General features: G+C 76.0%; 55 protein-coding genes and 1 pseudogene (1 of these 56 running past the window's edge). 15 read left to right on the top strand and 41 right to left on the bottom strand.

Translation table 11 applies throughout. The annotated features are described in order from the left end of the window. The 3 genes in view from ACI79X_RS13875 to ACI79X_RS13865 are tightly spaced (at most 59 nt apart) and all read left to right on the top strand, a layout consistent with a single transcriptional unit that may run on beyond the window. Positions 1-518 carry the 3' end of an AAA family ATPase gene (locus ACI79X_RS13875; protein WP_457025991.1) on the top strand. 670 nt of this gene lie to the left of the window's left edge, so 518 of the gene's 1,188 nt are visible here — the last part of the coding sequence; its start codon lies beyond the left edge, outside the window; its stop codon occupies positions 516-518. 59 nt (positions 519-577) lie between these two features. Continuing rightward, positions 578-1,345: a ZIP family metal transporter gene (locus tag ACI79X_RS13870; protein WP_457025990.1), complete on the top strand. Its 768-nt coding sequence runs from the start codon at positions 578-580 to the stop codon at positions 1,343-1,345. A 17-nt stretch (positions 1,346-1,362) separates the two neighbouring features. Then, entirely contained in the window at positions 1,363-2,277 is a 915-nt protein-coding gene (locus tag ACI79X_RS13865) for an alpha/beta fold hydrolase (RefSeq protein WP_457025989.1), read from the top strand. Here ACI79X_RS13865 and ACI79X_RS13860 read toward each other — a convergent pair. Next, complete coding sequence (locus ACI79X_RS13860) at positions 2,274-4,103, bottom strand: SpoIIE family protein phosphatase (protein ID WP_457025988.1); 1,830 nt, start codon at positions 4,101-4,103, stop codon at positions 2,274-2,276. The genes ACI79X_RS13865 and ACI79X_RS13860 overlap by 4 nt on opposite strands. A 176-nt stretch (positions 4,104-4,279) precedes the next feature. Here ACI79X_RS13860 and ACI79X_RS13855 point away from each other — a divergent pair, with 176 nt between their 5' ends. Together ACI79X_RS13855 and ACI79X_RS13850 are read left to right on the top strand one after the other, a co-directional pair. After that, positions 4,280-5,920 carry a SpoIIE family protein phosphatase gene (locus tag ACI79X_RS13855; RefSeq protein ID WP_457025987.1) on the top strand — a complete coding sequence of 547 codons (1,641 nt, stop codon included), beginning with the start codon at positions 4,280-4,282 and terminating at the stop codon, positions 5,918-5,920. Between the two features lie 106 nt (positions 5,921-6,026). Further along, positions 6,027-6,485 (top strand): ATP-binding protein, encoded by a 459-nt coding sequence (locus ACI79X_RS13850; RefSeq protein WP_457025986.1) that lies wholly within the window; start codon positions 6,027-6,029, stop codon positions 6,483-6,485. Between the two features lie 22 nt (positions 6,486-6,507). Here ACI79X_RS13850 and ACI79X_RS13845 read toward each other — a convergent pair whose 3' ends face one another. The 19 genes from ACI79X_RS13845 to ACI79X_RS13755 all read right to left on the bottom strand — a co-directional run bounded on the left by ACI79X_RS13845 (position 6,508) and on the right by ACI79X_RS13755 (position 26,668). Further along, complete coding sequence (locus tag ACI79X_RS13845) at positions 6,508-7,107, bottom strand: GDSL-type esterase/lipase family protein (protein ID WP_457025985.1); 600 nt, start codon at positions 7,105-7,107, stop codon at positions 6,508-6,510. 90 nt (positions 7,108-7,197) lie between these two features. Then, a complete protein-coding gene (locus ACI79X_RS13840) occupies positions 7,198-7,692 on the bottom strand; it encodes a hypothetical protein (RefSeq protein ID WP_457025984.1) in 495 nt (164 codons plus the stop codon). After that, entirely contained in the window at positions 7,689-8,051 is a 363-nt protein-coding gene (locus ACI79X_RS13835) for a response regulator (RefSeq protein WP_457025983.1), read from the bottom strand. Before ACI79X_RS13835 ends, ACI79X_RS13840 begins: the two co-directional genes overlap by 4 nt. Next, on the bottom strand, positions 8,048-8,575 hold the full coding sequence (locus ACI79X_RS13830; protein WP_457025982.1) for a chemotaxis protein CheX: 528 nt from the start codon (positions 8,573-8,575) through the stop codon (positions 8,048-8,050). Before ACI79X_RS13830 ends, ACI79X_RS13835 begins: the two co-directional genes overlap by 4 nt. Then, positions 8,572-8,961 (bottom strand): response regulator, encoded by a 390-nt coding sequence (locus ACI79X_RS13825; RefSeq protein WP_457025981.1) that lies wholly within the window; start codon positions 8,959-8,961, stop codon positions 8,572-8,574. The genes ACI79X_RS13830 and ACI79X_RS13825 overlap by 4 nt, the downstream gene beginning before the upstream one ends. After that, entirely contained in the window at positions 8,958-9,782 is an 825-nt protein-coding gene (locus ACI79X_RS13820; RefSeq protein ID WP_457025980.1) for a CheR family methyltransferase, read from the bottom strand. Before ACI79X_RS13820 ends, ACI79X_RS13825 begins: the two co-directional genes overlap by 4 nt. After that, positions 9,779-10,915: a protein-glutamate methylesterase/protein-glutamine glutaminase gene (locus tag ACI79X_RS13815; protein ID WP_457025979.1), complete on the bottom strand. Its 1,137-nt coding sequence runs from the start codon at positions 10,913-10,915 to the stop codon at positions 9,779-9,781. The genes ACI79X_RS13820 and ACI79X_RS13815 overlap by 4 nt, the downstream gene beginning before the upstream one ends. A gap of 445 nt (positions 10,916-11,360) precedes the next feature. Beyond that, positions 11,361-12,251, bottom strand: coding sequence for a hypothetical protein (locus tag ACI79X_RS13810; RefSeq protein ID WP_457025978.1), 891 nt, complete (start codon positions 12,249-12,251; stop codon positions 11,361-11,363). 157 nt (positions 12,252-12,408) lie between these two features. Next, positions 12,409-12,861, bottom strand: coding sequence for a chemotaxis protein CheW (locus tag ACI79X_RS13805; RefSeq protein WP_457025977.1), 453 nt, complete (start codon positions 12,859-12,861; stop codon positions 12,409-12,411). 1 nt (position 12,862) lies between these two features. Further along, on the bottom strand, positions 12,863-15,280 hold the full coding sequence (locus ACI79X_RS13800; RefSeq protein WP_457025976.1) for a chemotaxis protein CheA: 2,418 nt from the start codon (positions 15,278-15,280) through the stop codon (positions 12,863-12,865). Between the two features lie 164 nt (positions 15,281-15,444). Continuing rightward, the gene (locus ACI79X_RS13795) at positions 15,445-17,046 is read right to left on the bottom strand and encodes a methyl-accepting chemotaxis protein (RefSeq protein WP_457025975.1); all 1,602 of its coding nucleotides are present in this window, start codon (positions 17,044-17,046) and stop codon (positions 15,445-15,447) included. Positions 17,047-17,079: 33 nt separating this feature from the next. Further along, a complete protein-coding gene (locus ACI79X_RS13790; protein ID WP_457025974.1) occupies positions 17,080-18,714 on the bottom strand; it encodes a methyl-accepting chemotaxis protein in 1,635 nt (544 codons plus the stop codon). Positions 18,715-19,085: 371 nt separating this feature from the next. Beyond that, entirely contained in the window at positions 19,086-20,690 is a 1,605-nt protein-coding gene (locus ACI79X_RS13785; RefSeq protein WP_457025973.1) for a methyl-accepting chemotaxis protein, read from the bottom strand. Between the two features lie 30 nt (positions 20,691-20,720). Further along, a complete protein-coding gene (locus ACI79X_RS13780; protein ID WP_457025972.1) occupies positions 20,721-22,313 on the bottom strand; it encodes a methyl-accepting chemotaxis protein in 1,593 nt (530 codons plus the stop codon). Between the two features lie 292 nt (positions 22,314-22,605). After that, positions 22,606-23,355 (bottom strand): trehalose-phosphatase, encoded by a 750-nt coding sequence (gene otsB / locus ACI79X_RS13775; RefSeq protein WP_457025971.1) that lies wholly within the window; start codon positions 23,353-23,355, stop codon positions 22,606-22,608. Further along, positions 23,352-24,767, bottom strand: coding sequence for an alpha,alpha-trehalose-phosphate synthase (UDP-forming) (locus tag ACI79X_RS13770; RefSeq protein ID WP_457025970.1), 1,416 nt, complete (start codon positions 24,765-24,767; stop codon positions 23,352-23,354). Before ACI79X_RS13770 ends, otsB begins: the two co-directional genes overlap by 4 nt. Before the next feature lie 51 nt (positions 24,768-24,818). Continuing rightward, positions 24,819-25,169, bottom strand: coding sequence for a CrcB family protein (locus ACI79X_RS13765; protein WP_457025969.1), 351 nt, complete (start codon positions 25,167-25,169; stop codon positions 24,819-24,821). After that, positions 25,166-25,552 carry a fluoride efflux transporter CrcB gene (gene crcB, locus ACI79X_RS13760; protein ID WP_457025968.1) on the bottom strand — a complete coding sequence of 129 codons (387 nt, stop codon included), beginning with the start codon at positions 25,550-25,552 and terminating at the stop codon, positions 25,166-25,168. The genes ACI79X_RS13765 and crcB overlap by 4 nt, the downstream gene beginning before the upstream one ends. 87 nt (positions 25,553-25,639) lie before the next feature. Continuing rightward, positions 25,640-26,668, bottom strand: a complete 1,029-nt coding sequence (locus tag ACI79X_RS13755; RefSeq protein WP_457025967.1) for a TerC family protein — start codon at positions 26,666-26,668, stop codon at positions 25,640-25,642. Between the two features lie 175 nt (positions 26,669-26,843). Here ACI79X_RS13755 and ACI79X_RS13750 point away from each other — a divergent pair, with 175 nt between their 5' ends. After that, positions 26,844-27,131, top strand: coding sequence for a helix-turn-helix transcriptional regulator (locus ACI79X_RS13750; protein ID WP_457025966.1), 288 nt, complete (start codon positions 26,844-26,846; stop codon positions 27,129-27,131). A gap of 7 nt (positions 27,132-27,138) precedes the next feature. On the opposite strand, the gene ngg is transcribed toward ACI79X_RS13750, so the two are convergent. The 3 genes and pseudogenes from ngg to ACI79X_RS13735 form a co-directional block, all read right to left on the bottom strand. Further along, on the bottom strand, positions 27,139-28,902 hold the full coding sequence (gene ngg, locus ACI79X_RS13745) for an N-acetylglutaminylglutamine synthetase (protein WP_457025965.1): 1,764 nt from the start codon (positions 28,900-28,902) through the stop codon (positions 27,139-27,141). A gap of 10 nt (positions 28,903-28,912) precedes the next feature. Beyond that, on the bottom strand, positions 28,913-30,694 hold the full coding sequence (locus ACI79X_RS13740) for an N-acetylglutaminylglutamine amidotransferase (RefSeq protein WP_457025964.1): 1,782 nt from the start codon (positions 30,692-30,694) through the stop codon (positions 28,913-28,915). Positions 30,695-30,756: 62 nt separating this feature from the next. Next, positions 30,757-31,191, bottom strand: a pseudogene (locus ACI79X_RS13735) (S8 family serine peptidase); the annotation flags it as partial. A gap of 145 nt (positions 31,192-31,336) precedes the next feature. Between ACI79X_RS13735 and ACI79X_RS13730 the strand changes: the two are divergent. Beyond that, positions 31,337-32,008, top strand: coding sequence for a hypothetical protein (locus ACI79X_RS13730; protein ID WP_457025963.1), 672 nt, complete (start codon positions 31,337-31,339; stop codon positions 32,006-32,008). 38 nt (positions 32,009-32,046) lie between these two features. On the opposite strand, the gene ACI79X_RS13725 is transcribed toward ACI79X_RS13730, so the two are convergent. The 4 genes from ACI79X_RS13725 to ACI79X_RS13710 are packed head-to-tail and all read right to left on the bottom strand — an operon-like array spanning position 32,047 to position 35,848. Then, positions 32,047-32,805 carry an iron ABC transporter ATP-binding protein gene (locus ACI79X_RS13725; protein ID WP_457025962.1) on the bottom strand — a complete coding sequence of 253 codons (759 nt, stop codon included), beginning with the start codon at positions 32,803-32,805 and terminating at the stop codon, positions 32,047-32,049. Then, the gene (locus ACI79X_RS13720; RefSeq protein WP_457025961.1) at positions 32,802-33,815 is read right to left on the bottom strand and encodes an iron chelate uptake ABC transporter family permease subunit; all 1,014 of its coding nucleotides are present in this window, start codon (positions 33,813-33,815) and stop codon (positions 32,802-32,804) included. The genes ACI79X_RS13725 and ACI79X_RS13720 overlap by 4 nt, the downstream gene beginning before the upstream one ends. Beyond that, positions 33,805-34,815: an ABC transporter permease gene (locus ACI79X_RS13715; RefSeq protein ID WP_457025960.1), complete on the bottom strand. Its 1,011-nt coding sequence runs from the start codon at positions 34,813-34,815 to the stop codon at positions 33,805-33,807. The genes ACI79X_RS13720 and ACI79X_RS13715 overlap by 11 nt, the downstream gene beginning before the upstream one ends. Before the next feature lie 22 nt (positions 34,816-34,837). Beyond that, a complete protein-coding gene (locus ACI79X_RS13710; protein ID WP_457025959.1) occupies positions 34,838-35,848 on the bottom strand; it encodes a siderophore ABC transporter substrate-binding protein in 1,011 nt (336 codons plus the stop codon). 141 nt (positions 35,849-35,989) lie between these two features. On the opposite strand from ACI79X_RS13710, the gene ACI79X_RS13705 reads away from it, so the two are divergent. Beyond that, entirely contained in the window at positions 35,990-36,982 is a 993-nt protein-coding gene (locus tag ACI79X_RS13705) for an aldo/keto reductase (protein ID WP_457025958.1), read from the top strand. 71 nt (positions 36,983-37,053) lie between these two features. On the opposite strand, the gene ACI79X_RS13700 is transcribed toward ACI79X_RS13705, so the two are convergent. Then, positions 37,054-37,869, bottom strand: coding sequence for a PaaX family transcriptional regulator C-terminal domain-containing protein (locus tag ACI79X_RS13700; protein WP_457025957.1), 816 nt, complete (start codon positions 37,867-37,869; stop codon positions 37,054-37,056). Between the two features lie 61 nt (positions 37,870-37,930). Between ACI79X_RS13700 and ACI79X_RS13695 the strand changes: the two genes are divergently transcribed. Next, complete coding sequence (locus ACI79X_RS13695; protein WP_457025956.1) at positions 37,931-38,296, top strand: hypothetical protein; 366 nt, start codon at positions 37,931-37,933, stop codon at positions 38,294-38,296. Continuing rightward, positions 38,289-38,735: a hypothetical protein gene (locus tag ACI79X_RS13690; RefSeq protein ID WP_457025955.1), complete on the top strand. Its 447-nt coding sequence runs from the start codon at positions 38,289-38,291 to the stop codon at positions 38,733-38,735. The genes ACI79X_RS13695 and ACI79X_RS13690 overlap by 8 nt, the downstream gene beginning before the upstream one ends. Before the next feature lie 4 nt (positions 38,736-38,739). Here ACI79X_RS13690 and ACI79X_RS13685 read toward each other — a convergent pair whose 3' ends face one another. Further along, positions 38,740-39,627, bottom strand: a complete 888-nt coding sequence (locus tag ACI79X_RS13685) for a hypothetical protein (protein WP_457025954.1) — start codon at positions 39,625-39,627, stop codon at positions 38,740-38,742. Positions 39,628-39,756: 129 nt separating this feature from the next. Here ACI79X_RS13685 and ACI79X_RS13680 point away from each other — a divergent pair, with 129 nt between their 5' ends. Next, the gene (locus tag ACI79X_RS13680) at positions 39,757-42,114 is read left to right on the top strand and encodes a SpoIIE family protein phosphatase (protein ID WP_457025953.1); all 2,358 of its coding nucleotides are present in this window, start codon (positions 39,757-39,759) and stop codon (positions 42,112-42,114) included. On the opposite strand, the gene ACI79X_RS13675 is transcribed toward ACI79X_RS13680, so the two are convergent. Both ACI79X_RS13675 and ACI79X_RS13670 read right to left on the bottom strand, forming a co-directional pair. Then, the gene (locus ACI79X_RS13675; RefSeq protein WP_457025952.1) at positions 42,111-42,611 is read right to left on the bottom strand and encodes a flavin reductase family protein; all 501 of its coding nucleotides are present in this window, start codon (positions 42,609-42,611) and stop codon (positions 42,111-42,113) included. The two genes, ACI79X_RS13680 and ACI79X_RS13675, sit on opposite strands and share 4 nt — an antisense overlap. Positions 42,612-42,684: 73 nt before the next feature. Then, positions 42,685-43,629, bottom strand: a complete 945-nt coding sequence (locus ACI79X_RS13670; RefSeq protein ID WP_457025951.1) for a hydroxymethylglutaryl-CoA lyase — start codon at positions 43,627-43,629, stop codon at positions 42,685-42,687. A gap of 146 nt (positions 43,630-43,775) precedes the next feature. Here ACI79X_RS13670 and ACI79X_RS13665 point away from each other — a divergent pair, with 146 nt between their 5' ends. Further along, positions 43,776-44,627 carry a diguanylate cyclase domain-containing protein gene (locus tag ACI79X_RS13665; protein WP_457025950.1) on the top strand — a complete coding sequence of 284 codons (852 nt, stop codon included), beginning with the start codon at positions 43,776-43,778 and terminating at the stop codon, positions 44,625-44,627. Between the two features lie 10 nt (positions 44,628-44,637). Here the strand turns inward: ACI79X_RS13665 and ACI79X_RS13660 are convergent, their stop codons facing one another. The 9 genes from ACI79X_RS13660 to ACI79X_RS13620 all read right to left on the bottom strand — a co-directional run bounded on the left by ACI79X_RS13660 (position 44,638) and on the right by ACI79X_RS13620 (position 52,911). Beyond that, positions 44,638-45,351 carry a hypothetical protein gene (locus ACI79X_RS13660; RefSeq protein ID WP_457025949.1) on the bottom strand — a complete coding sequence of 238 codons (714 nt, stop codon included), beginning with the start codon at positions 45,349-45,351 and terminating at the stop codon, positions 44,638-44,640. 65 nt (positions 45,352-45,416) lie between these two features. Continuing rightward, complete coding sequence (locus ACI79X_RS13655) at positions 45,417-46,496, bottom strand: M20 family metallopeptidase (RefSeq protein WP_457025948.1); 1,080 nt, start codon at positions 46,494-46,496, stop codon at positions 45,417-45,419. Further along, entirely contained in the window at positions 46,493-48,127 is a 1,635-nt protein-coding gene (gene pgm, locus ACI79X_RS13650; protein ID WP_457025947.1) for a phosphoglucomutase (alpha-D-glucose-1,6-bisphosphate-dependent), read from the bottom strand. The genes ACI79X_RS13655 and pgm overlap by 4 nt, the downstream gene beginning before the upstream one ends. A 100-nt stretch (positions 48,128-48,227) precedes the next feature. Continuing rightward, positions 48,228-49,940 (bottom strand): 5,6-dimethylbenzimidazole synthase, encoded by a 1,713-nt coding sequence (gene bluB, locus ACI79X_RS13645; RefSeq protein ID WP_457025946.1) that lies wholly within the window; start codon positions 49,938-49,940, stop codon positions 48,228-48,230. Next, positions 49,937-50,254 (bottom strand): hypothetical protein, encoded by a 318-nt coding sequence (locus ACI79X_RS13640; protein WP_457025945.1) that lies wholly within the window; start codon positions 50,252-50,254, stop codon positions 49,937-49,939. Before ACI79X_RS13640 ends, bluB begins: the two co-directional genes overlap by 4 nt. 10 nt (positions 50,255-50,264) lie before the next feature. Next, positions 50,265-50,672 carry a VOC family protein gene (locus ACI79X_RS13635; protein ID WP_457025944.1) on the bottom strand — a complete coding sequence of 136 codons (408 nt, stop codon included), beginning with the start codon at positions 50,670-50,672 and terminating at the stop codon, positions 50,265-50,267. Beyond that, positions 50,669-51,502 (bottom strand): helix-turn-helix domain-containing protein, encoded by an 834-nt coding sequence (locus ACI79X_RS13630; RefSeq protein WP_457025943.1) that lies wholly within the window; start codon positions 51,500-51,502, stop codon positions 50,669-50,671. Before ACI79X_RS13630 ends, ACI79X_RS13635 begins: the two co-directional genes overlap by 4 nt. Positions 51,503-51,600: 98 nt before the next feature. After that, positions 51,601-51,963: a DUF4190 domain-containing protein gene (locus ACI79X_RS13625; protein ID WP_457025942.1), complete on the bottom strand. Its 363-nt coding sequence runs from the start codon at positions 51,961-51,963 to the stop codon at positions 51,601-51,603. 99 nt (positions 51,964-52,062) lie between these two features. Next, the gene (locus tag ACI79X_RS13620; RefSeq protein WP_457025941.1) at positions 52,063-52,911 is read right to left on the bottom strand and encodes an alpha/beta fold hydrolase; all 849 of its coding nucleotides are present in this window, start codon (positions 52,909-52,911) and stop codon (positions 52,063-52,065) included. A gap of 147 nt (positions 52,912-53,058) precedes the next feature. Here ACI79X_RS13620 and ACI79X_RS13615 point away from each other — a divergent pair, with 147 nt between their 5' ends. Further along, a complete protein-coding gene (locus tag ACI79X_RS13615) occupies positions 53,059-54,696 on the top strand; it encodes a helicase (RefSeq protein WP_457025940.1) in 1,638 nt (545 codons plus the stop codon). Between the two features lie 8 nt (positions 54,697-54,704). Here ACI79X_RS13615 and ACI79X_RS13610 read toward each other — a convergent pair whose 3' ends face one another. After that, a complete protein-coding gene (locus tag ACI79X_RS13610; RefSeq protein ID WP_457025939.1) occupies positions 54,705-55,313 on the bottom strand; it encodes a maleylpyruvate isomerase family mycothiol-dependent enzyme in 609 nt (202 codons plus the stop codon). A gap of 102 nt (positions 55,314-55,415) precedes the next feature. Between ACI79X_RS13610 and ACI79X_RS13605 the strand changes: the two genes are divergently transcribed. Both ACI79X_RS13605 and ACI79X_RS13600 read left to right on the top strand, forming a co-directional pair. Further along, a complete protein-coding gene (locus ACI79X_RS13605; RefSeq protein WP_457025938.1) occupies positions 55,416-56,135 on the top strand; it encodes a hypothetical protein in 720 nt (239 codons plus the stop codon). A 10-nt stretch (positions 56,136-56,145) separates the two neighbouring features. Beyond that, positions 56,146-56,621, top strand: a 476-nt coding sequence (locus ACI79X_RS13600) for a hypothetical protein (protein WP_457025937.1), incomplete at its 3' end; no start/stop codon positions are given.

The raw sequence follows: 56,621 nt of genomic DNA, 5'->3' as shown, positions 1-56,621 counted from the left end.
ACTCCGAGCGGCTCTTCCGCTACCTGCGCATCGACCGGCTGGACCGGCCGGCCGCCGACCGCGCGCTGCTGGCGCCGGCCGAGCGCGAGGAGGTCAGCTACGAGCCGGCCGCCCTCGACGCGCTCTACGACGCCGCCGACGGCTACCCCTACTTCGTGCAGGCCTACGGGAAGGTCACCTGGGACGTCGCGGCGGCCTCCCCCATCACCGCCGCCGACGTCGCGATGGCCGCGCCCGTGGCCGAGGCCGAGCTCGCCGTCGGCTTCTTCGGGTCCCGCTACGACCGCGCCACCCCCGCCGAGCGCGAGTACATGCACGCGATGGCCGAGCTCGGCGGCCCGCAGGGCGCCCCGGTGGCGACGTCGGAGGTCGCCGCGGCGCTGGGCCGCAAGCCGGCGTCGCTGTCCCCGGCCCGCGACTCGCTGATCAAGAAGGGCCTCGTCTACTCCGCCGAGCGCGGGCAGATCGCGTTCACGGTGCCGCACTTCGGCCGTTACCTGCTGCGCCACCCCGACTGAGCCGCCCGTCGCCTCGCGCCGGACGGTTGGGCGGCGCAACCGGGGGCAGGGACGACCCCGTGCCGGGAGCTGTCGAGGCGGGACTGTGGGGACTGCTGGGCGGCGCCGCCCTCGTGCTGGGGGCGCTGGTCGCCTGGTTCGTCCGGGTGCCGCAGGCGGTCATCGCCTCGGTCATGGCCTTCGGCTCCGGCGTGCTCATCTCCGCCGTCGCCTTCGACCTCGTGGCCGAGGCGGCCGACACCGGCGGGCTGGCGGCCACCGCGGTCGGCTTCCTCGGCGGCTCGCTGGCCTACCTCGGCGCGAACGCGCTGCTGGCCCGCCGCGGCGCCCGGCACCGCAAGCGCTCCGGCGGCACCGGGGACGAGCAGCAGCCCTCCGAGGAGGAGCAGTCCGGCAGCGGCGCGGCCATCGCGATCGGCGCGCTGCTCGACGGCGTCCCCGAGTCCGTGGTGCTCGGCCTCGGCCTGCTCGGCGGCGGCTCGGTCAGCCCGTCGGTGCTCGCCGCCGTCTTCATCTCCAACGTGCCCGAGGGCCTGTCCAGCGCGGCCGGGATGAAGGCCAACGGGCGGAGGGCGGCCTACGTCTTCGGCGTCTGGGGCGGGATCGCCGTGGTCAGCGGCCTGGCGGCGCTCCTCGGCTACGTGGCGCTGGGCAGCGCGTCCCCCGAGGTGGTCGCCGTCATCACCGCCGTCGCGGCCGGCGCCATCCTCACCATGATCGCCGACACGATGATCCCCGAGGCGTTCGAGCGCACCCGCACCTGGACCGGGGTCATCACCACCGTCGGCTTCCTCGTGGCCTTCGCGATCGAGCGGCTGGGCGCGTGAGCGGGCAGGGTGGGGACGTGGTCGAGCCCGTGCAGGTCCGCGTCCCGGTCGACGGCGGGGAGCTCTCCGCCCTGCACTGGGCCGCCGACGCCCCCGGCTCCCCCATCGTCGTGCTGGTGCACGGGATCACCGCCAACGCGATGGTCTGGGCGCCCGTGGCCGCGGCCCTCGCCGGGGAGTTCGAGGTGGTGGCGCCCGACCTGCGCGGCCGCGCCGGCTCCGCGGACCTGCCCGGCCCCTACGGCCTGCAGCGGCACGCCGACGACGTCGCCGCCCTGCTCGACCGCTTCGGCGCCGACGACGACGCCGGGGCCGACGCCACGGTGCTCGTCGGCCACTCGATGGGCGCGTTCGTCGCCACGCTGGCCGCCGCCGGGCCCGCCCGCGACCGGGTGCACGGCCTGGTGCTGGTCGACGGCGGGCTCGCGCTGCCCGAGCCGCCCGGGGCCGACGTCGACGCCAAGCTCGCCGCGCTGCTCGGCCCGTCGCTGGACCGGCTGGGCACCACCTTCCCCGACCTGGCCGCCGTCCGGTCGTTCTGGGCCGCGCACCCCGCCGTCGGCCCGTGGGTGGACGAGCCCGCGGTGGCCGCCCACCTCGCCCGCGACCTCGTGCCCGGCGAGGTGCCGCTGCGCAGCGCCTGCGTGGCCGAGGCGGTCCGGGTCGACGGCGGCGACCTCCTGCTGAACGAGCGGGTCCTGGAGGCGACGGGCGCCCTGCCGGTGCCCGCGACGCTGCTGTGGGCCTCCCGCGGGCTGCTCGACCAGACGCCCGGCCTCTACGACGACGCCCGGCTCGCGGGGATGGGCCTGGACGAGCTCGGGATCGCCGCGCAGGAGGTGCCCGGCACCAACCACTACTCGATCCTGTGGACCGAGGAGGGGGTCGGCGAGATCGCCGCGGCGGTGGCCGCGGCCGCCACCGTCGGCTAGGAGGAGGACCCCCTCGTCCCCACCTCTGGCAGGCTCGGGGCGGGCCCCGCGCGGGGGCCGACCGCACCTCGCGTCGGCGGCAGGACCTCGGGCCCGGCCTCCGCGGGGCGCTCCTCGCGCATCGCGTGGGCGCGCACGGCGAGCACCGCGACGTCGTCCTCGGCGCCGTCGGCCAGCATCGCGGTGAGCAGGTCGTCGCACAGGTCGGCCAGCGGCCGCCCGCCGCCGTCGGCGAGCAGTGCCCGCACCCGGTCGCGGCCCTCGTCCAGCGGGACGCCGCGCCGCTCGAAGAGCCCGTCGGTGAACAGCAGCAGCGTGGCGCCCTCGGGGACGACGGCCTCGCCGTCGGCGCGCGGGCCGCGCCAGCCGATGCCCAGCGGCGGCCCCACGGGGGCGCTGAGGTCCTGCACCGTGCCGTCGGGCAGCAGCAGCATCGGGTCGGGGTGGCCGGCCGAGGACCAGCGCAGCCGGCGCAGCCCCGCGGCCCGCTCGGCCTCGTCCTGCTCCACGCGGCAGACCAGCGCGGTGGCCATCGCGGGGACGTCGAGCCCGACGATCGCGTGGTCGACCCGGCGCAGCACCCCGGCGGGCTCCTCGAGCCGGTCGAAGGCGATGGCGCGGACCAGCGTCTTCACCTGCCCCATGGCCGCGGCGGCCTCGATGTCGTGGCCCATGACGTCGCCGATGACCAGCACCGTGTCGCCGTCGGGCTGGAGGAACGCGTCGTACCAGTCGCCGCCGATCGACACCCCGCGGGTGGCCGGGCGGTAGCGGACGGCCAGCTCGAGGTGGTCGGGCTGCACCGGCGGGGACAGCAGGCTGTGCTGCATCCGCTCGGCCACCTGCTGGGCGGCGGTGGCCAGCCGGGCGTTGTCGAGGGCGAGGGCGGCTCGGCGCGAGGCGATCTCCGCGGTGCGCAGCTCGGCCTCGGTGTGCGGCCCGCGCTCGGGCCCGTTGACCAGCGTGAACGCGCCGAACAGCTCGCCGCGGGCGACCAGCGGGAAGGTGGCGACGGCGGAGGGCCGCAACGGCGCCAGCGCGGCCCGGCTCTCCTCGTCGGCGGTCATCGCGACGACGTCCTCGGGCGTCAGGCGCGGGATGACCACCGGGCGGCCCTGCGCGAGTGCCGTCGGCACCGGGGCGTTGGGCCGGTTGGTGCGCACCCGCAGGTCGGCGTAGCGGTGCATCGCCTCGACCTGCGCCGGGTCGCTGTGCGCGCGGCCGACGTCGCGGCGGGTGCCGTCGGGGCCGACCACGCTGACCAGGCACCAGTCGGCCAGCAGGGGGACGACGGTGTGCGCGAAGCGGGCGACGGACTCGTCGACGTCGGTGGTGGAGGTCATCGCCTGGCTGATGTCACCGAGCAGCACCAGGTACCGCGCCGAGGTCTCGGCCAGCACCGCGGACGCCGCGGCCTCGGCGGCCGCCCGCTCGCGGGCCGCGATCGCCGCCGCCCGCTCGTCCTCGGTGCGCCGGCGCAGCGTGACGTCGTCGTAGGTGACCACGAGGCCCGCGGGGGTGAGGAAGGCGTCGGCGCGGAACCAGCGGTCCAGCGGCGCGAAGAAGGCCTCGGTGCTGCCGGCCTCGCCGGTCGCCCGCACGTGGCGGTAGAGGGCGTCGAACGGCCCGCCGACGGCCTCGGGGAACTCCTCCCAGATGGCGTGCCCGACCAGCCCGGCGACCGTGCGCTCGAGGACGGCGGCGCCGGCGGGGTTGACGTAGCTGAACCGCCAGTCCGCGTCCAGGACGAACAGCGGCCGGTCCATGCCCTCGACGGCCTGCACGAGCAGGTCGCCGGGCGGCGGGACCGCCCCCTCCGGGGTCATGGGGACACATGCTGCCCCATCGAGGCGGGCCGGTCTCGATCGCGGTGGCCGTCCGCCCCGTCGTGGTGATACGGCGCGCGCCGGCCCGTTGGCAGACGGGCCCCGCGGGGCCATGATCGCCGTCGAGGCCACGGGAGCCAGCAGCGCCCCGGTGGACACCGGGAGGTCCAGGGGCGATGGCCGAACAACCCGTCGCGGGGCCGTTCCCGACCGTCCCCCTGACCCGGCGCACCCCCGGCGACCCGGCCGCGCTGGCCGCACTGGTCGACCGGCTGCCGGCCGCCGTCCTCGCGCTGGACCCCGCCGGCCGGCTCACCTGGCTCAACGCCGCCGCCGAGCGACTGCTGGGCGCGCTGTCGCCGCTCCTGCTGGGCCGGGTGCTCGCCGAGGTGCCGGGCACCGCCGGGCGGGCGCTGGCCTCCGCCGGGGACGAGGCCGCCGACACCGGGGAGCCGGTCACCGTGCAGGCCGCCGGCGGCTGGCACGAGGTCCGCGCCGCCCGGGCCGAGGAAGGGCTGGCGCTCACCGTCTCCGACGTGTCCCGCCGGCGGACGGTGCAGGAGCGGGCCGACCGGGCCGCCGCCCGCGCCACGCTGCTGGTCCGGGTGGCCGCGGAGCTGTCCGGCGCGCTCGACGGCGTCTCCGCGCTCGGCCGGCTCGCCCGGCTGGTCGTCCCGGTGCTCACCGACGGCTGCGTGGTCACCGTGGTCGACCGGGAGGGCCGCGCCCGCGACGTCGGGTCCTGGCACGCCGACCCCGACCGCCGCGACCTGCTGGCCCGCTACGCGCGGGTGCGGCTGGACACGCTGCCGCCGTCGTCCCCGGTCGGGCGCGCGCTGCGCACCGGGGAGCCGGTGTCCTCGGCGGTCGCCGACGTCCTGGCGCTCATGAGCGACGACGGCACCCGGGAGATGCTGCGGGCGCTGCGGGCGGAGTCGGTGGTGGTGCTCCCGCTGCCGGCCGAGTCGCGCACCGTCGGGGTCCTGTCGCTCTACCTCGACGCCGGCCGGCAGGTCTCGGCCGAGGACCTCGCCACCGCCCGCGCCGTCGCCGTGCAGGCCGGGCGCGCGATCGACCGGGTGGGCCGGCAGAGCCGTCAGATCCAGCTCGCCGAGGCGCTGCAGCGGAGCCTGCTCACCGCACCGCCGGACTTCCCCGGCGTCGAGGTGGTGGTGCGGTACGTGCCCGCCGCGGAGGCCGCGCGCGTGGGCGGGGACTGGTACGACGCGTTCCGGCACCCCGACGGCGACGCCGTCGTCGTCATCGGCGACGTCGTCGGGCACGACACCGCGGCGGCCGCGGCGATGGGGCAGCTGCGGGGGCTGGTCCGCGGCATCGCGCACTCCAGCCGGGGCGGCCCCGCCGACGTGCTGCGGGGCCTGGACGAGGCGATGGCGACGATGCACGCCGGCACGCTCGCCACCGCCGCCGTCGCCCGGCTGGAGTGCGGCGGCGCGCGGCTGCGGTGGGCCAACGCCGGGCACCCGCCGCCGGTCCTGCTGCGGCCCGACGGCAGTGTCGAGGCGCTGGAGCACGAGGAGGCCGACCTGCTGCTCGGCGTCGACCCGGAGGCCGAGCGCCGGGAGGACGTGGTGCCGCTGGCCCCCGGGACGACGGTGCTGCTGCACACCGACGGGCTGGTCGAGCGGCGCAGGAGCACCCTCGACGAGGGCACCGCGCGGCTGCACGCGACGCTGGCCGGGCTCGCCGGCTCCCCCCTGCCGCGGCTGTGCGACGAGCTGCTGGCCCGGATGCTGGAGGGCACCCCGCAGGACGACGTCGCCGTCGTGGCGCTGACGGTCAGCCCGCCGGTCTGACGGGCGCGAGACACGCCTCACCCTGCGGGGGCGGACACGGTTGGGCGGTGCACCGGCTGGGCACCCCGGTGACCGTCCGAGAACGGGACGACGGCGGAGAGAGGACATGGCGCGACTGAGCTGGCCACTGCGGCCGCTGCCCGACGGCCGCGGTGAGCTGTGGCGCTGGGACCTGGGCGACATCGCCGAGCTCCCGGCTGCGCGCGCCGGCCTCCGGGACCACCTGAGCGCCCTGGGCTTCCCCCGCGACCCGGAGGACCCCGCGTCGGACCGGCTGATCCTGGCGTTCGACGAGTTGGCGTCGAACGCGCTGCGGCACGGCCTGTCCCCCGTCGTCGCCACCGTGGTGGCCGGCACGGGCGGCTGGCTGCTCGACGTCAGCGACCGCGACCCCGACACGATGCCGGCGCCCGCGGTCGGTCGGGACCCGGCGCAGGGCGGCCTGGGCCTCTACCTCGTCGCCCGGCTGTCGGTGGCCCACGGCTGGTACGTCGACGACGGCTGCAAGCACGTGTGGGCCTGCCTGCCGACGTCGATCGAGGAGGCGGCGGTCAGCACCGCCTGACCAGCCTGCCGGTCAGGCCGGCTCATCCCGCCAGCCAGGCGCGCAGCGGGGGCAGGACGACGGCGGTGAGCAGCCGGTAGCCGCGTTCGTCGGGGTGGACGCCGTCGCCGGCGCGCACCGCCTCCGCCCAGGCCGGGTCGCCGGCGAGCGGGGCGGCGAGGTCGGCGAACGGGACGCCTCGGGAGGTGGCCACCTCCGCCATCGCGGCCGACAGCGCCAGCGCGCGCTCGGTCCAGCCGTCGTCGGGGCCCGGCGGCGGGCCGGTGACGAAGGCGGGCCAGCCGGCGGCGTGCGCCTCGTCGAGCATCCCGGCGAGCACCTCGAGCGTGCGCTCCTGCGGGACGCGGCGGCGCCCGTCGGGCGCGGAGACGTCGTTGGCGCCGAGGGACAGCACGACGCGGTGGTCGGTGCCGTCGCGGAGCCGGGCACGGACCTCGGGGTACCAGCGGCGGGCGATGTCGAGGGAGGTCTCCCGGCGGACCCCGAGCGGGTAGCCGGTCACGTCGACCCCGTCGTCCCGCAGCGCGGCGAGCACGGGCCCGACCCAGCCGGCGCCGGTCCCGTCACCGACCCCGGCGGTGAAGGAGTCCCCGACGAGGCACAGGCGCAGGTCCCGGGTCACGGGCAGAGTGTGCCGTCCGGGCGGACGGCGGGGGCCGAGTGCGCCCGGGGCGGCGGGGACGGGTGTCCCTGCGCCGCCCCGGGGCAGCCCTCAGGAGGGGATCACCAGCGAGAGGCGTCCCTTGCCGTAGCCGGGGACCTCGACGGCGAGGTCGAGCCGGTTGAAGGCGGCGAGCATGCCGGCGATGTCGCCCGGCAGGTCGTCGCCCGGGGCGTACGACTGGTAGAGCTTCGAGTGCGGCGCGCCGGGCACGTTGAACAGCGCCGACAGGACGTTGACGACCTCGTGCAGGGCCTCGGTGAGCATCGCGGTGAGCTCGCCGTCCTCCTCGACGGCGTCCTGGACGCCGCCGGGCGGGAGCAGGGCCAGCGCACCGCCGGTCCACGCCGCGAGCGGCAGGTCCATGACGCAGAGGGCGTTGACGGCCATCGTCGGGCTGACGTAGACCGCGACCGAGACCGGGTCCTTCTCGGTCGGCGTGACCGGGGCGCCCGGGGTAACCGAGACCGGCTTGCCGACCAGGCCCGAGAGCATGTCCTTGACGGCCTTGGCGTCCGGCAGGACGACCGTGAGCGGGGCGGTCATGCCAGCACCGCGTCGAGGTGCTCGGAGAACGTGTCGGCGGTGAACGGCTTGGCGATGAGGAACAGCGCGCCGGCGTCGGCGGCCTTCTCCCGCATCTCGGCCGAGCCCTCCGAGGTGACGAAGCCGAACGGCACCGAGGAGCCCGAGCCGCGCAGCGCCTGCAGGCACTCCAGGCCGGTCATGTTCGGCATGTTCCAGTCGGACAGGACCAGGTCCGGGCTCTCGGACTGCACCTTCTCGTAGGCGTCGCGGCCGTCCTCGGCCTCGACGATGTCGTGGTCGTCGTAACCGGCCTGCCGCAGGGTGCGGATGACGATCTGCCGCATGACGCGGCTGTCGTCGGCGACCAGGATCTTCACAGGGGCACCTCGTTCTCTTCTTCGGTGTGCAGGACGGACTGCACGGAGACGGTGAGCGGCTGTCCGCGCCACAGGACGTCGACGCGGACGGTGTCGGCGGGGGAGCCGGCGGGCGGGGTGGCACCGACCTCGGGCAGGCCGAGGGCGGACGGTCCGGGGAGGACGGCCTTGACGTTGCCGCCGACCACGTTGGCGAGCTCGCCGAGGGCGTCGTCGACGTCCTCGTCCTCGAGCACCTCCGGGGAGTGCTCGCGCAGGAGCGCGCGGGTGAGCTCCAGGGCGGTGTCGCGGCCGGTGGTGAGGACGACGGTGCCGGTCCAGGGGCCGGTGATGTCCACCCAGGAGCTCAGCGTGTCGGCCGGCAGAGGCGCCGGGAGCGGCACGAGCACCTCGTCCTCGCCGACGAGGGCGAGCCACGCCTGCTCGGTGATCTCGGTGACGGTGACGTCGTCGATGAGCTCGGCGACGGCCGGCGGGCGGTCGCCGGCGCGGCGGCGCGGCCCGGCGTCGGTCGGGGCGGTCACAGGGAGACCTCCTGCGGGAGCAGGCCGAGCAGCGCGAGCTTGTCGCGCAGGGCGTCGGCGGTGAACGGCTTGATGACGTACTCGTGGGCGCCGGCGGCCAGCGCGCGCACGATCTGGCCGTGCTCGCTCTCGGAGGTGACCATCATGAGGGTCACCGACCGCCAGGCCGGGTTCGCGCGGACGGCGTTGACGAACTGCAGTCCGTCCATCACCGGCATGTTCCAGTCGATGGTGCAGAGGTCCGGCACCCAGCCCCCGTGGAGGACGTCGAGCGCCTCCTGGCCGTGTCCGGCCTGCCGCGTCTCGTAGCCGTACCCCTCGAGGGTCCCGGTCACGATGCGCCGCATGGCGCGGGAGTCGTCGATCACCAGAGCGCGCACGGTCATGCCCCCTTCAGCGGGCGGTAAGCGGAGGTCCGGCCGATGACGACGCGGCTCCAGGAGTCGTCGACGCCGAGGGTGGTCTCGGCGGCACCGAGGAACAGCCACCCGTCGGGACGCATGAGCTCGCGCACCCGGCGGAGGATCGCCTGCTTGGTGGGCAGGTCGAAGTAGATGAGGACGTTGCGGAGGTACACGACGTCGAACGGGCCCATCCGCGGCAGCGGGGCGGCCAGGTTGCACTCGCGGGCGGTGACCATGCGGCGCAGGGTCGGCGAGACCTCCCACTCGCTGCCGGCCCGCTGGAAGTGGCGCACCAGCATGGGCGCGGGCAGCCCGCGGTTGACCTCGAGCTGGCTGAACCGGCCGGCGCGGGTCCGCTCGACCATCTCGCGGGAGATGTCGGTGGCGGTGATCGCGACCCGCGCCGCCGCGTTCGGCATCGCGTCCTCGAGCAGCATCGCGATCGTGTAGGCCTCCTGGCCACTGGAACAGGCCGCCGACCAGATCTGCAGCCGCTCGGCCGGGCCGCGCGCGGACTGCAGCGCCGGCAGCACGGTGGAGGTCAGCGCGGTGAACGGGTCACCGTCACGGAACCACGAGGTCTCGTTGGTGGTGAGCGCCTCGACGATCTGGCGGGTGTCGTCGGGCCGCGGCCGGCTGCGCACGGTGTCGACGAGCTGGTCGACGTCGGACAGACCCATCTTGCGGGCCAGCGGGAGGAGCCGGGCCTCGACGAGGTACTCCTTGCCGGGCGCGAGCACGATGGCGCTCTCCCGGTGCACCAGCTGACGCACCCAGTCGAAGCGGGTGGCGGTGAGGGTCATCGGGGAGCTCCCGTCGCGAGGGTCAGGTGGGCGGGCTGCGGCGGGCTGCCGGGGAGGGCGCGGGCCTGCGCGGGCGCCAGGTGGCGGGTGATCGCCTCGGCCACGCGGTCGAGCGGGAGGACCTCGTCGGCCAGGCCGGCCTGCGTGACGGCGCCGGGCATGCCCCAGACGACGGAGGTGGCCTGGTCCTGCGCGATCACGGTGCCGCCGGCGTCGCGGATGACGCCGGCGCCGGCGCGGCCGTCGGAGCCCATGCCGGTGAGCACCACGGACAGGACGGCGCCGTCGAAGGCGGCGACCGCGGAGCGGAACAGCGGGTCGACGGCGGGGCGGCAGAAGTTCTCGGGCGGGCCCTGCGACAGCATCGTCACGGCGCCGCGGCCGGTGCCGCGCACGGTGAGGTGGTGGTCGCCGGGGGCCAGGTGCACGGTGCCGGGCAGCAGCGGCGAGCCGTCGACGGCCTCCACGACCCGCAGGGCGCTGAGCCGGTCGAGGCGCTGGGCGAACTGGCGGGTGAAGACCGGCGGCATGTGCTGCACGAGCAGCACCGGCACGGGCAGGGTCGCCGGCAGCGCCGGGATGACCTTGGCCAGGGCCTCGGGGCCGCCGGTGGAGGAGCCGATCACCAGGACCGCGGGCGCCTTGTGCGGGGTCGTGCGGGGCGCCGGCGGGCGGGGGGCCACCGCGGCGACCGGGCGGGCGGCGAGGCCGGGCAGGCCCACCGGACGCCCGGTGAGCGCCTTGATCTTGGGGATGAGCTGCTCGCGCACGCTCTCCATCGACTGCGCGACGCTGCCGACGTTCGCCGGCTTGGTGACGTAGTCGTTCGCGCCGGCGGAGAGGGCGTCGAGGGTGGCCGACGCGCCCCGCTCGGTGAGGGTGCTGAACATGACGATCGGCACGCGGTTGCGGCGGGCGCGGATCGCGCGCACCGCCTCGATGCCGTTCATCTCCGGCATCTCGATGTCCATCGTGATCAGGTCGGGCCTGAGCGCGTCGACCTTGCCCTGGGCGAGCTTGCCGTTCACCGCCGTCCCGACGACCTCGATGGAGGGATCGGAGGACAGCACGTCCGTCACGATCTTGCGGACGACGACCGAGTCGTCGACCACCAGCACCCGGATCGGGTCCACACGTCCTCCTGCTCGGCCGGCAACGGCCGGGGGGCCGTTCCTCGGGGTCTCGGCACCGCGGGAGGAGGGGTCAAGGTCACTTCCGGCGCTGATCCGGAACGGCCTCGGGCATCCCACCCGCATCGCCTGTCCCAGGAGTTGTCGGCCGTCCCACCCGTCGTGTTGACGCGTCCCGCGCAACCGTTACGGGGGTGGCGGGTCAGTGGCGGGCGGGCGTTCCCATGTCGACAGCGCCGCCGGCGGGTGCGGTGGCGGGCACCGCGCTGACCTGCGCGGAAGCGCGCCGGCTCACCGGATCGGGGGACGACGGGGCGCGGTCACCGCGAGCCCGCCCGGGCCGGCAGGCGCTCGGCCCGGGCGCGAGATGCGGATGGTCGCCGCTCGGCCCGGCGTGTCCGCGCGTGTCAGCGGCAACGAGCCGATGATCGACTCGGGAGGACGCCGATCAGCGGCCGGTGACGCGGTGCCAGGGGGCCAGGAGGACGCCGAGCGCGCTGCTGTCGAGCAGGTCGCCCATGGCCAGCCCCTGGACGACGCCGGCGAGGGCGTTCCACGAGCCGGAGGCGCCGTCGCGGGCGTCGAGGCCGCCCGCCGCGAACGCGCGGACCCCGAGCAGCTGGGCGGTGGCCAGCGCCCGGGTGCGGCCGGAGACGTGCGCGGCCCACGAGGCCTCGTGCATGGCCGTGGCCCACGGGCGCTGCTCGGGCCGGCCCTCGTCGACGGCGGCCCGCCAGCGGTCGCGGCCGCGGGCGTCCAGGGCGCCGAAGGTGGCCAGCAGCGAGGAGAGCCCGGGCGTGGCCGGGCCGAGGTCGGCGCCGGCGCCGCGCACGGCGGCGTCGGGGACGGCGGTGGCGAACGGCGTCACCAGCTCGCGGCGGACCAGCGGCGGCAGCACACCGGCCGCCCACTCCCCCACCACGGCGTCGGCGAGCACCTCGGCGGCCCGCTCGCGCACCTCCGGGTCGGCCTCGGCGTACGCGCGGTGTTCGGGGCCGAGGACGTCCTCGCGCAGCACCCGCTCCACGGCGGCGACCGTGCCGATCGTGCCGCGCTCGAGCTGGGTCACCAGGACGGCGGCGCGGTCGCCGGCGCCGGGCGTCACGGAGCGCAGCTGCGGCACGGCGGCGGCGAGCTCGCGGGCCCGGCGGGAGCGGACGGCGAGGGTGGCGCGCTGCTCGCGGTCGGCGTCGCGGGACCGGGCGGCGGCGGCGAGCGCGGTGAGCTCGGCGGGGCCGGCGGCGAGGCCGGTGAGCAGGACGTCGGCGGCGGCGCGGCCACCGGGCAGGCGCACCAGGTCGAAGCCCAGTGTGGCGGCACTGACCAGCGTGTACGGCACGTCTCCCCCTCCGACGGCGCCGCCCGGGAAGGGGCGACCGTCAGAGCCTGGCGGGGATCACGCCGCAACGCCACGCGGCCGTCACCCGTTCGCCGGAGGGGCGGAGGGTGACGGCCGCGTGGCGGTACCGATCAGGTGAGGGCGAGGTGACGCTGCGTCATGCGCCGACGGCCTTCTGGACGTCGAGGGCGAGCAGCAGCTGCCCGTCGAGCTTGTAGGCGCCGCGGATGAGCTCGCGGGCCTGGCCGTCGAGGGTGTCCGGCGGGGCCTCGAAGTCGGCCGCGTCGACGTCGACGACGTCGGCGATCGAGTCGACCAGCAGGCTCACCGCCTCGCCGTGCAGGCGCACGACGATGACGACGGCGTCGGTGTCGGCCGGCCGGGGCCGGCGGCCGAGCCGCTCGCGCAGCTCGATCGCGGTCACCACCTGGCCGCGCAGGTTGATCAGCCCGGCGACGGCCGGCGGCGCCAGCGGCACCCGGGTGAGCTTCTGGCTGCGCAGCACCTCCTGCACGTGCTCCACCTCGACGCCGTAGAGGTCGCCGTCGAGCCGGAAGGTGGCCAGCTGCCCGCTGGTGGCGCGGGTGGGGGTGTCGGTCGCGGTCGTCACGTCAGACCTCCAGCAGGGCGGACGAGGGGTGGTCGGTGGCGTAGAAGGCCGGGTCGGCCGCGAGGATCGCGGCGCGGACGTCGAGGAGCTCGGTCACCTTGTCGCCGAGGACGGCGGAGCCGAGCAGGCCCAGGTCGTCGATGTCGCTGCGGACGGCGGCCCCGCCGTCGACGATGTCGAGGATCTCCTCCACGACGATCGCGACGCTCCGGCCGTGGTCGCTGTAGACGATCACCTCGAGCACCTCGCGGTCGCTGGTGCCGTAGGCGCCCAGGTGCCGGTCGAGGCGGACGATCGGCAGGATCGCACCCCGGTACTGCACGACCTCGCGGTTGCCGACCCGCTCGACGGACTCCGTGCGCACCTGCTCGAGGCGGGTGACGGTGTCCAGCGGGATGGCCACGCGCCGGCCCTCGCCGATCGCGGCGAGCAGCATCCGCTGCCGGTCGGTCTCGACGGCGACGGTGCGGGCCGCGGCCTCGCGGGCCTCCTGCCGCTCGGCGGTCTCGGTGCGCAGCGCCCGGCGGGCCAGCGCCTGGACGTCGAGGATGAGCGCGACGGCGCCGTCGCCGAGGACGGTGGCGCCCGAGTACAGGCCGATCGCCTTGAGCTGGCCGCCGACGGCCTTGACGACGATCTCCTCGGTGTTGATGACCCGGTCGACGACGAGGCCGAAGCGCCGGCCCTCGGACCGCAGCACCGCGATGACGACGTGGCCGTCGTGCCGGTCGGAGGCCAGGCCGAGGACGTCGGTGAGCCGGACGAGGGGGAGCAGCTCGCCGCGCAGGCGGTAGACCGGCGCGCCGCCGACCTCCTCGACGGCGTTGGCGGCCTTCTCGGCGTCGAGGCTGACCAGCTCCTGCAGGCTGATCTGCGGGATGGCGTAGCGGTCGCCGGCGCACTCGACGGTGAGCGCGGGGACGATCGCCAGGGTCAGCGGGATGCGCAGCCGGCAGACGGTGCCGCGGCCGGGCTCGGACTCGACCTCGATGGTGCCGCCGATCGACTCGATGTTGGTCTTGACGACGTCCATGCCGACGCCCCGGCCGGAGACGTTGGTGACGGCGGCGGCGGTGGAGAAGCCGGGCGCGAAGATCATCTGCAGGATGTCCTGCGGGCCCATGCGGGCGAGCTGGTCGGCGGTGACCAGGCCGCGCTCGACGGCCTTGGCTCCGATCCTCACCGGGTCGATGCCGGCGCCGTCGTCGGCGACCTCGACGACGACCTGGCCGCTCTCGTGCTTCGCGCGCAGGGTGAGCACGCCCTCGGCGGGCTTGCCGGCGGCGCGGCGGCGGTCGGGGGCCTCGATGCCGTGGTCGACGGAGTTGCGGACCAGGTGGGTCAGCGGGTCCTTGACCGCCTCCAGCAGCGTCTTGTCGAGCTCGGTGTCCTTGCCCTCCATCTCCAGGCGGACGTTCTTGCCGCACTGGATGCCGAGGTCGCGGACGACGCGGGGCAGCTTGGACCAGATGTGGTCGATCGGCTGCATGCGCGTCTTCATGACGCCCTCCTGCAGCTCGCTGGCGATGAGGTTCAGCCGCTGCGAGGCGCGCACCAGGTCGGTGTCGGTGGAGCGGCCCACGTACTGGACGATCTGGTTGCGGGTCAGCACCAGCTCGCCGACCAGCAGCATGAGCGAGTCGAGCAGGTCGACGTCGACGCGGATGGTCGAGTCGGCGACGGCGCGGCGGGCCTGCTGGCCGCCCTGGCCCTCGGCGCGCGCGGCGCCGGCGGGCTGGTCCTCGTGGTGGTCCTCGGCGGGGTGCTCGTCGGCCGGGTGCTCGTCGGCGTGCTCGTCGTGCGCCTCCTCCTGCACCGTCTCGGCGGCGGCCTCGGCGGGCGCCTCGGCGGCGACCTCGGCGGGGGCCTCCGTGACGGTCTCCGTGACGGTCTCCGCGGCGGCCTCGACCACGGCCCCGGCGGCCTCCGGGACGACGGCCTCGGCGACGGCGGCCTCGGCGACCGGCGCGGCGGCGGGCGCGGCGGCGCGCGCGGCGGCGCGCGGGGCGGCCGGGGCGGCCGCCGGCGCGGGACGGTCCTCCATCGCGGCGCTGATCTCGGCGACGACGGCGGAGACGTCCACGCCGCCCTCGCCGCCGGTGGCCTCGATCGAGGCGAGCAGCGAGCGGACGGTGTCGACCATCCGCAGCAGCACGCTGGTGCGCTCGGGGGTGAGCGCGAGGACGCCGTCACGCAGCCGGGAGAGCATGTTCTCCCCGACGTGCGTGACCTCCTCGAGCCGGCCGAACGCCAGGAAGCCGCTGGTGCCCTTGATCGTGTGGATGGTGCGGAAGATGCTCGAGAGCCGCTCGCGGGAGTCGGGTTCCTGCTCGAGGGCGACCAGGTCCGTGTCGAGCTGGTCGAGGTTCTCGTGGCTCTCGACGAGGAACTCCTCGACGATGTCGTCCAGACCGTCCACCGCTTGCCTTCTCTCTCGCTGTCCGGGGCGGGCGCCCCGCTGGGTCTTCGACGTCGGCCCGGTCCGTGTTGAGGCGAACCCCGGGCGTCGCCGGTCGTCGGGTGGTGTCATCGGCAGTCCCGCGCCCGGAGCCGACCGGTGGCCGGCCCCGGGCGTGGAGCTGCTCAGTAGGTGAAGCGGGCGACGCTGGTGCGCAGGTCGGCGGCCATCCGGGACAGCTCGTCGACGGCGGTGCGCGTCTGGGTCAGCGCCTGGGTGGTGCTGTCGGCGGCGGAGGAGACGCCGGAGATGTTGTCGGCGATCTGACCGGAGCCCTGCGCGGCCTCCTGCACCGAGCGCGACATCTCGTTCGTCGTCGCCGTCTGCTCCTCCACCGCGGAGGCGATGGTGGTCTGCCGGTCGGAGATCTGCGCGACGATCTGGGAGATCTCGCCGATCGCCGTGACGGCCGCCGTCGTGTCGCCCTGGATGGCCTGCACCCGGCGGGCGATGTCCTCGGTCGCCTTCGCCGTCTCCTGGGCCAGCTCCTTGACCTCGTTGGCCACCACCGCGAAGCCCTTGCCGGCCTCCCCGGCCCGGGCGGCCTCGATCGTGGCGTTGAGGGCGAGCAGGTTGGTCTGCTCGGCGATCGAGGTGATGACCTTGACGACGTTGCCGATCTCCGCCGAGCTCTCGCCGAGCTTGGCGACGGTGGCGGTGGTGGTCTCCGCGGCGGTCACCGCACGGGCGGCGACGGCGCTCGCCTCGGCGGCGTTGGTGGCGATCTCGCGGATCGAGGCGCCCATCTCCTCGGCGCCGGCGGCCACGGTCTGCACGTTGCGGGAGACCTCCTCGGCCGCACCGGACACGACGCCCGACTGCGCCGAGGTCTCCTCCGCCGAGGCGGAGATCTGGGCGGCGGAGGCCGACAGCTCCTCGCTGGAGGCCGCGACGGCGTCCGCGGCGCCGACCACGGAGGACATGACGCCGCGCAGCGTCTCCTGGGCGTCGCCCAGCGCGGCGGCCATGCGGCCGAGCTCGTCCCGGCCGCGCACCTCGGGGGTGACGGTCAGGTCGCCGGCGGCCAGCGCCTCGACCGAGGCCTGCACCGAGCGGACCGTGCCCACGAGGCGGCGGACGACGAGGAGGGTCAGCCCGCCGGCCAGGGCGATGCCGATCGCCAGCGAGGTCCACAGGGTCACGGTGGCCGAGGAGACGATGCCGACGGCGTCGCCGGTGTCGGCATCGCCGGCGGCCACGCGCCGCTCCTGCATGGCGTTGTACTGGTCCATGATCGAGTCGGAGGCGTCCTGCAGCGGGCCGGTGACGACCGCGGCGGCGACGGGCAGCTGGCCGGCGTCGGCGGCCGGGAGCAGCTGGGTGTCGGCGACCTCGTAGTAGCCCTCGACGGTGGCGCGGAACTCCGCGAACGCCGTCTTGTTGACCGTCACCTCGGCGTAGGCGTCGAGCTGGCCGTCGATGGTCTCGCGGCGCTCGGCCAGGTCGGCGCGCAGCTCCACGCGGGTCTGCGGGTCCACCAGCGCGTAGCTGTTGTAGCGCGAGCGGTCGCCCTGCCAGGAGCGCTGGATGTTGGCGAGGTCGGCGAGCCGGACGACGTTGTCGTTGATCCGGGTGGCGGCCGCCTCGACCGCGTGGAGCCGGTTGACCGCCAGCACGGTCATGGCGACGGCGACGACCGCGAGGACGGCGACAGCGGCGCCGATCTTGACGGCGACCGGGCGGTCGGCGAACCAGCCGCCGGAGCGGCCGGCACGGGTGGTGGACATGGGTGTGCTCCTGGGTGGTCTCGTGCCGGGGGATCAGTAGGTGAAGCGGGCGACGCTGGTGCGCAGGTCGGCGGCCATGCGGGACAGCTCGTCGACGGCGACGCGGGTCTGGGTCAGCGCCTGGGTGGTGCTGTCGGCGGCCGAGGAGACGCCGGAGATGTTGTCGGCGATCTGACCGGAGCCCTGCGCGGCCTCCTGCACCGAGCGCGACATCTCGTTGGTCGTGGCGGTCTGCTCCTCCACCGCGGAGGCGATGGTGGTCTGCCGGTCGGAGATCTGGGCGACGATCGCGCTGATCTCCCCGATGGCGCCCACCGCCGCCGAGGTGTCGCCCTGGATGGCCTGGACGCGCCGCGCGATGTCCTCGGTCGCCTTCGCCGTCTCCTGGGCCAGCTCCTTCACCTCGTTGGCGACCACGGCGAAGCCCTTGCCGGCCTCGCCCGCCCGGGCGGCCTCGATCGTGGCGTTGAGCGCCAGCAGGTTGGTCTGCTCGGCGATGCTCGTGATGACCTTGACGACGTTGCCGATCTCCGCCGAGGACTCGCCCAGCTTGGCCACCGTGGCCGTCGTGGTCTCCGCGGCGGTCACCGCACGGGCGGCGACGGCGCTCGCCTCGGCGGCGTTCGTGGCGATCTCCCGGATCGAGGCGCCCATCTGCTCCGCACCGGCGGCCACGGTCTGCACGTTCCGGCTGACCTCCTCGGCCGCACCCGACACCACACCGGACTGCGCCGAGGTCTCCTCCGCCGAGGCGGAGATCTGCGCCGAGGACGCGCTGAGTTCCTCCGAGCTCGCCGCCACCGCGTCGGCCGCGCCGACGACCGAGGCCATGACCCCGCGCAGCTCCACGACCGCGCCGTCGAGCGCCTGGCCCATCCGGCCGAGCTCGTCCCGGGTGGTGAGCCCGGCGGTGCGGGTGAGGTCACCGGCGGCGAGGCCCTCGGCGACGTGCTGCACCCTCGCCACGCCGCGCGCCAGGCCCCGGGCGACGACCCAGCCGAGGCCGGCCGTGACCGCGATGCCGACCAGCATGAGGACGAGGGCCAGGGTGCGCTGCGACTCGTAGTCGGCCCGGATGCCGGCGGCCGCCGCGGACGCCCGCGTCTCCTCGAGGTCGGTCAGGGCCTGCAGGTCATCGGTGAGGGCGGAGACGATCGGCGCGCCCTGCGCGTCGTTGGCCGCCACCCAGCCGCGCACGTCGTTGGCCAGGGCGAGCGGGCCGAGGACCGTCTCCTGGAGGGTGACGTACTCCTCCATCCCGGCCTCGATCTCGTCGAGGAGCGCCTGGGCCTCCGGGGTGACGCCGGAGGCGACGTAGCCGTCCATCGCCGCCTGGAAGTCCTCGCGGTAGCCGTCGACGACGGCGAACGCCTCCTGCGTCTCCGCGGGCGTCTCGACGAGCAGGGCGTTGCGGGTGCCCACGCGCATGTCGCTGAGGAGCCCGTCCATCTCCGCGGCGCGCAGCGCGCCGACGAAGTTGTCCGCGTAGAGCGCGTCGGCGGAGTCCGCCGTCGAGCCGAGGGCCTGGAGGCCCAGCAGCCCGACCGTGCCGGTGACGACCGCGCCCAGCGCCACGGTGCTCAGCACCTTGGTGGTGACACCGCGGTCGCCCCACCAGGAACTGCCGGCGCGGGGGCCGGAGGGGCGGACGTCGGTCGGGTTGCTCATCGGGTCTCTCCACATCTCGTGCGCGGCGGCGACCGATTGCGCCGCCGGGTGAAGAGTGGCGGAACGGAAAAGGAACTGGCGCCGTCCGGGAATGGCGTGTCTGTAACGATCCGGAAACGGGCGGATGCCGCTCCCGGAAAGGGGTAGCGCGCCGTTTTCCGGCATTTGTCGACACGTCCGGACGGTTCGCTGACCAGCGCGGACAGCTTGTCGACATGGGAACACGCGCAGGTCGAAAAGCACTCGGGCACATCTCCGCAGGGAGGCCGAACGACAGCGGCCCCGCTCCCGGTCGCCGTGGTTCGACGACCGGGAGCGGGGCCGGGAATGGCGTCAGCGGACGCCGGAGACAATTCCTGGAATGGCGGAGGTCACCAGGTGAAGCGGCCCACCGTGCCGCGGAGGTCGGCGGCCATCCGGGACAGCTCGTCCACGGCGGTGCGCGTCTGGGTCAGCGCCTGCGTGGTCGAGTCGGCCGCCGTCGAGACGCCGGAGATGTTGTCGGCGATCTGACCGGAGCCCTGCGCGGCCTCCTGCACCGACCGGCTCATCTCGTTCGTCGTCGCCGTCTGCTCCTCGACGGCCGAGGCGATGGTGGTCTGCCGGTCGGAGATCTGGGCGACGATCGAGCTGATCTCCCCGATGGCGCCCACCGCGGCGCCGGTGTCGGCCTGGATGGCCTGGACGCGCCGCGCGATGTCCTCGGTCGCCTTCGCCGTCTCCTGCGCGAGCTCCTTCACCTCGTTGGCCACCACCGCGAAGCCCTTGCCGGCCTCGCCCGCCCGCGCCGCCTCGATCGTGGCGTTCAGGGCCAGCAGGTTCGTCTGCTCGGCGATGCTCGTGATGACCTTGACGACGTTGCCGATCTCCGCCGAGGACTCGCCCAGCTTGGCCACCGTGGCCGTCGTGGTCTCCGCGGCGGTCACGGCGCGGGCCGCCACCTGGCTGGCCTCCGCGGCGTTGGTGGCGATCTCGCGGATCGAGGCGCCCATCTGCTCCGCGCCGGCGGCCACGGTCTGCACGTTGCGGGAGACCTCCTCGGCCGCACCCGACACGACGCCCGACTGCGCCGAGGTCTCCTCCGCCGAGGCGGAGATCTGGGCGGCGGAGGCCGACAGCTCCTCGCTGGACGCGGCGACGGCGTCCGCCGACGACACCACGGCCGCGAGGACCTCGCGCAGGTTGCCCTGCGCCTCGCCCAGGGCGGCGGCCATGCGGCCGACCTCGTCGCCGGAGGTCACCTCGGGGGTGACGGTCAGGTCGCCGGCGGCCATCGCCTCGGCGGAGCGCTGCACCGAGCGCACGCCGCGCAGGATGCGCCGGACCACCCACACCGTGAGACCGACCGAGAGCAGGACGGCGGCCAGCGAGGTGGTGACGAGCAGCGTGATGGCACTGCCGGCCTGCTCGTCGGTCGCGGCGTTGCGGTCGGCGGCCTCCGCCGACTGGGCGACGCCCTCGGCCTCCAGCCCGTCGGCGATGTCGGTGAGCAGCGGGCTGGACACCTCGCGGTAGACGAGCGCGTAGCCGGCCAGGTCGCCGCGGTCGGCTGCCGGGAACAGCTGGCTCTCGTTGCTGGCGAGGAACTGCTCGCGGGCCCCGAGGTAGAGGTCCATCGCCTCCTGGTCGACGACGTGGGGCTCGTACTCGGCCAGCGCCGTGGCGATGTCGGCGTCCTTCTCCTCCATCTCCCCGCGCAGCTCCACCCGGCGGGCCGGGTCGGAGACGGCGTACTCGAGCACCCGGGCGCGGTGGGCCGCGGTGGCCCGCTGGACCGCCGACAGGGCGTTGAGCGGCTCCAGGTTCTCGGTGTAGATGCGCTCCTGGTCCGCGCGCATCTCCTGGATGCGCACGACCGCGAGCAGGTTGGTGGCCAGGACGACGACGGCCAGCAGGCCGACGACGGCGCCGATCTTGACGCCCAGCGGCCGGTCGCTGAACCAGCCGCCGGGACGGCCGGCGCGGGAGGTGCTCACGGTGGGGTGCTCCTGTACGGGGGAAGGGGATCAGTGGGTGAAGCGGGCGACGCTGGTGCGCAGGCCGGCGGCCATGCGGGAGAGCTCGTCGACGGCCATCCGCGTCTGGGACAGCGCCTGGGTGGTGGAGTCCGCGGCGGCCGAGACGCCGGAGATGTTGTCGGCGATCTGCCCCGACCCCTGGGCCGCCTCGCTCACCGAGCGGGACATCTCGGCCGTGGTGGCGGTCTGCTCCTCCACCGCGCTGGCGATGGTGGTCTGCCGGTCGGAGATCTGCGCGACGATCTGCGAGATCTCACCGATCGCCGAGACGGCGGCGCCGGTGTCCTTCTGGATCGCCTCGACGCGGCGGGCGATGTCCTCGGTCGCCTTCGCCGTCTCCTGCGCCAGCTCCTTGACCTCGTTGGCCACCACGGCGAAGCCCTTGCCGGCCTCCCCGGCCCGGGCGGCCTCGATCGTGGCGTTCAGGGCCAGCAGGTTGGTCTGCTCGGCGATGCTCGTGATGACCTTGACGACGTTGCCGATCTCCGCCGAGCTCTCACCGAGCTTGGCGACGGTGGCGGTGGTGGTCTCCGCCGCGGTCACCGCCCGCGCGGCCACCGCCGACGCCTCCGCGGCGTTCGTGGCGATCTCCCGGATCGAGGCACCCATCTGCTCCGCACCGGCCGCGACGGTCTGCACCGAGCGCGACACCTCGTCCGCGGCGCCGGCCACGACGCCGGACTGGGCGGATGTCTCACCGGCGGAGGCGGAGATCTGCGCGGCCGACGCGGACAGCTCCTCGCTGGACGCCGCGACGGCGTCCGCGGAGGCGGCCACGGAGTCGAGCACCTCGCGCAGCCCGGCCTGGGCCCGGTCGAGGGCGTCGGCCATGCGGCCCACCTCGTCGCGGGAGGCGACCCCGGAGGCGTGCGTCAGGTCGCCCTGGGCCAGCGCCTCGAGCGAGGCCTGCACGCTGCGCACCGGCCGGATGACCGAGCGGGCGGTGAGCCAGCTCAGCACCGCCAGCAGCAGGAAGCCCAGGACCGCGACCACCATGGCCGTCGTCTCCCAGCGGTTGATCGTGCTCTCCAGCTCCGCGGACGCCGCCTCGGCCTCGGCGGCGAGGGTGTCCTTGGCGGTGCCGACGGCGGCGTCGGTGAGGTCGTTGGCGGCCTGGATGTCCTCCCAGCGCAGCCGCGCGCCGGCCTGGTCGGCGACCGCCGTGTTCACGAACGCGGTGATCGCGTCGGTGTAGTCGCCGTAGGTGTCCTGCAGGGCGGCCACGGCGGCCGCGCTGTCGCCGCTCAGCTCGATGCCGGCCAGCTCGTCGAGCAGGGCCTCGGGGGTGGCGATGTCGTCGGCCAGCTCGGGCAGCTGCTCGGCCGGGACCGGGCGGACCAGCGCCTTGAAGCCGTCCACCTTGAGCTCGCTGGCGCGGGTGTCGAGCTGGAGCACGAGCTCCTGGGCGTCGTTGAGCGCCCGGGACCGCTCGTCGGCGTCGCGGACGGCGGCGTTGCCGAGCAGCGACGCGCCCAGCAACCCGCCCAGTGACAGCGTGCCGACCGCGACGAGCGCGCCGAACTTGACCGAGAGCGGGCGGTCGGCGAACCAGCCGCCGCTGCGGGGGGACGAGTCGGACACCAGGGCCTCCTGGGCTGCGTGCACGCGGCGACGGGGAGGTGGCGTGCGCGTTGATGGTGCGACTCCTGCGAACCGCCGTCCGCGCGCGTCGGACACCGGCGGGCGGATCGTTGCGGACCTGGCGGTCACCGGTGGCAGCGCCGTCGACGGGTCGACGACCCGGATCCACTCACCGGCGGCCCGACGGGGTCCCCACGCGGGGGAGGGTCGCCGTGTCGACGCGCCGGGGGAGGGTCGCCGTCCCGGGGCAGGACGGTCACCCGGGGGCGCGGCGCGACGCGCCGCGACGGGGTCAGGCGAGCAGGTCGCCGAGCCGGCCGAGGACGCCGACGACGGCCGCCGGGTCGGTCACCCGGTGCGCCGCGGCGGTGGGACCCTCGCCGACCTTGATGCCGACGTCGTCCGGGCCGAGGAGCCGGAACACGTCCTCGTCGGTCAGGTCGTCGCCGAGGTAGACGACCGCGGCGGCGCCGAGCTCCTCGCGCAGGCGCTGCACGGCGCTGCCCTTGTCGGCGTCGACGAGCACGAGCTCGAGGACCGCCTTGCCCGGCTTCTTCGTCAGTGACGGATCCGCGGCCGCATCGGCGGCCGCCAGCAGCTCGGCGGCCGCGGCCGGGTCGGCGACCTGCCGCACGTGCACGGCGACGCTGACCGGCTTGACCTCCAGCCGGGCACCGGGGACGGCGGCCACCAGAGGGGCCAGCACCTCGGCCAGCGCGTCGCGGCGGCCGGCGAGCTCGCCGGTGAGCGGGCCGCCGAACTCGGCGCCGTGGCTGCCCACCCAGCGGTAGGGGCCGGTGAGGCCGCTGACCCGCCGCAGGTCCTCGACGCCGCGCCCGCTGACCAGCGCGACGGTGACGTCCCCGCCCGCCGCGGCGACGCGCGCCAGGGCCTCGGCGATGCCGGGGGCGGGGACCGCCGCGGAGGGGTCGTCGACCAGCGGGGCGAACACGCCGTCGTAGTCCGACGCCACGAGCAGCGGGCGGCGGGCGGCCAGCGCGGCGAGCGCCGCCTCGAGGGCGCCGTCGAGGCCGGGGTTCACGCCTGCGCGCGCAGCGCGTCGAAGAACGACGTCGCCCAGTGGTCGAGGTCGTGCTTGGCCAGGTAGCGGCGCATGGCCCGCATGCGGCGGGCACCCTCGTCCGGCTCGACCCGCAGCGCGCGCAGCAACTGGTTCTTCACCCCGGCGATGTCGTGCGGGTTGACCAGGAACGCCTGCTTGAGCTCGGACGCGGCCCCGGCGAACTCCGAGAGGACCAGGGCGCCGCCGAGGTCGGCGCGGGCGGCCACGTACTCCTTGGCCACCAGGTTCATGCCGTCGCGGTAGGGCGTCACGAGCATGACGTCGGCTGCGCGGTACAGGGCGGCGAGCTCCTCGCGCGGCATCGACTGGTTGAAGTAGTGCACCGCCGGGCCGCCGATGGAGCCGAAGACGCCGTTGATGTGCCCGACCTGCTGCTCGATCGTCTCGCGCATGTGCACGTAGTGCTCGACGCGCTCGCGGCTGGGCGTGGCCACCTGGACCATCACCGTGCCCGGGGCCTCGACGACGCCGTCCTCGAGGAGCTCCTGGAAGGCGTTGAGCCGGACGCTGATGCCCTTGGTGTAGTCGAGCCGGTCGACGCCCAGGATGATCTTCTCCGGGTCGCCGAGCTCGGTGCGGATCTCCTTGGCCCGGGCCACGACCTCCGGCGAGCTCGCCAGCTCGTCGAAGGCGGCGACGTCGATGGAGATGGGGAAGGCGCGGGCGGTGACCACCCGGCCGTCGTACTCGATGGTGGCGCCGCGGGTGGGCAGCTCGTGCAGCCGCCGGGCGAGCTGGACGAAGTTGGCCGCCGCGCTCGGCAGCTGGAAGCCGACCAGGTCGGCGCCGAGCAGGCCCTCCACGATCGCCGAGCGCCAGGGGAGCTGGGTGAACAGCTCGTAGGGCGGGAAGGGGATGTGCAGGAAGAAGCCGATGGTCAGGTCGGGGCGTCGCTGGCGGAGCATCGCCGGCACCAGCTGCAGCTGGTAGTCGTGCACCCACACGATCGCGTCCTCGGCGGCGACCTCGGCGGCGCGGTCGGCGAAGCGCTTGTTGACCTGCACGTAGGTGTCCCACCAGGTGCGGTGGTACTCCGGCTTCTCGACCACGTCGTGGTACAGCGGCCACAGCGAGGCGTTGGACATGCCCTCGTAGTAGCGGTCGACCTCCTCCTCCGAGAGCTCGACCGGGATCAGCGACATCCCGCCGGACTCGAAGGGCTCCGGCGCCCCGCCGGCCGAGCCGGACCAGCCCACCCAGGCGCCGCCGCGGCCGGCGACGAAGGGCTCCAGCGCGGTGACCAGGCCGCCGGGGGAGCGCTGCCAGCGCGTCGACCCGTCGGGGTCGGTGACCTGGTCGACCGGCAGGCGGTTGGCGACGACGACGACCGGGCTGTCCGCCTGCACGTCTCCCGCGTCGGTCCCGGCCATACCGAGGCGACCCTATCCAGCCCGCGGCCGACCGGCACCCGCAGGGGGCGGTCAGCGGGCGAGCAACCACCCCGCGGCGGCCGCGCCCAGCCCGAGGACGAGGGTGGCGGCCAGGTACGCAGCGGCCCGGGCGACGGCCCGCTCCTCCACCAGCCGGACGACGTCCAGGCCGAAGCTCGAGAAGGTGGTCAGCGTGCCGCAGAAGCCGGTGCCGACCAGCGCGAGCACCGGCGCCGGGACGCCCCCGAGGCCGAGCAGCACCCCGAGCAGCGCGGCGCCCGCGACGTTGACCGCGAGCGTGCCGAGGGCGGCGTCCCGTCCGGCCCGGGCGGCCAGCCGCGTGGCGAGCAGGCGTAGCGGGGCACCCACCAGCGCGCCGGCGACCACGAGCAGCGGCGTCACCGGGCCGCCGTCCGCACCGCCCGGCGCACCGCGGCGACCCCGGCGGCCACGGCGAGCACCCCGCCGACGACGGAGGCCAGCACGTAGCCGAGGGCCGCCGCGAGCGCGCCGGCGTCGGCCAGGGTGACGACCTCGACGGCGAACGCGGAGTAGGTCGTGTAGCCGCCCAGGACGCCGACGGCGAGGAACGGCCGGGCCCAGGCCGGCTCGGGGTCCCGGCGGGCGAGGACGCCGGTGAGCACGCCGATGAGCAGGCAGCCGGTGAGGTTGACCATCAGCGTGGCCCAGGGCCAGCCACCGGCGGGGGAGGGGAGCACCTCCGCGATGCCCCACCGGGCGAGCGCACCGAGCGCCCCGCCGAGCGCCGCCAGTAGATACGCCACCCGTCCCCCGAGGCATTGGAAGCTCTGCGCACGTATCGGACGCCGATACGTGCGTAGAGCTTCCTATGCCTCGTTGCCAGCAGACCGTCAGGCCGGGGTGCGCGTCCTCCCGCGGCGCCGCCACAGCGGCTCCACCCCGGCCAGCTCCTCCTCGCTGGCCGTCCGGAACGGGGGAGCGGCCGGCGCCTCGACGGCCCGGCGGCCCTGGCCGCGGGTGGCGCGCAGGCTCGCCCAGACCGAGACGGCGAGGATCGTGGAGATCACCGCGAGGCTCACCGTGGTCGGCACGTAGAAGAGGTCGACCTTGAGCAGCATCTTTCCGCCCACCCACATCAGCACCAGCGCCAGGCCGGCCTTGAGGTACACGAAGCGGTGGATGAGGTCGGCGAGCAGGAAGTACATGGCCCGCAGGCCCAGGATCGCGAAGGCGTTGGCCGTGAAGACGAGGAACGGCTCGTCCGTGACGGCGAAGATCGCCGGGATCGAGTCGACGGCGAAGACGACGTCGGTGACCTCGACGAGCACCAGCACCGCCAGCAGGGGAGTGGCGAGCAGGACGCCGCCGCGCCGGACCACGAACCGCTGCCCGTGGTAGGCGTCGGTCATCGGCACGAACCGGCGGAACAGCCGCAGCGTGCGTGAGCGCGAGGGGTCGACGTGCTCGTCCCGCTGCCGGAGCATCCGCCAGCCGGTGACCAGCAGGAAGGCGGCGAAGACGTACAGCACCCACGAGAAGCTCTCGATCAGGGCCGCGCCACCGGCGATGAACGCGCCGCGCAGCACCAGCGCGCCGAGGACGCCGTAGAACAGCACCCGGTGCTGGTACTCCCGCGGCACCGCGAAGAAGGTGAAGACGATCGCCCACACGAAGACGTTGTCCACGGCGAGCGACTTCTCGATCAGGTAGCCCGCGTAGTACTGCTGGCCGTACTCGGCGCCGTACGCGGCCCACACCCAGGCGCCGAACCCGACGCCGAGCGCCACCCACACCGCCGACCACGCGGCGGCCTCGCGCACGCCGATGACGTGCGCGCGGCGGTGGGCGAACAGGTCGACGGCGAGCACGGCGACGAGAACGCCGAGCACGCCGAGCCAGAGCCAGAAGGGGACGTCCACGGGTCGTGCCTCCAGTCGGTGATTCCCAACCGGAGGTCTCTCCCGCCCCGCAGGGGGCCCGCTCCGCCGGACCCCGCCCGAGGGGCCGTACTGACGACGGGAGCGCGTGGGGATACTCCCCTCCCGATGACGAGTGAAGCAGAGTTCACCTGTCCGCGCCACCCGGAGGAGCCCCGTGAGCGACGAGCGACCGTCCTGGACGTTCCTGACCAACCACGGGCACGTGCTGCTCGCCGTCGCCGCCGACCCCGACGCCCGGGTGGCCGACGTCGCGGCGCGGGTGGGCATCAGCACCCGCGCGACGCTCGGCATCCTCGCCGACCTCGAGGACGCCGGGTACGTCACCCGCGCCCGCCGCGGCCGGCGCACGCACTACGAGGTGCAGCCGCACCGCCCGTTCCGCCATCCCGCCACGGCACACCGCGACGTCGACGACCTGCTCGCCCTGTTCCGCCCGGGCTGAGCCCGCCTCAGCGCCGGCGGGTCTCGGGGAAGAGCAGGTCGACGAAGCGCGCGGCGGTCGGGCGCGGCTCGTGGTTGGCCAGCCCCGGCCGCTCGTTGGCCTCCACGAACACCGCGTCGGGGCCCTCGACGTCGGGCACCAGGAAGTCGATGCCGGTCACCGGGATGCCGATGGCGCGGCTGGCCCGGACCGCCGCCTGGGCGATCTCGGGGTGCAGCCGGTCGGTGACGTCGTCGATGGTGCCGCCTGTGTGCAGGTTGGCCGTGCGCCGCACCCGCAGCCGCTCGCCGTGGGGGAGGACGTCGTCCATCCCGTGGCCTGCGCCGCGGACGACGTCGGCGGTGACGTCGTCGAGCGGGATGCGCGACTCGCCGCCGGTGGCCCGCTCCCGGCGCCGGCTGGTCTCGCGGACCAGTTCGGTGACCGTGCGGCGGCCGTCGCCGACCACCTCGGCCGGCCGGCGCACCGCGGCCGCGACCACCTCGTGGTCGATGACCACCACGCGCAGGTCCTCGCCGGGGACGAGTTCCTCGGCGAGCACGTCGGGGCAGAACAGCCGGGCGGCGGCGACCGCCCGGCGCAGCTGCTCCTCGTCGGTCACGCCGACGGTGATGCCCTTGCCCTGCTCGCCGCGGGCGGGCTTGACCACCAGCTCGCCGACCTCGGCGAGCAGCTCCAGGGCGGGGCCGAGGTCGTCCTCGGGGACGGCGACGCCGCGGGGCACGCGCACCCCGGCGGCCTCGACGATGCGGCGGGTGACCCGCTTGTCGTCGCAGCGGCTCATGGCGACGGCGGTGGTGAACTCCGACAGCGACTCGCGGGTGAGCACCCGGCGGCCGCCGAGCGACAGCCGCATCTCGCCGAACTCGGCGTCGGTCACCTCGACGCGGATCCCGCGGCGCAGCGCCTCGTCGGCGATGATCCGCGCGTAGGGGTTGAGCTCCTGCAGGCCCGGCGGGCGGGCGGCGAACAGCGGGGTGTTGATCGGGTTCTTGCGCTTGACGCAGACCGCGGGCACCCGGACGAAGCCGAGCTTGCGGTAGAGCGCGATCGCCCCGGAGTTGTCGTGCATGACCGAGAGGTCGACGTAGGAGCGGCCGCGGCCGACGTAGCGCTCGGCGAGCACCCGCACCAGCGCCTCCCCGGTGCCGGCGGGGGCGTTCTGCGCGTCGACGGCGAGGCACCACAGGCTCGTGCCGCCCTCCGGGTCGCCGTAGGCGAGCACGTGGTCGACGCCGGTGACGGTGCCGACGATCTCGCCGGTGCGCCGGTCCTCGGCCACCAGGTAGGTGAAGCAGCGGGTCCGGTGGTTGGCCCACATCGTCTCGGGGTCGCCGGTGACCATGCGGTTGCGGGCGTAGATCCGGTTGATCGCCTGCATCTCCTCCAGCGCGGTCACCGTGCGGACGAAGACGCCGCGGATGAGCTCGGGGCGGGGCCGGTAGCGATAGAGGTCCAGGCGGTAGGTGTAGCTGGGGTCGATGAACAACTCGTCCGGCGCCAGGCCCACGAGCACGTGCGGGTCGCGGGCGTAGACGCAGATGTCGCGCTGGCCCGTCTCCTCGGCCCGCAGCGCGGTGAGGATGTCGCGCATCTCGGCGAAGGTCTGGCCGAACACCAGCCGGCCCCACGCGAGGTCGAGGACGACGTCGGTGTCCATGCCCTCGAGCTCGTGCTCGGAGGGCTTGGCCCAGGAGCGCCGGGTCAGGTCGGGGGTGGGGCCGGCCGCCGGGGAGCGGCGGCGCAGCCCGGCGAGCCGCGGAGGAGCCACGGGGTGCCCCTCAGACCCCGTGGTTCTGCAGCCACAGCTCCAGGAGCCCGAGCTGCCACAGCTTGTTGCCCCGCAGCGGCGTCAGCTCGCCGTTGGGGTCCTCCAGCAGCCGTGCGACGTACTCCGGCCGGAACAGCGCCCGCTCGCGGGCCGCCTCGCTGGAGAGCGCGTCCTTCACCAGACCGAGGACCTTGCCCTCGAGGTGCGTGATGGCCGGCACCGGGAAGTAGCCCTTGGGCCGGTCGATGACCTCCGGCGGGATGATCCGGCGGCCGATGGCCTTGAGCACGCCCTTGCCGCCGTCGGCGAGCTTGAGCTCCGGCGGGCACAGCGCCGCCAGCTCGACCAGGTCGTGGTCGAGGAAGGGCACCCGGGCCTCCAGGCCCCACGCCATGGACATGTTGTCCACCCGCTTGACCGGGTCGTCGACGAGCATGACCTCGCTGTCGAGGCGCAGCGCGGCGTCGACGGCGGTCTGCGCGCCGGGTCGGGACATGTGGTCCCGGACGAACTCCAGGCTCGGGTCGCCGTCGAGGGCGTACCGCTCGCCGACCAGCGCCCGCATGTCCTGCGCGCCCCGGTCGAAGAACGCCGCGGCGTACCGCTCGACGGCCTCCTCGCGGTCGACGTCGGCCAGCGGCGGGTACCAGTGGTAGCCGGCGAACACCTCGTCGGCGCCCTGCCCGGACTGCACGACGCGGATGGTCTGGCTGACCCGCTCGGACAGCAGGTCGAAGGCGACGACGTCGTGGCTGACCATCGGCTCGGCCATCGCGCCGATGGCGTGGCCCAGTGCCGCGGCGAGCTCGTCGGAGGACACCCGGATGCGGTGGTGGTCGGTGCCGAACCGCTCGGCGATGACGTCGGAGTAGCGGAACTCGTCGCCCGCGTGGCCGCCGACGGTCTCGAAGCCGATCGAGTAGGTGGCGAGGTCGCTCTGCCCCTCCTGGGCGAGCAGGCCCACGATCAGGCTGGAGTCCAGCCCGCCGGACAGCAGCACGCCGACGGGGATGTCGGAGACCAGGCGGCGGCGGACGGCGACCCGCAGCGCCTCCTCGATCGCGTCCTCCCAGTCCCGGTTCGACCAGCCCGCGTGCTCCTCGCGCCGCTCGTAGGTCGGCTCCCAGTAGCGGTGCTCGCGGCTGGTGCCGTCGGCCTCGATGACCCGCACGGTCGCCGGCGGCAGCTTGCGGACGCCGTTGAGCAGCGTGCGCGGCGCGGGGACGACGGCGTGCCAGGTCAGGTAGTGGTGCAGGGCGACCGGGTCGATGGAGGTGTCGACGTCGCCGGCGCGCAGCAGGGCCGGCAGCGACGAGGCGAACCGCAGCCGGCCCGGCGTCTCCGACAGGTAGAGCGGCTTGATGCCCAGCCGGTCGCGGGCCATGACGACCCGGCCGGTGTCCCGCTCGTGGATGACCACGACGAACATGCCGTGCAGGTGGTCGACGAAGTCGACGCCCCAGTGGTGGTAGCCCTTGAGCAGGACCTCGGTGTCGCTGGTGGAGAAGAACCGGTAGCCGTGGCCCTCGAGCTCGGCGCGCAGCTCCTTGTAGTCGTAGATGCAGCCGTTGAAGACCGCCTCGAGCCCGAGTTCGCTGTCGACCATCGGCTGGGAGCCGCTGGCCGAGAGGTCGATGACCGACAGCCGCCGGTGGCCGAACGCCACCCGGCCGGCGCTCCACTGGCCCTGGCCGTCCGGCCCACGGGGGACCAGCGCCTCGACCATCCGCGCCACCGCGGTGGTGTCGGCCAGGGAGCCGTCGAACCTGATCTCGCCGGAGAGGCCGCACATGGGATCGATCCAACCCCAGTGCCGCGCCTCCCGCGACGCGGTCGGCGCAGTTCACAGGAAGGTCACACGGCCCGGTTCCACGTGGAACCGGGCCGTGCGACCCATGGCTGGGCGGTGAGCGCGGCGACGGCGGCGACGACGTCGACGAGGCCGGCGCCCTTGTCGTACGACGTCGTCCGGCCGCCGGCGGCGGTGCAGGCCGCGCCGTCGGCGTAGCGGTGGGCGGTGGAGGTGAGCGCCTCCTCGATCTCCGCCGGGGTCGCCGTCGGGTCGGCCTGGAACAGCTGGGCGACGATGCCGGCCACGTGCGGCGCGGCCATCGACGTGCCGCTGGTGGTGGTGGAGGTGCCGACGTCGAGCGGGCCCGGGCCGTTGCGCGGGTCGGACCCGGTGCAGCAGACGGGCAGCGTCAGCCGGCACGACGACGTGATGCCGTCGCCCGGCGCGGAGAGGTCCGGCCAGGTGGAGGGGTCGGCCGCGGCGCCGCGGGAGGAGAACGGGTCATGGGCACTCCTCGTCGGGTGTCGGGCGGTGTGCCCTGTCCGAACGAGGCGCCGGCGGGTGGGTCACGCCGGCCGGGTGACCGGGTGTGTCGCCGGGTCCGGGCACCGGCCGTCGCGGGCCGTCGGTCAGGGTGGGCGCGTGTACGAGGACCCGGCGGGGGAGTCACCCTGGGCGATGCAACTGGTGGCGCGCGTGGAGCGGACCGCGCCGCCGTCCCGTTCCGCGGTCTGTGCGGCGGCGGCCGTGGCGGTCGTGCGGCTGCTGTCCGACGAGCGGGCGGGGGAGGGCGGCGAGTGGTCGGCGTCGGTGCGGCGCTGGACCGACGGCGCGATCCGCAAGCACTGCCGCCGCGCCCGCGGGGTGGCCTGGGAGCGGGTGTCGGCGCTGCCCGGCGTGACCGCCGTGGTCTCCGGCGCGGAGGTGCGGGCCCTGGTGCCGACCGCGCTCGACGCGCTGCCCCGCGACGTGGCGAAGCTGCAGCTGACGGGGAGCGAGCTCGACGACCCGGACGCACTCCCGGTCGTGGACCCGGTGCCCGGCGGGCCGCTCGTCGTGTCCGTCTGCCCGGACCCGTTCCTGCCGCTGGGCAAGGCCGCGGCCGCGTGCGGGCACGCCGCGCAGCTGTCGGCGCTGCGGATGCCGGGCCGCCGGCTCGACGCCTGGGCGGCCGCCGCGTTCCCCGTGGTGGTCGAGCACCCCGACGCCGCCCGGTGGGCGCGGCTGCAGGTCACGGCGCCGGTGGCGGTCGTCGACGCGGGGTTCACGGTGGTGGAGCCGGGCACGACGACCGCGCTGGCCCGCTGGGCGTAGCCCGGGCGCCCGGCTGCCGGTCGGACCCCCGCGCGTCGTCAGCTGTAGTAGAGCGCGACCGGGCGGCCGTCGATCTCGCGGACGTCGACCGTCGTGTCGTAGACGGCGGCCAGCACCTCGGGCCGCATGACCTCGCGGGCCGGGGCGTCGGCCACCACGCGGCCGTCGCGCAGGGCCACGATCCGGTCGGCCCAGGTGGCCGCGAAGTTGACGTCGTGCAGGACGGTGACCACCCGCTTGCCGAGCTCGTCGGCCATCTCGCGCACCAGCCGCATGATCTCGGTCATGTGCCGCAGGTCGAGGTTGTTGAGCGGCTCGTCGAGCAGCACGTACCGGGTGTCCTGCGCCAGCACCATCGCGATGAACGCACGCTGCCGCTGACCGCCCGACAACTCGTCGAGGAACCGCCCGCGGTAGGGCTCCAGGCCGAGGTGGACGAGGGCCCGCTCCACGGCGTCGCGGTCGTCGACGGTGAGCCGGCCGCGGGAGTGCGGGAAGCGGCCGAACTCCACGAGGTCCTGGACGGTGAGCCGGGCGGCCACGTGGTTGTCCTGGCGCAGCACGGCCAGGCGCCGGGCCAGCTCCGCCGACGGCGTCGTCGCCACGTCCAGGCCGTCCACCGTCACCCGGCCGGCGTCGGGCCGCACGAGGCGGCCGACGAGGGAGAACAGCGTGGACTTGCCCGCGCCGTTCGGGCCGATCAGCGCCGTCACGCCCTCCCCGCCGAAGGCCAGGGAGACGTCGTCGACCACCGCCTGGCCGCCGTAGCGCTTGGACACGCCCTCGAGCGCGATCACCGCGCCCCCTTCCGCAGCACGAGGTACAGGAAGAACAGCCCGCCGGCGAAGTCGACGACGGTGGACACGGTGCCGCCGAGGTCGAACACCCGTTCCAGGACGAGCTGGCCGCCGAGCAGGCACACCACGCCGATGAGCACCGCCGTCGGCACCGTCCACGCGTGCCGGAAGGAGCCCGCCCACGCGTAGGCGAGGTTGGCGACGATCAGGCCGAGGAACAGGATCGGCCCCACCAGCGCCGTCGACGCCGCGACCATCACCGAGACGACGGCGAACAGCGTCAGCACCACCCGCCGGTGGTCGACCCCCAGCCCGACGGCGGCCGGCTCGCCGAGCGTGAGCACGTCGAGGGTGCGCAGCAGCGGCACGACGACGGCGCAGCCCACCGCGACCAGCGCCGCGGTGAGCACCAGCAGCGTCTCGTCGGGCCGGGTCAGCGAGGCGAAGAACGCGTCGGAGAGCACCTGGAAGTCCAGCGGGTCGAGCATCCGCTGCATCCACTCGCTGAAGGAGCGGAAGAACGTCCCGAGCACGATGCCGACGAGCAGCATCAGGTGGATCGAGCGCCGCTTCCCGCCGAACAGCCAGGTGAACAGCACGACGCTGAACCCGACCATCAGCGCCACCTGCACGGACCACAGGACCAGCGGGTCGGCGGCCAGGAACGCGGCGGACCCGGCGGCGAAGACGACGGCGGTCGAGACGAGCACGTAGAACGCGTCGAACCCCATGATCGACGGCGTCAGCACGCGGTTGCCGGTGATGGTGTGGAACACGACCGTCGAGACGCCGACCGCCGTCGCGACGACGACCATCGCGGCCACCGCCAGGCCGCGCTTCTCCAGCGCGTAGGCGAGCGACCCGGGCACGTCGGTGAGCAGGTAGGTGGCGGCCAGGGCGAGCACGAGGCCGCCGAGCGCGGCCAGCCGGGCGCCCGGCCCGGTCCGGCGGACGGAGGCCCGGAGGCGGGGCCGCGGGCGGACGGCGACGGGCGCGGGTTCAGTGAGCACGGCTCCGCCTCCGCAGCAGCAGCCAGAGGAACAGCGCGGCGCCGATGATCCCGACGACGACCGACAGCGGGATCTCGTAGGGGAAGCGCAGGACCCGCGCGAGGACGTCGCAGGCGACCACGAACACCGCGCCGAGCACCGCGACCCACGGGATCGACCGGCGCACGTTGTCGCCGATCACCAGGCTCACGACGTTGGGCACGACCAGCCCGAGGAAGGGGACGAGCCCCGCCGTCACCAGCACCGAGGCGGTGATGACGGCGACGACGACCATCCCGACGGCGACCACGCGGCGGTAGTGCAGGCCGAGGTTGGTCGCGAACTCCTCGCCGAGGCCGATGACGCTGAACCGGTCGGCCGCCAGCCACGCGACGACGACCATGACGCCGGCCAGCCAGACGAACTCGTAGCGGCCCTGCACGACGCCGGCGAAGCTGCCCTGCGACCACTGCGCGAGCGACTGCAGCAGGTCCAGCCGGTAGGCGACGAACGTCGTCACCGCGCCGACGACGCCGCCGAGCATGATGCCGACCAGCGGCACGAGCACGAGGGAGCGGACCGGCACCGCGCGCACCACCCGCAGGAACACCCAGGTGCCGAGGAGGCCCGACAGCGCCGCGACGGCGGCCTTCCCGGCGACGGGCATCCCGGGCGCCAGCACGATCGTGGCGAGCATGCCGAGGGTGGCGAACTCGGTGACCCCGGTGGTGCTGGGCTCGACGAAGCGGTTGCGCACCAGCATCTGCATGATCAGCCCGGCGATGCCGAGCGAGGCGCCGGCGAGCACCAGCGCCACCGTCCGCGGGATGCGGCTGGCGACGAGCAGGAACGCGGCCGGCCCGTCGCTGAGCACGGAGGCGGGGGAGACGTCGGAGACGCCGACGAACAGGCTCCCCCCCGCGAGGACCACGAGCAGCACGCCGGCGAGCACCCCCGGTCCGGTGCGCCGGGGGCGCGCCGGGGCGGGGGTGCTCGCCGGGGGAGCGGACAGCGCCGTCACGGGTAGCGGGGGACCGGGACGGTCACTCCGCGATCTGCAGGACGTCGTCGATCATGATCCGGGTGGTGTCGATGCCGCCGAAGACGACGTACCAGGCGACCGGGTCCAGGTAGTGGATCTGGTCCTGCTGCGCGGCGGTGGTCCGCGCGACGACGTCGTTGTCGAGCACCGCCTCGGCCGCCTGGGCGCCCTCCTCGCCGGTGGCGGCGTCGCGGTCGACGACCCAGAGGTGGTCCGGGTCCGTCTCGAGCAGGAACTCGAAGGAGACCGGCTCGCCGTGGGTGGCGGCCTGGATGTCGTCGACGACGGGCTGCACGCCGAACGCGTCGTAGATGAGCCCGCCGCGCGCGCCGCGGGCGTCGGAGCCCTCGCCGGCCGGGGCCATGGCCGACAGCTCGCCACCCGAGACCATGAGGCCGAGGCCGGTGCCCGCGTCCGCGGTGGCGGCGCGCGCCTCCTCGATGCCCGCCTGGAGCTCGGCGACGGCGGCGGCCGCCTCGTCCTCCGCGCCGAGCACCTCGCCGACGAAGGTGGCGTTGCGCTCGAGGGTCTCGGTGTAGCTGCCGCGCAGGCTCAGGTCGACCGTCGGCGCGATCTCGCTGAGGTCCTCGTACAGCGCCGAGGAGCGGCCGCCGATGACGATGAGGTCGGGCTGCTGCGACTCGATCTCGACCAGGTCGGCCTCGAACAGGGTGCCCGCGTTGAACGCGTCGTCGGCCAGGTACCCCTCCAGGTAGCCGGGCACCGAGTCCAGCGGCGCGCCGGCGATCTCCCCGCCCAGGGCGCCGATCGTGTCGAGGGCGGCCATGTCGAAGACGACGATGCGCTGCGGGTCGACCGGCACCTCGACCGAGGTCTCCTCGAACTCCGGCTCGGCGTCCTCCGCGGCGACGTTGCGGTCCCAGGTCCAGGTGACCGTGTCCGTGCCGGTGGCGGCCTCGGCGGCCGGCTCGTCGGCGCCGCAGGCGGTCAGCGCCAGTGCCGCGGCGAGGGACAGGGAGGTGGCCGCCAGCGGCCGGGACGCGGTGCGCATGGTTCTCCAGGTGGTGAGGTAAGGCTGCCCTGAGGAAGGCTGCCCTAACCTGCCACACGGGTCCCGGTACACCGGAGCGGGGGGTCGTCAGCCCCACCCTCAGGGGGTTCGCGCCGCGCCGCGGAGGGGCAGGCTCGGGCCATGCAGACACGCACCCTGGGGTCCCTGTCCGTCCCGGCCATGGGGCTGGGCTGCATGGGGATGAGCGAGTTCTACGGCACCGGTGACCAGGCCGAGGCCGAGCGGACCATCCAGCGCGCCCTCGACCTCGGCGTCACCTTCCTCGACACCGCCGACATGTACGGCCCCTTCACCAACGAGCGCCTCGTCGGCACGGCCATCGCCGGCCGCCGCGACGAGGTCGTGCTGGCCACCAAGTTCGGCAACGAGCGCGGCGAGGACGGCTCCTTCCGCGGCATCAACGGCCGGCCCGAGTACGTGCGGCGGGCCTGCGACGCCTCGCTGCAGCGGCTCGGCGTCGACGTCATCGACCTCTACTACCAGCACCGCGTGGACACCACGGTGCCCGTCGAGGACACCTGGGGCGCCATCCGCGAGCTGGTCGAGGCGGGCAAGGTGCGCGCCGCCGGCATCTCCGAGGCCGCGCCCGGGACCATCCGCCGCGCGCACGCCGTCCAGCCGGTGGCCGCCGTGCAGACCGAGTACTCGCTGTGGAGCCGCGACCCCGAGCAGGACGGCGTCCTCGCCACCTGCGCCGAGCTCGGCATCGGCTTCGTCGCCTACTCGCCGATCGGCCGCGGTTTCCTGTCCGGGCAGATCCGCAGCGTCGACGACCTCGCGCCCGACGACTTCCGCCGGTCGAACCCGCGGTTCCAGGGCGAGGCGTTCGAGCAGAACCTGCGGCTGGTCGACCGGGTGCGCGAGATCGCCGACGAGAAGGGCGTGACGGCGTCGCAGCTGGCGCTGGCGTGGGTGATCGCGCAGAGCGACCGCGCGGGCAACCCCGCCGTCGTCCCGATCCCGGGCACCAAGCGGGTGCGCTACCTGGAGGAGAACGCGGCGGCCGCGGACGTCGCGCTCACCGACGACGACCTGCGCCGGCTCGACGAGGCCGCCCCGGTCGGCGCCGCTGCCGGCGACCGCTACCCGGACATGTCCAGCGTCCACAGGTGACCTGGTGGAACGGCCCTCCTGCAGGGGCCCGCCCCGGGCGTGCGAGGGGTGGGGGGCAGGAGGGTCCTTCCTCAGGCGACGGCGGCGCGGGGAGCGGTGACGCCGAGGACGTCGGCCACGTGCGCGCGGGCGGCGGCGGCCAGGCGGGCGCCGGTGTCGGCCCAGGCGTCGCGGACGTCGCGGGCGGGCCACCCCTCCGGCTGCAGCGCCACGGGCAGCAGCGGGTCGCCGGCCAGCACCGCGCGCATCTCCGCGCGCAGCCGCAGGTGCGCCCCCAGGGCGGCGACGCCCTCGGGCGCGTCCGCGGCGGCCGCGCGCAGCCGCTCCAGGACGCGGGTCCAGCCGGCGGCGAGCCGGGGGAGGTCCCAGCAGCGGGCCGCCAGCTCGCCGTCGGACAGCCGCGGGTCGGTGACGTGCGCGGTGAGCAGGTCCAGCCGCGACGTCGGCTCCCCGGCGAGCTCCGCGTGCACCTCGTCGAGCGCGGCGCGGTGCGGCGACACCCAGGTGGCCGGGGCGAGCGGGCCGAACCCCGCGCGGACCAGCCCGCGGCGCACCCGCTCGCGGGCGGCGCGATCGGTCTCCGGGACGCCGTAGACGACCATCCGCCACTGGCCGTCCCAGGGGCCCAGGCGGCGCTGGATCCGCTCGTCGCGGGCGGCGATCGACGCCCGCAGCGGCGCGGCGGGGGACAGCAGCGTCTCCCGCCCGCGCCGCGACCCGCTCAGCCACCCGGCGCGGCGCAGCGCCGCGGCGGCCAGGCGCGCGCTGGGCTCGGCGACGCCGCACGCGGCGAGCAGGCCGACCAGCGCCTGCAGCGGCACCGGCTCCGCGGTGACGGCGTCCAGGTGCTCGGCGCAGAGGTCGACCACGAGGTCCCGGACGGTCATGCCTCCTCCTTACCCCGGGTCCGCAACCGGCTCGCCCGCCGGGCGCGCGATCATGGACGCGATGAACGACGTCCTCGTCTGGTCGGCCACCGCGGTCGCGGTGCTCGTGGCGCTCGCCGGCCTGGCCTCCACGCTCGCCCGGCGGCGCACCGGCCTGGTCCACCTCGTCGGCGCCGCGGTGCTCGAGGTGCTGCTCCTGGTGCAGGCCGTCGTCGCCGGGATCGCCCTGGCCGGCGGCGAGCGGCCGCCGGAGACGGCGACGTTCCTCGGCTACCTCGGCGGCGTCGTCCTGCTGCCGGTGGCGGGCGTGCTGTGGTCGCGCACCGAGCCCAGCCGCTGGGCGGGCACGGTGCTCGCGGTGGCCTGCCTGGTCACCGCGGTGATGGTCTGGCGGCTGGTCCAGCTCTGGGAGGCGCCCGGTGTCTGAGCCCGAGCCGGCCGGCACCGCGCCGGGCGGGACGGCGTCGGGGCCCGGCCGGGTGCTCGTCGCCGTCTACGCGGTGTTCGCCCTGGCCGCGGGCGCCCGTGCCGCCGTCCAGCTGGCCACCCGCTTCTCCGAGGCGCCGGTCGCCTACCTGCTGTCGGCGCTGGCCGCGGCCGTCTACGTGGTGGCCACCGTCGGGCTGGCCCGCGGCGGGCGCACCGGACGGCGGACGGCGCTCGTGGCCATCGTCGTCGAGCTGGCCGGGGTGCTGGTGGTGGGGACGCTGTCCCTGGCCGACCCGGCCGCCTTCCCCGACGAGACCGTCTGGTCGGCGTACGGCCGCGGCTACGGGTTCGTGCCGCTGGTGCTGCCGGTGCTCGGCCTGCTGTGGCTGCGCCGCCGGACCCGGACGACCGGGGGGACGCCCGGGTCCGGCGGCTGAACGGTCAGAAGTCCCCGCCGCCGAAGTCCCCGCCGAAGTCGCCGCCCCCGAAGTCGCCGCCGCCGAAGTCCCCACCGCCGTCGTAGCCCCCGCCGTCGTAGCCCCCGCCGTCGTAGCCGTTGTCGGCACCGCCGGCGAAGTCCCCGCCCGGGTCGCCCCCGTAGCCCCCGTCCCCGGCGGCGGCGTAGTCGCCACCGCCGGCGTCCCCGGCGTCACCGCCGCCGTCGCCACCCTCGGCGCCGTCCTGGTAGCCCTCGGCGTAGGCCTCCTCGTCGCCGCCGCCGAACAGGCCGCCGTCACCGAGCCCGGTGTCGAACAGGGCGTCGGCCACCGCGGTGCCCACCACCAGGCCACCGATCGTGCCGAGCAGGCTGCCGCCGAGCGAGCTGCCGAAGCCGCCCATCCGCGAGCCGTAGCCGGGCCCGTAGCCGCCGCCGTACCCGCCGCCGTAGGCCGGGCCGTAGCCGGGGCCGTAGCCCGGCCCGTAGCCGGCGCCGGGGCCCGCGCCGAAGCCGCCGAAGGTCCGCTCGAGGGTCCCCGGCTGGCGCAGCTCGGCGCGGGTGGCCACCCGCGCGAGGGTCTGCGCGTCGTCGGACCGCGGCCGCTCCGACGCCGGGACGGCGGCCGCGAGCTGGGTGAGCACCTCCTGCCGCTGCTGCGGGGTGAGCTGGGAGAACGCCTCGGCGTGCGCCTGCTCGATCTGGTCCGGCGGGGCCGTCCGCAGCAGGTAGCGGTAGCGCTCGACGGCCTGCTGGTCGGTGAGCGGGGCGCGCTGCCCGGCCGCCGGGCGGGCCGGCGCCCGGGGCGGCGGCGGGGGCGGGGGCGCGTAGCCGTCGTACGGTGCGGGCTCCGGCGCGCGGCGTCGGCCGAGGAGCCGGTCGAGCAGTCCCATGACGTCTCCCTCCGGGGTGGCTGGGCACGTGGGTGCCCGCACGGGCGCCGGGCACACCTCCCCTCCGTCCAGGGGACGCGGGCCGGGGACCGCGGGCGTCGGACCTGCACCAACGGTTAGATTCGTTGCGTGCGACCGGAAGGGACCCAGCCGCTGCAGCAGCAGACGTCCGCTGCCGCCGGAGTCCCGCCCGAGGCCCGCGCGGCGGTGGCCAGGACCGCCGTCGACGGCGAGGCGGCCGGCGGGCGGCAGGCCGGGATCGTCACCGCCGCCGAGGCCGTCGTCACCGAGCACGGCGGCGCGGCGGCCTCCCAGGCGCTGCCCGCCGTCCTCGCCGACGTCCCGGTCGCCGTGCTGCTCATCGACCAGAAGTCCGGCGCGGTCACCTACGCCAACACCGCGGCCGTGGAGATGGCCGGCAACGTGCGGCTGCCGGTCGAGGTCGACGCGTGGGGCGCGGCCGCCGGCCTGACCGACCTCGGCGGCGCGCCGCTGGCGCGCACCAGCGGCCCGCTGTCCCTGGTGGCGCAGGGCCAGCCGGTCACCGGCGAGGCGGTGCGGCTGTCGCCGGGCCGCAGCACCGACGCCGGCCGCGCGGGCGACGACGACGGCGACGGCGACCGCCTGCTCTGGGTCACCGGCTTCCCGCTGTCCCAGCCGGGCAGCAGCCAGGCGCTGTCGCTGGTCGTGCTGCTCGAGGTGGAGGGCGTGAGCGGCACCGCGGACGCCGACGCCGAGCTGCAGGCGCTGCGCGAGCGGGCCGTCGTCGCCACCGACATCGCCTTCACCATCACCGACCCCCGGCAGGAGGACGACCCGCTGGTGTGGGTCAATCCCTCCTTCAGCCGGATCACCGGCTACTCCTACGAGGAGTCCGTCGGCCGCAACTGCCGGTTCCTGCAGGGCCCGAACACCGACCCGGCGGCCCTCGCGGAGCTGCGCGAGGCGCTGCAGGAGCAGCAGGCGATCACCGTGACGCTGCTCAACCACCGCCGCGACGGCACCGCCTTCTGGAACCAGCTGGCGATCAGCCCGGTCTTCGACGGCGAGGGGGAGCTGGTCAGCTTCGTCGGCGTGCAGACCGACGTCACCGAGCGCGTGCGGGTGGAGGCCGAGCGGGAGGCCGCCTTCGCCGCGGAGCGCACCGCCCGCGAGGAGGCCGAGCTCGCCCGCGCCGTCGCCGAGCAGGCGCGGTCCGACGCCGAGCGGGCCCAGCGGGAGGCCGAGGGGGCGCAGGCGCGCCTCGCGCTCATGGCCGAGGCCACCAGCTCGCTGGTCGCCACCCTCGACGTCGGCGACCTGCTCGACCGGCTCGCCGTGCTCTGCGTGCCCCAGCTGGCCGACTGGGTGGTGGTCACGCTCGTCGACGAGAGCGGCGAGGTGCGCGAGATGGTGTCCCGCGACCGCGAGCGGGACCGCACCGAGCTGCGCCGCTACGACGCCGGTCACGCGCTGCGGCTGCCGCCGGACTCGCCGAGCCAGCGCAGCATCAGCAGCGGCCGGACCGTCCTCGTCGACCGTCTGCCCGAGCGCCTCGACGGAACCGTGGCCGGGTCCGTCGCGCAGGAGATCGCCGGCCGGCTGGGCGCGGCGTCGGCGCTGGCGGTGCCGCTGGTGGCCCGGCGCCGCACCCGCGGCTCGATCGCGCTGGTGCGCTCCTCGCCGGAGCAGCCCTTCACCCCCGACGACGTGAGCCTGGTCGAGGACCTCGCCCGGCGGGCGGCGATGGCCATGGACAACGTGCGGCTGTACCAGCAGGAGCACGCCGTCGCCGACACCCTGCAGCGCTCGCTGCTGCCCGAGCTGCCCGACATCCCGGGCCTCGAGGTCGCCGCGCACTACGTGAGCGCCTCGACCGCGGCCGACGTCGGCGGCGACTTCTACGACCTGCTGCAGCTGCCCGACGGGTCGGTGGCCCTGGTGGTGGGCGACGTCGTGGGCCACGACGTCGCCGCGGCGGCCGTCATGGGCCACCTGCGCGGGCTCATCCGGGCCTGCGCGTGGGAGGCGCCCGACCCGCACCCGGCGGCGGTGCTCACCCGCATCGACCGGCTCGTGCAGGGCCTGCAGGTCACCCCGATGGCCACCCTGGCCTACGTCCGCGCGCTGCCGCCGGCCGAGCCGGGCGCCCCGTGGACGGCACAGGTGGCCAGCGCCGGCCACCCGCCGCTGCTGCTGCGCTCCCCGGACGGCCGCGTGACGCCGGTCGACGGCGCCACCGGGATGCTCGTCGGCGTCGACGTGGCGGCGCAGCGGGTGGTGCACACCGTGGAGCTGCCGGCCGGGTCGACGCTGCTCGGCTACACCGACGGGCTCGTGGAGACGCCGGGCTCCGACCTCGACCAGGGCATCGAGGACCTGGTCGGGCGGCTGGCCGGCGCTCCGGCCGGCGCGGCCCCGCGGGACCTGTGCGACGCCGCGGTGAGCGGCACCCTGGACGGGCGCGACGACGTCGCGCTCATCGCCGTCCGGTTCGGCCGGCCCTAGTCCGCGGCGGTCTCCGCCCGGCCGTAGCTGCCGCGGTGGAACAGCAGCGGGCGGCGGCCCGGGTCGGCGCCGAGGTCGAGCACGCGCGCGGCGACGATCGTGTGGTCGCCGCCGTCGTACTCCGCCCACAGGCTGCAGTCGATCCAGGCCACGACGCCGTCGAGGACGGGGGAGCCCTGCCGGCTGGGCCGCCAGGCCACGCCGGCGAACTTGTCGGTGCCGGAGCGGGCGAAGGCCGCCGACAGGCCCGACTGGTCCTCGGCGAGCACGTTGACGCAGAACCGGCCGAGCTCGCGCAGCCGCGGCCAGGTCGTGGACGTGCGGGCCGGTGCGAGCGCCACCAGCGGCGGGTCCAGCGACAGCGAGCTGAACGACTGGCAGGTGAAGCCGATCGGCTCCTCGCCGGTGTGGGCGGTCACCACGGTCACGCCGGAGGCGAAGTGGCCGAGGACGTCGCGCATCACCCGGGGGTCGATGACCTCCAGCGGACCGGTCACGCGCCCTCCTCGCTGACGCTCGTCAGGCGCGTGACCCGGGGTGCTGCACCTCTGCGTGACCTCGCGAGCTCGGTCACGAGGGCGCGCCCAGCGCCGCGCGCGGCACCGACCGGCCGCCGGCGCGGTACAGGGAGCTGGGCAGCGGGTGCCCGACGGCCTCCTCGGTGACCCGCGCCGCGGCCAGCAGTGCGTCGAGGTCGATGCCGGTGCGCACGTCGGACTCCTCGAGCCAGTAGACGAGCTCCTCGGTGGCGATGTTGCCGCTCGCGCCGGGGGCGAACGGACAGCCGCCGAGCCCGCCGACCGACGCGTCGAGCTGCGTGACGCCGGCCTGCACCGCGGCCAGCGCGTTGGCCTGGCCGGTGCCACGGGTGTCGTGGAAGTGCACGGCCACCGGCGTCCCGGGGCAGGCGCGGCGGACCGCGTCGAGCAGGCGCACCACCCGCGCCGGCGTCGTCGTGCCGATCGTGTCGCCCAGGCAGAGGGCGTCGGCGCCCGCGGTGACCGCGGCCCGGCAGACGTCGACGGTGCGCGCGATCGGCGTGCGGCCGTCGAACGGGCAGTCCCAGGCGGTGGCGACGACGACCTCCAGCGAGCCGCCGGCGCCGTGCGCGAGGTCGGCGACCTCCCCGACCCCGGCGAGCGCCTCGGCGGTCGAGCGGCCGGCGTTGGCGCGGCTGTGGCCGTCGGAGGCCGACACCACCAGCTCCAGCTCGGCGATGCCGGCGTCGACCGCCCGCACCGCGCCCCGCGGGTTGGCCACCAGCGCCGACCAGTGCACGTCCGGCCAGCGCGACAGCTCGGCGGCGACCCGGTCGGCGTCGGCGAGCGCGGGCACGGCCTTCGGCGACACGAACGACGTCACCTCGATGCGGCGCACCCCGGTGGCCACCAGGGCGTCGAGCATGGCGAGCTTGCCCTCCAGCGGGACCGGCGCCTCCAGCTGGAGGCCGTCGCGCATGCCCACCTCGCGGACGTCGATCTCCGTCGGCAGCACCAGGTCGAAGTCCGACGGCATGACAGCCCTCCCTCTCGGCCACTCTCCCGGGTCATCCTGCCCCGATCAGGGGTTCCACGTGGAACCGGGAGGGAATGAGCAGGTCAGGCGGACCGACGGGGGAGGATCGGAGGTGGTCGGTGGCGAACGCCGGAGGTGCGGGCACGGTGCCCGTCCCCGACCTGGGCAGTGCCTTCACCAACTCGCCCATGGGCGTCGCCCTCAGCACGCCCGACGGCCGGCTCCTCGCGGCGAACCACGCCCTCGGTGAGCTGCTGGGCCGGACGCCGGAGGAGCTGCGCGGGACGACGCTGTTCGACGTCACGCACCCCGAGGACGTCGCGGGCGCGGTGGCGACCTGCACCGGACTGCAGGAGAGCCGCGGCCGTGCCCGGCACGAGTGCCGGTTCCTGCGCCCCGACGGCACCCCGCTCCCCGTGCAGGTGACGACGTCGTGGGTGGACGGGCCGCCCGAGCACCTGGTGATGGTCGTCGAGGACGTCACCGACCGGAAGGCTCTGGAGGCGCGGCTGCTGCACCTGTCGGCGCACGACCCGCTCACCGGGCTGCCGAACCGGCTGCTGTTCCGCGACCGGCTGCGCCACGCGCTCGAGCGGGGGCACCGCGAGCACACGCCCACCTGCGTGCTGGTGCTGGACCTCGACGGGTTCAAGGCGGTCAACGACCGCTTCGGCCACCCGACCGGCGACGCGGTCCTCGTCGCCGTCGCGGCGAAGCTGACGTCGGTGCTGCGGGCCAGCGACACCGCGGCGCGGCTGGGCGGCGACGAGTTCGCCGTCGTCTGCGAGAACACCGAGCGCTCCGCCGCCGAGCACCTGGCCGACCGGCTGCGGGAGGTGCTGCCGGGCACGCTGACGCTGGGGACGACGACCGTCGACGTCGGCCTGAGCATCGGCGTCGGCTCGGTCGACGGCGGCGCCGATCCCGAACTCGCGCAGGAGGCGGTGGTCCGCGAGGCCGACACCGCGATGTACGAGGACAAGGCCCGCCGGCGCTGAGCCCGGCGCGTCAGGTGCGCGCGGCCGCCCAGCCGACGGTCGCGGGCAGGCGGGCGAAGACGGCGGTGAGCACCGGCAGGGGCAGCGCGAGGACGAGGAACACCGACACCCCGACGACGCCGCTGCTGTGGAGCGTGGTGGCCGCAACCACCAGCGTCAGGAACAGCACGACCACCGCCGCGAGCGCCGCGGCGAAGACGAACGTGGGGGAGTGCCGGTTGAGCAGCCGGACGCCGCCGGCGATGAGCGCGGCCCCGACGGGCAGGCCGAGCATGAGGACGACGCTCGGGCCGTCCTCCTCGCCGCCGAGCACCGCGATCGTGAAGACCAGCGCGACCAGGGCGGACAGCGCGCCGGTGACGATGCCCAGGACGCCCGCCGTGGTGGCCACACCCGGCCGCCCGGGACCGGCCGGCCAGACCGGCGTCGGCGGGACGCCCCAGCCGTAGCCCGGCGGCGGGCCGTAGCCGGGCGGGGGCCCGTAGGCGGGCTGGCCGTAGCCGGGCGGCGGGCCGTGGGGGACCGCCCCGGGCTGCGCTCCGTAGGGCTGCGCCCCGTAGGGCTGCGCCCCGTAGGGCTGGGTCCCGTAGGGCTGGGTCCCGTACTGCGGAGCCGCGCCGTACGGCTGCGCGGGCGCGCCGTACGGCTGACCGGCCGCGCCCGAGGACGGCGGGGATCCCGGCGGGACGGCGTCCCACTCCTGCTCGTACGGCTGGTCGGTCATGGCTCCAGTCTGGGGCCGCCGGGGGCCCGTGCCGCCGTCCGGGGGCGTGTCGCCCCCCGCAGGGGTCAGCCGCCCCAGCGGGCGAGCACGGCGGTGTAGGCCTGCGCCGCCTGCTCGAGCTCGGCGAGCTCCACGTACTCGTCGGCGGCGTGCATGACCGCCGGGGTGCCCGGCCCCCACACGACGACCGGGGCGCCGCCGACCACCTGGCCGAGCACCGAGGCGTCGGTGAAGTAGGTGGCCGGGGTGGGCAGCACCGGCGCGGGCAGCGTGGCCACCCACGGGTCGTCGGCCGGGGTGCCCACCGGCGGCAGGTCGACGCGCACCTCGACGTCGGCGGCCTCGGGCTGCTCCCGCCACCAGCGCAGCAGGTCCCCGCCGTCGGCGACGGTGCGCATGTCGACGACGACCTCGGCCCGGTCCGGGACGACGTTGGGCACGGTGCCGCCGCTGACGACGCCGGGGTTCCACGTCTCGGTGCCGAGGAAGGGGTCGGTGCGGAAGGGCAGGCCGGTGGCGGCCCGGCCCAGCAGCGCCGCGAGGTCGAGGACGGCGTTGTGCCCGCGCTCGGGCGTGCTGCCGTGCGCGGCCCGCCCGGCGGTGCGCACGGCGAGCCACAGCGCGCCCTTGTGCCCGAGCACCACCTGGTTGCCGGTGGCCTCGGGGACGACGACGGCGCCCACCGGCAGCTCGGCGACCGTGGCGGCCGCGGCGGCGGCGCCGCGCGAGCCGGTCTCCTCGTCGCTGGTGAGCAGCAGCGCGGCCGGCGTCTGCGGGTCGGCGGCCGCCAGGGCGAGCGCGGCCGCGACCACCCCGGCCTCCATGTCGCTGGCGCCGCGCCCCCACACCCGGCCGCCGTCGAGGTCGGCGCCGAAGGGGTCGCGGGTCCACGCGCCGGGGTCGGGCACCGGGACGGTGTCGACGTGGCAGGCGAGCAGGAGCACCGGCCGGCCGGGGTCGGCGGGGGTGCGCAGCAGCGTCCACGGCTGGTCGCGGTCCCGGCCCTCGGTCACCTGCAGGTGCGGCGCCCGCTCGCGCAGCACCTCGGTGAGCAGGCCGAGGAGGTCGCGCTGGGCGGCGGCGTCGCCGGAGACCGTGGGCCGGCGGACCAGCTCCCGCAGCAGCCCGGCCGCGTCGAGGGTCATGCGCCCAGCGCCGCGGACACGACGGCGCGCGCCTCCTCCTGCACGCGGGCCAGGTGCTCGGCGCCGCGGAAGGACTCGGCGTAGACCTTGTAGACGTCCTCGGTGCCCGACGGGCGGGCGGCGAACCAGGCGTTCTCGGTGACCACCTTGAGGCCGCCGATCGAGGCGCCGTTGCCGGGCGCCTCGGTGAGCTTCGCGGTGATCGGCTCGCCCGCGAGCTCGGTGGCGGTGACGTCGGAGGGCGACAGCTTCCCGAGCGCCGCCTTCTGCTCGCGGGAGGCGGGGGCGTCCACCCGGGCGTAGGCCGACTCCCCGTACCGGGACACCAGCTCGGCGTGCAGTTGCGACGGCGAGCTGCCGGTGACCGCCTGGATCTCGCTCGCCAGCAGCGCGAGCAGCAGGCCGTCCTTGTCGGTGGTCCACACCCCGCCGTCGCGGCGCAGGAACGACGCCCCGGCCGACTCCTCGCCGCCGAAGCCGACGCTGCCGTCGAGCAGGCCGGGCACGAACCACTTGAAGCCGACGGGCACCTCGACCAGCCGCCGGCCCAGGCCCCCCACCACCCGGTCGATGAGCGAGGAGGAGACCAGCGTCTTGCCCACGGCGACGTCGTCCCCCCACTGCGGGCGGTGGCTGAACAGGTAGGAGATGGCGACGGCGAGGAAGTGGTTGGGGTTCATCAGCCCGGCGTCGGGGGTGACGATGCCGTGCCGGTCGGCGTCGGCGTCGTTGCCGGTGGCCACCTGGTACTCCGAGCGCTTCCCGATGAGCGAGGCCATCGCCGACGGCGACGAGCAGTCCATCCGGATCTTGCCGTCCCAGTCGAGCGTCATGAACCGCCACGTGGGGTCGACCAGCGGGTTGACGACGGTGAGGTCGAGCCGGTGCCGCTCGGCGATCGCCGCCCAGTAGTCGACCGACGCCCCGCCCAGCGGGTCGGCGCCGATCCGCACGCCGGCCGAGCGGACGGCGTCGAGGTCGAGGACGGCGGGCAGGTCGTCGACGTAGCCGCCGAGGAAGTCGTGCCGCCCGGCGGCGGCGTGCGCCCGGGCGAAGGGGATCCGCCTGACGCCGTCGAGGCCGGCGGCGAGCAGCTCGTTGGCGCGGTCGGCGATGACCTTCGTGGCGTCGGTGTCGGCCGGGCCGCCCGAGGGCGGGTTGTACTTGAAGCCGCCGTCGCGGGGCGGGTTGTGCGACGGGGTGACGACGATGCCGTCGGCCAGCCCGCCGACCCGACCGCGGTTGGCGGTGAGGATCGCGTGGCTGACCGCCGGCGTCGGGGTGTAGCGACCGGCGGCGTCGACCAGGACCGTCACGTCGTTGGCGGCGAGCACCTCCAGCGCGCTGGCCCAGGCGGGCTCGGACAGCGCGTGGGTGTCGCGGCCGAGGAAGAGCGGCCCGTCGTACCCCTGCGCCGCCCGGTACTCGCAGATCGCCTGGGTGGTGGCCAGGATGTGCGCCTCGTTGAACGCGGTGTCGAACGAGGACCCGCGGTGCCCCGAGGTGCCGAACGACACCCGCTGCGCCGGCTCCGCCGGGTCGGGCACCAGCGTGTAGTAGGCGGTCACCAGCGAGGCGACGTCGACCAGGTCGGACGGGGCGGCGGGCTGGCCGGCGCGGGGATCGGTCACGGGCCCGATCCTGGCCGGTGCGCCGCCGCCCCCGCCAGGCGACGCCCTCCTCCCGGGTCAGGCCGCCGCCCGCGCACCCTCCCGGTGCTCGGCGGCTGGGTCAGCCCACGCGGGCCGTGCCGCGGCGGATCCGCAGGCCGTCGAGCAGCAGGCCCGCGGCCAGCGCGGCGCCGGCGCCCTCCCCGGCGCGCAGCCGGAGGTCCAGCAGCGGCTCCAGCCCGAGCGCCTGGAGCACGAGCTCGTGCCCGCGCTCGCGGCTGCGCTGCCCCGCCACCAGGCAGGCCTGCGCGGCGGGCTCGAGCAGGACGGCGGCCAGCGCGGCCACCGAGACGGCGAACCCGTCGAGGACCACCGGGGTGCCGGCTGCGGCGGCGCCGAGGACGACGCCGGCGAGGACCGCGAGCTCCGGGCCGCCGAGCTCGGCCAGGGCGCGCTCCGGCGCGAGCCCGCCGCCCGCCCGGCGCACCGCGTCCGCCACCACGGCGCGCTTGCGCTCGAGCACCGCGCTGTCGGCACCGGCGCCGAGGCCGGTGACCTCGGCGGGGTCGGCGCCGAGCAGGCCGGCGGCGAGCGCGGCGGCCACGGTCGTGTTGGCCACGCCCACCTCGCCGAGCGCGAGCAGGCCGTCGCGGGCGCCGAGGTCGCGCCCGGCGGTGAGCAGCCGGTCGACGTCGGCGGCGGTCAGGGCGGGCGCCGAGGCGAGGTCGCCGCGCGGGCCGGCCGGGCGGGCGTCCACCGCGCCGGGCAGCGGGCCGCCGTCCACCCCGGCGTCGACGACCACCGTCGTCAGACCGGCCGCGGCGGCCGCGGTGGCGCCCACCGAGGTGCCGGCCAGGGCGGCGCGGGCGACGTCGCGGGTGACGTGCCCGCCGTAGGCGGAGACGCCGAGCGCGGCGACCGGGTGGTCGGCGGCGGCGAGCACCAGCGTGCCGCCGGTCAGGTCCCCGCGGCCGAGCGCCACGAGGCGGTCGACCGCCCGGTCGAGGACGCCGAGAGAGCCGGGCGGGGTGAGCAGCCGGTCGGCCTCGTCGCGGGCACCGACGACGGCCTCGCGGCCGGGCGCGCGCAGGTGCGAGGGGGGCGCGGCGGGGCCGCCGTCGTCGGCGGGCCAGCGGTCCTCGACGACGACGGACTCCAACGGCAACCGCCGCGACCAGCCGGCGCGCTCCAGCCCGGGCGCGGGCGGGCGCTCGTCGGGCCAGCCGAGGCACAGCCAGCCGAGGGTGGCCACGCCGTCGGGCAGGCCGACCAGCCCGGCCAGCTCCTCGGGACGGAACAGCGTCACCCACCCCATGCCCAGGCCCTCGGCGCGCGCGGCCAGCCACAGGTTCTGGATGGCCGCCGCGCAGCTCCACAGGTCGGCGTCGGGGAAGGTGGCCCGGCCCAGCACGCCCGCCGCGGGCGTGCGCCGGTCGCAGCAGACGACGATCCCCAGCGGCGCCTCCCGGACGCCCTCGAGCTGGAGGTCGAGCAGCCGGCGGGCGGCGTCGGGCTCCATCCGGGCGGCCTGCCGCAGCCGCTCGCGGTCGGTGAGGACGGCGGCGCGGTCCCGGACGGCCGGGTCACGGACGACGACGAACCGCCACGGCTGGCTGTGCCCGACCGACGGCGCCGCGTGCCCGGCGGCCAGCACCCGGCGCAGGACGCCGTCGGGGACCGGGTCGGGCCGGTAGCGGCGGACGTCGCGGCGCGCGGCGACGACGGCGTAGAGGCCGCCGGCGTGCTCGGGCATCGCCCAGGCCGCCGGGTCGCCGGCCCGCTCGGCGGCGGAGGTGGCGTCGCCGATGAGCGGGACGGGCCGCGGATACGTCACGGGCGCTGCCTCCGCAGCCGGGCGGGGGCGCGGCGGGTCCAGGCCTCCTCGAGGAGGTCGGCGACGAGCGCCTCGTCGGCCGCGGCGAGGTCGACCTGCACGCCGTACAGGCGCTTCCCCCACCACAGCAGCGAGACCGCGCCGCCCTCGGCCGCGCGCGCCTCCGACTCCCCGAGCATGACGTTGAGGATGCCCGGTGCCCAGAGGGAGGCGAGCACGGCGGTCCCCAGCCGGAAGGACGGGCGGCCGTGGTGGTCGGCCTCGGTGACCTCCGGCAGGGCGAGGGCCAGCGCCCGGGCTTGCTCCTCGTTCACCGGTCCTCCGTCACGTCCGCGGTGCCCCGGCGTAGTCGCCGACGCTCCAGGCGTTGCCCTCGGGGTCGCGCACGCTGAACTCGCGGCCGCCGTGGCCCGGCTCGTGCAGCGGCCGGAGCACTTCGGCGCCGGCGGCCTCGACCCGCTTCCACACGGCCTCGACGTCGTCGGTGACGAGGTAGGCGCCCGTGCTGCCGGGGCGGACGGGCCAGCCGCCGCCGCCGTCGCCGTCGTCGCGGACGGAGCCGAGCATGACGCCGCCGCCGGGCGGCCAGGCGAGCTCGGCGTGGATGACGAGGTCTCCGTCGCGGACGACGAGGGTCTCGGTGAAGCCGAGGACGTCGACCAGCCAGCGGACGAGGGCGGGGGCGTCGGCGGCGCGGAAGGCGGGCCAGACGGTGGGCGGTGGTGTGGTCATGCGGCCGAGCCTGGCCCCTGGGCCGCGGCGGCGTCTTGGACGAATCCGAACTCCGCGGCCAGCCAGCGCATCGGGGACAGGCCGGTGAAGGCGCGCCACTCGCGGGTGAGGTGGGCCTGGTCGGCGTAGCCGGTGCGCGCGGCGAGCGCGGCGAGGCCCGGCCGTGGGGTGGCGGCCAGGGCCCGGCGGGCGCGGTCGAAGCGGACCACCCGGGCGGCCTCCTTCGGCGCGAGTCCCGTCTCGGCTCGGAAGCGGGCGGTCAGGTGCCGCTCGGACCAGCCGACCCGCCGGGCGACGTCGGCCACCCGCAGCCGCCCGCCTCCGGCGACGGTGAGCCGCCAGGCCTCGGCCACCTCGGGGGCGGGGTCGCCGTCGCCTGCCGTGCGCCGCAGCACCTCCTCGGCGGCGGCGAAGCGCTCCGGCCAGGTCCGGGCGGCGCGCACCCGCTCGACCAGCTCGGTGCCGCCCAGGACGTCGGCGAGGTCGACGTCGAGAGCGGCGAGCTCGCCCGCGGGGACGCCGAGCAGCCGGCGGGCGCCGAGCGGGGTCAGCGAGAGCTGGATGCCCGCCTGGCGCCCGGGGTGGCGGATCAGCGCCGGGGTGGTGTGCAGCCCGCCGAGCAGGGCGTCGTAGCGGCCGGGCGGCTGCGCCGGGTCGGGGTGGGCGGCGACGTCGAGCGGGTCGTCGAGGGTGACGACGAGCGTGAGGGTGGGGGAGGGGAGCCCGCGGTGGGTGCCCGGCGCCAGGTCCCGCTGCTCGTAGCCGACGGCGTCGGCGACCAGCCCGCGCAGCGCCGGGTGCGGCCGGTGCGGGACGAACGTGCTGGTCACACGGCCAGGATGGCACCGGCCGCCGACACCGGCCAGGCCCCGGCGGTGGGCACGTCCGCGGAGGTGCTCACCCGGCCGCGGCCGCGACCCGGCGGCGCTCAGACGCTCGAGGCGATGCCGGCGAGGAGACCGAGGCCGATGAAGCCCACGCCCACCCAGCCGAGGACGATCCCGGCGATCGCCATCCCGTCACCGCCTTCACCGCGCTCGCGGATCTGGCTGCGGGCGATGTAGCCGAAGACGAGGGCCAGGATGCTGCCGATCCAGTAGAGCCACAGGATCCCCAGGACCATCGACGCGACGGCGAGGCCGTTGGTGCGCCGCGGCGGGACGGGGTAGCCGTATCCGTACCCGTGGGGCGGGTACTGGCCGGGCCCGTACGCACCGGGCGGCGGCCCGTAGGCCGGCGGCGGCGTGCCCTGCTGACCGGCGCCGGACCCCGGCGCTCCCCACTGCGTCACGTGCGTCCTCTCCGTTCCGGAACCGACGCGATCCCGGTTCCGCTCCGCGCACGGTACGGATCCGCATCCCTCCGGGGCGGTTGCGCCACCCCGGAGGGGTCAGCCCTCGACGGCCTCCAGGAAGCGCCGGACCGTCTCCAGGAAGACCTCGGGCTGCTCGGAGTGCACCCAGTGGCCGGCGTTCTTCACCTTGACCAGCCGGGTCGAGGGGAACAGCGCGTCCATCCGCTCCCGGTCCTCGGGCAGCACGTAGTGGCTGTTCGCGCCGGCGATCCAGAGGACCGGGCCGTCGAAGGTGGCGCCCGGCGGGGGCTCGGGGAAGCCGCGCAGCTCGCCGAGGTCGCGCTCGAGGGTCTCCAGGTTGAGCCGCCACCGCCAGCGCCCCGAGCCCACGCCCTCCCGGACCAGGCTCTGCAGCAGGAACGAGCGCACCATCGTGCTCGGCACGGCCTCGCGCAGCGCCCGGTCGGCGTCCTCCCGGGTGCGCAGGGCGCCGAGGTCGACCGCGCGCATGGCGGCGATGTAGGCCTCGAACGGCGAGGCCTCCTCGTCGGGGTCGTCGGTGCGTCCGCCGGTGAGCGGGTACTCCACCGGGGCGATGTCGACGACGACCAGCCCGCGCAGCAGCTCCGGGCGGCGCAGCGCCAGCGTCATCGCCACCTTGCCGCCCATCGAGTGCCCGACCAGCGTCACCGGCTCCCCGTAGGAGGCCAGCTCGTCGGCCAGCAGCCCGGCCATGTCCGCGTAGTCGACCCGGTCGGTCCACGGCGAGTGCCCGTGGTTGGGCAGGTCGAGCAGGGTCACCCGGTGCCCGCCGGCCAGGCCCTTGGCGATCGTCGTCCAGTTCTTGCCCTGGCCGAACAGGCCGTGGACGAACACCACGCGCGGGCCGGCCTCGCCGACGGTGCGCCCGGCGAGCCGCTCGTCGGAGGTCGCGTCGGCGGTCACCCGGCGATTCCACCAGATCCGCGGGCGACGGCGACCTACCGTGCCGGGGACGACGGGGGAGGTCCCAGCATGCCCGGACGGCGTCGCGCCGCCACGACCACGACGCGCCGGACGACCAGGCGCCGGACGACGGCCCGGAAGCCAGCGGTGCCCGACCTGCCCACCGCGGGTCCGGGCGAGCGGGTGTGGGTGCTCGCCGTGCCGTTCCGCGCCCCCGCGCCGGGCGCCGTCTGGCACCCCGGCCTGCAGGCACACGTGTGGGTGGGCGCGCGGCTGCCCGCGGCGCTGGCGCCCTACGACCCGCCGCCGTACACCCTCGAGCGCTACCTGGAGGACGAGCTCAACGAGGAGCCGCGCCCGCTCCCCGAGGGCCGGCCGATGGTCCCGCGCGAGGAGCAGTGCAGCGGCGCGGAGGCCGTCGTCGCCTCGGCCGCGGCCGGGCACCGGGTGTTCCTGCTCGGCGACGACCCCGGCGTCGGCAAGACCGGCACCGCCGTCCTCGCGGCGCGGGAGATCTGCGAGATGCGCGGCGGCGAGCGGGTGCTCGTCGTCGCCGACCGCCCGGCGGCCATCACCATCCCGCACTGGACCCGGTCGATCGCCGGCTTCGGCGACGGCGGCCTGCGCTGGTGCGTCACCACGTGGGACCGGCTGGCGAAGGTCGCGGGACTCGAGTTCGACGTCGTCATCGCCGACGAGGCGCACATGGTCCGGCACACGACGACGCGGCGCTGGAAGTACTGGAAGGCGGTCTCCGGCGGCGGCCGCGCCAAGGACGTCCCGTTCGTCGTCGCGGCGACGGCCACGCCGGCGCACACGCCCCTGGAGCTGCCCTACCTGGCGCCGCAGTTCGCGCTGGTCCACGGGGAGCCGCTGCGCGCCTGGGCGGACCTGCCCGCCAAGCTCGCCGAGCACGGGTTCCACGTGGAACGCGGCCGCTACGGCTGGGCGTGGACCGAGGACGCCGACGCCCGCCGCACCGACCTCGCCCGGCTGCAGGGCTGGCTGGCCGGCGGGGACGACCCGGCCGACCCGCCCGCGACCCTGCACCGCCCGGCGCCGTGGGGCCCGGTGTCGGTGACCGGGACGCCGGTCGCCCTCACCCCGGCCGAGCAGGCCGCCTACGAGTCGGAGTGGCAGGAGTTCCGCGCCGAGATGCAGCTGGCGCGGCGGGCCCGGCAGAGCGCCCGCGGCCGCGCCGCGCTGCTGCGGTTCCGGCAGAAGGCGGGGCTGATCCGCGCGCAGGCGACCGTCGACTGGGTGCGCGCCCAGGTGGAGGCCGAGCGGCAGGTGGCGGTGTCGGTGGAGTTCGTCGAGACGGCGGCCGACCCGATCCGCGAGGCGCTGCTGGACTCCGGCGTCGCCGTCGCCTCCATCTACGGCCGCGACCGGTTCGACGTCGAGGCCGAGCGGCTGCGCTTCCAGACCGGGCAGGCGCCGGTCTGCGTGTTCACCGTGACCGCCTCCATCAGCCTGCACGCCGGTGAGCTGCTGCCCGGCGGCACGACGGCGTCGCCGACCCCGCGCGTGGGCCTGTTCCACCAGCCGCGGTTCTCCGGCATCCAGGCCCGCCAGGTCACCGGCCGCACCCACCGCGACGGGCAGGTCAGCCCGTGGCGGGTGGCCTACGCGGAGGGGACGGTCGAGGAGCAGGTGGCGCGGGTGATGGTCGAGCGGCTGGCGGTCACCGGGTCGACGGCGGGCGCGGACACCTCGGCGCTGCAGGAGATCGCCGAGCTCCTCGACGCCGACTGGCTGCCGCCCGCCGCCTTCACCGAGGGCTGAGCGCCGGGTCAGCGGCGGGGGAGCGCCCGGCCGTCGGGGAGGGTGCGCCCGGCCAGCAGCGCGACGAGCGAGCCGCCGTCGGCCCGGACGGGCTCGCCGCTGCCCCAGGACCAGCCGGTGTCCGGAGCCTCCAGCCGCACGCCGGTCAGGTCGACGCCGAACCAGGCGCCCTCGACGGCGGTGACCGCGTCGAGGACGGCGGCCACGGCGTCGTCCGGGGCGACCGGCGGCCGCCCGAGCGCGACGGTGACGTCGAGGGAGTGGACGACGGCGTGGCTCAGGGCGCCGGTCGCGCCACCGCCCGGCGGCTGCCAGCCGTGCAGGGCCGGTGAGCGCAGCGCGGCCAGCAGCTCGGCGGCGGGCAGGGCGGCGTCGCGGGCCGCCACGGTGTCGGACAGGACGCCGAAGTCGCCGCGCGCGGCCGCCATCTCGGCGCCGAACTGCTCGGGCGACAGCCGCGCCGGCATCGTCACGTGCGCCACCAGGTGCCGGACCTGCCAGCCCGCGCACAGCGTCGGGTCGTCCCAGGTGGCGGGATCGGCGTCCAGCACGCCGGCCAGGCCCTCGTACGTCCGTCCCACCCAGGCCGCCACCTGGCGCGCGTTCCCGTCGGTCATCGCTCCTCCTCCGTCCGCCCGGTCCCGGGCGCCGGCATGCAGACGCCTGCCGGCGCCGGAACTCATCGGCACGGCCTCCACCGCCATGCGACCGTGACCGCCGTGCCGGGACGCCGGGTCGACGCCGAGACGCTCGCGCGGGACCTCGCGGCCGCCGTGTCGGCGGGAGGGGCCCGCGGGCGGACACTGGTCGCCATCGACGGGCCCGACGCGGCCGGGAAGACGACGCTGGCCGACCGGCTCGCCGAGCGCCTCCCGGTGCCGGCGCTGCGGGCCTCCGTCGACGGCTTCGCGCACCCGGCCTCCGTGCGCCGGCGGCGCGGCAGCCTGTCCGCGGAGGGCTACTACCGGGACTCGACCGACACCGGCGCCCTGACCGATCGCCTGCTGGCGCCGTTCGCGGGCGGGGCCGCCACCGTCGACGCCGCCGTCCGCGACGCCCGCACCGACGAGCCGAGGCGGATGACGGCTGCCGTGCCGGCGGACTGCGTGCTGGTCGTCGACGGTGTGTTCCTGCTCCGCCCCGAGCTCTGCCGCTGGTGGACGCTCGCCTTGTACCTGCACGTCTCCGAGGAGGTGACGCTCGCGCGGGCCCTCCGCCGCGACGTCGCCCTGTTCGGCTCGACGGAGGCCGTCGGGCAGCGCTACCGGACCCGCTACCTGCCCGGGCAGGCGCTGTACCGGGCCGAGGCGCGGCCGGCCGGGTCCGCGCACGTGGTGGTGGACAACGACGACCCGGCCGCCCCGGTGGTCCTGCGCTGGGCGCCCCCGGCCGCCGACCGGACGCCCGCGCGCCACCCGGACGACGTCTCCGGCCACTAGCCTGCCGCCCGTGATCACGGTCGCCGTCGTCGGTGTCACCCTGCTCGCCGCCCTCGCCGTGTTCCAGCTCGCGCTGGTCGGCGGGGCGCCGCTGGGGCGCTTCGCCTGGGGCGGGCAGCACGTGGTCCTGCCGCCGCGGCTCCGCGCGGGCAGCCTGGTGTCGATCGGGATCTACGCCGCCGTCGCGCTGCTCCTGCTGCAGGCGGCCGGCGCGCTCGACCTCCTGCCGGGCGGCGTGGTCGACGTCGCCCTGTGGGTGCTGACCGGCTACTTCGCGCTCGGGGTGGCCCTCAACGCGATCTCGCGCAGCCGCCCGGAGCGGCTGGTGATGACGCCGGTCGCGCTCGCCCTCGCGGTGGTCTGCCTGCTGCTCGCCCTGGGGGGGGGGGGGGGGGGGGGGGGGGGGGGGGGGGGGGGGGGGGGGGGGGGGGGGGGGGGGGGGGGGGGGGGGGGGGGGGGGGGGGGCGCGCGGCGGGCCGCGCGGCG

Source organism: Geodermatophilus sp. SYSU D01119 (genome assembly GCF_054049975.1).
The sequence above is the reverse complement of the archived record's forward strand: the minus strand, read 5'-3'. Positions and strand labels throughout refer to the sequence as shown.

What these genes read in the sequence shown, in the direction of transcription:
- ACI79X_RS13860 (WP_457025988.1), bottom strand. Translation starts at nt 4,103, where the DNA reads ATGACCCCGGAGGGGGCGGTCCCGCCGCCCGGCGACCTGCTCGTGCAG.
- ACI79X_RS13855 (WP_457025987.1), top strand. Translation starts at nt 4,280, where the DNA reads ATGGCCGAACAACCCGTCGCGGGGCCGTTCCCGACCGTCCCCCTGACC.
- ACI79X_RS13850 (WP_457025986.1), top strand. Translation starts at nt 6,027, where the DNA reads ATGGCGCGACTGAGCTGGCCACTGCGGCCGCTGCCCGACGGCCGCGGT.
- ACI79X_RS13840 (WP_457025984.1), bottom strand. Translation starts at nt 7,692, where the DNA reads ATGACCGCCCCGCTCACGGTCGTCCTGCCGGACGCCAAGGCCGTCAAG.
- ACI79X_RS13825 (WP_457025981.1), bottom strand. Translation starts at nt 8,961, where the DNA reads ATGACCGTGCGCGCTCTGGTGATCGACGACTCCCGCGCCATGCGGCGC.
- ACI79X_RS13820 (WP_457025980.1), bottom strand. Translation starts at nt 9,782, where the DNA reads ATGACCCTCACCGCCACCCGCTTCGACTGGGTGCGTCAGCTGGTGCAC.
- ACI79X_RS13795 (WP_457025975.1), bottom strand. Translation starts at nt 17,046, where the DNA reads ATGTCCACCACCCGTGCCGGCCGCTCCGGCGGCTGGTTCGCCGACCGC.
- ACI79X_RS13790 (WP_457025974.1), bottom strand. Translation starts at nt 18,714, where the DNA reads ATGAGCAACCCGACCGACGTCCGCCCCTCCGGCCCCCGCGCCGGCAGT.
- ACI79X_RS13770 (WP_457025970.1), bottom strand. Translation starts at nt 24,767, where the DNA reads ATGGCCGGGACCGACGCGGGAGACGTGCAGGCGGACAGCCCGGTCGTC.
- ACI79X_RS13740 (WP_457025964.1), bottom strand. Translation starts at nt 30,694, where the DNA reads ATGTGCGGCCTCTCCGGCGAGATCAGGTTCGACGGCTCCCTGGCCGAC.
- ACI79X_RS13710 (WP_457025959.1), bottom strand. Translation starts at nt 35,848, where the DNA reads ATGCGCACCGCGTCCCGGCCGCTGGCGGCCACCTCCCTGTCCCTCGCC.
- ACI79X_RS13705 (WP_457025958.1), top strand. Translation starts at nt 35,990, where the DNA reads ATGCAGACACGCACCCTGGGGTCCCTGTCCGTCCCGGCCATGGGGCTG.
- ACI79X_RS13700 (WP_457025957.1), bottom strand. Translation starts at nt 37,869, where the DNA reads ATGACCGTCCGGGACCTCGTGGTCGACCTCTGCGCCGAGCACCTGGAC.
- ACI79X_RS13695 (WP_457025956.1), top strand. Translation starts at nt 37,931, where the DNA reads ATGAACGACGTCCTCGTCTGGTCGGCCACCGCGGTCGCGGTGCTCGTG.
- ACI79X_RS13685 (WP_457025954.1), bottom strand. Translation starts at nt 39,627, where the DNA reads ATGGGACTGCTCGACCGGCTCCTCGGCCGACGCCGCGCGCCGGAGCCC.
- ACI79X_RS13670 (WP_457025951.1), bottom strand. Translation starts at nt 43,629, where the DNA reads ATGCCGTCGGACTTCGACCTGGTGCTGCCGACGGAGATCGACGTCCGC.
- ACI79X_RS13660 (WP_457025949.1), bottom strand. Translation starts at nt 45,351, where the DNA reads ATGACCGACCAGCCGTACGAGCAGGAGTGGGACGCCGTCCCGCCGGGA.
- ACI79X_RS13655 (WP_457025948.1), bottom strand. Translation starts at nt 46,496, where the DNA reads ATGACCCTCGACGCGGCCGGGCTGCTGCGGGAGCTGGTCCGCCGGCCC.
- ACI79X_RS13635 (WP_457025944.1), bottom strand. Translation starts at nt 50,672, where the DNA reads ATGACCACACCACCGCCCACCGTCTGGCCCGCCTTCCGCGCCGCCGAC.
- ACI79X_RS13610 (WP_457025939.1), bottom strand. Translation starts at nt 55,313, where the DNA reads ATGACCGACGGGAACGCGCGCCAGGTGGCGGCCTGGGTGGGACGGACG.